The organism is Neobacillus vireti, from assembly GCF_036962465.1.
Taxonomy (GTDB): domain Bacteria; phylum Bacillota; class Bacilli; order Bacillales; family Cytobacillaceae; genus Neobacillus; species Neobacillus vireti_B.
This window is the reverse complement of sequence record NZ_JBALNF010000022.1, coordinates 1-57,671: the sequence shown is the minus strand read 5'-3', so window position 1 is coordinate 57,671 and position 57,671 is coordinate 1. Positions and strand designations below refer to the sequence as shown.

54 protein-coding genes and 1 tRNA gene (1 of these 55 running past the window's edge) are annotated in these 57,671 nt (G+C 41.6%); 50 read left to right on the top strand and 5 right to left on the bottom strand.

What is annotated here, in order from left to right; translation table 11 throughout:
* From V7077_RS09590 to V7077_RS09565, 6 genes are all read left to right on the top strand, one after another.
* Positions 1-1,889: the 3' portion of a heavy metal translocating P-type ATPase gene (locus tag V7077_RS09590; RefSeq protein ID WP_335500803.1), read on the top strand. 181 nt of this gene lie to the left of the window's left edge; 1,889 of the gene's 2,070 nt are visible here — the last part of the coding sequence; the start codon falls outside the window, past its left edge; it ends in the stop codon at positions 1,887-1,889.
* A gap of 135 nt (positions 1,890-2,024) precedes the next feature.
* Positions 2,025-2,966 carry a cation diffusion facilitator family transporter gene (locus V7077_RS09585; RefSeq protein ID WP_335500800.1) on the top strand — a complete coding sequence of 314 codons (942 nt, stop codon included), beginning with the start codon at positions 2,025-2,027 and terminating at the stop codon, positions 2,964-2,966.
* Positions 2,967-3,150: 184 nt separating this feature from the next.
* Positions 3,151-3,579: a MarR family winged helix-turn-helix transcriptional regulator gene (locus V7077_RS09580; protein ID WP_335500798.1), complete on the top strand. Its 429-nt coding sequence runs from the start codon at positions 3,151-3,153 to the stop codon at positions 3,577-3,579.
* 128 nt (positions 3,580-3,707) lie between these two features.
* Entirely contained in the window at positions 3,708-5,084 is a 1,377-nt protein-coding gene (locus tag V7077_RS09575) for an MATE family efflux transporter (RefSeq protein ID WP_335500795.1), read from the top strand.
* Between the two features lie 115 nt (positions 5,085-5,199).
* Positions 5,200-5,814: a YdhK family protein gene (locus tag V7077_RS09570; RefSeq protein ID WP_335500793.1), complete on the top strand. Its 615-nt coding sequence runs from the start codon at positions 5,200-5,202 to the stop codon at positions 5,812-5,814.
* A 142-nt stretch (positions 5,815-5,956) separates the two neighbouring features.
* The gene (locus V7077_RS09565; protein WP_335500791.1) at positions 5,957-6,124 is read left to right on the top strand and encodes a hypothetical protein; all 168 of its coding nucleotides are present in this window, start codon (positions 5,957-5,959) and stop codon (positions 6,122-6,124) included.
* Between the two features lie 93 nt (positions 6,125-6,217).
* Here V7077_RS09565 and V7077_RS09560 read toward each other — a convergent pair whose 3' ends face one another.
* Positions 6,218-6,913 carry a response regulator transcription factor gene (locus tag V7077_RS09560; RefSeq protein ID WP_335500789.1) on the bottom strand — a complete coding sequence of 232 codons (696 nt, stop codon included), beginning with the start codon at positions 6,911-6,913 and terminating at the stop codon, positions 6,218-6,220.
* Between the two features lie 236 nt (positions 6,914-7,149).
* Between V7077_RS09560 and V7077_RS09555 the strand changes: the two genes are divergently transcribed.
* Positions 7,150-7,542, top strand: coding sequence for a hypothetical protein (locus V7077_RS09555; protein WP_335500787.1), 393 nt, complete (start codon positions 7,150-7,152; stop codon positions 7,540-7,542).
* Positions 7,523-8,908 carry a 4Fe-4S binding protein gene (locus V7077_RS09550; RefSeq protein ID WP_335500785.1) on the top strand — a complete coding sequence of 462 codons (1,386 nt, stop codon included), beginning with the start codon at positions 7,523-7,525 and terminating at the stop codon, positions 8,906-8,908. Before V7077_RS09555 ends, V7077_RS09550 begins: the two co-directional genes overlap by 20 nt.
* Before the next feature lie 88 nt (positions 8,909-8,996).
* Here the strand turns inward: V7077_RS09550 and V7077_RS09545 are convergent, their stop codons facing one another.
* Entirely contained in the window at positions 8,997-10,187 is a 1,191-nt protein-coding gene (locus tag V7077_RS09545) for an MFS transporter (protein ID WP_335500783.1), read from the bottom strand.
* A gap of 130 nt (positions 10,188-10,317) precedes the next feature.
* A complete protein-coding gene (pssA, locus tag V7077_RS09540) occupies positions 10,318-10,809 on the bottom strand; it encodes a CDP-diacylglycerol--serine O-phosphatidyltransferase (RefSeq protein ID WP_335500782.1) in 492 nt (163 codons plus the stop codon).
* A 445-nt stretch (positions 10,810-11,254) separates the two neighbouring features.
* On the opposite strand from pssA, the gene copZ reads away from it, so the two are divergent.
* From copZ to V7077_RS09525, 3 genes are all read left to right on the top strand, one after another.
* Positions 11,255-11,461, top strand: a complete 207-nt coding sequence (copZ, locus tag V7077_RS09535; protein WP_335500780.1) for a copper chaperone CopZ — start codon at positions 11,255-11,257, stop codon at positions 11,459-11,461.
* A gap of 80 nt (positions 11,462-11,541) precedes the next feature.
* Complete coding sequence (locus tag V7077_RS09530; RefSeq protein ID WP_335500778.1) at positions 11,542-13,779, top strand: heavy metal translocating P-type ATPase; 2,238 nt, start codon at positions 11,542-11,544, stop codon at positions 13,777-13,779.
* Between the two features lie 650 nt (positions 13,780-14,429).
* Positions 14,430-14,702, top strand: coding sequence for an HU family DNA-binding protein (locus V7077_RS09525; protein WP_026568621.1), 273 nt, complete (start codon positions 14,430-14,432; stop codon positions 14,700-14,702).
* A gap of 307 nt (positions 14,703-15,009) precedes the next feature.
* Here the strand turns inward: V7077_RS09525 and V7077_RS09520 are convergent, their stop codons facing one another.
* The gene (locus V7077_RS09520; RefSeq protein ID WP_335500776.1) at positions 15,010-15,267 is read right to left on the bottom strand and encodes a hypothetical protein; all 258 of its coding nucleotides are present in this window, start codon (positions 15,265-15,267) and stop codon (positions 15,010-15,012) included.
* 215 nt (positions 15,268-15,482) lie between these two features.
* Here V7077_RS09520 and V7077_RS09515 point away from each other — a divergent pair, with 215 nt between their 5' ends.
* From V7077_RS09515 to V7077_RS09380, 28 genes are all read left to right on the top strand, one after another.
* On the top strand, positions 15,483-15,767 hold the full coding sequence (locus V7077_RS09515; RefSeq protein ID WP_335500774.1) for a YhdT family protein: 285 nt from the start codon (positions 15,483-15,485) through the stop codon (positions 15,765-15,767).
* Positions 15,764-17,215 carry a sodium/pantothenate symporter gene (panF, locus tag V7077_RS09510; protein WP_335500772.1) on the top strand — a complete coding sequence of 484 codons (1,452 nt, stop codon included), beginning with the start codon at positions 15,764-15,766 and terminating at the stop codon, positions 17,213-17,215. Before V7077_RS09515 ends, panF begins: the two co-directional genes overlap by 4 nt.
* A gap of 80 nt (positions 17,216-17,295) precedes the next feature.
* Positions 17,296-17,526 carry a CsbA family protein gene (locus V7077_RS09505; protein WP_335500769.1) on the top strand — a complete coding sequence of 77 codons (231 nt, stop codon included), beginning with the start codon at positions 17,296-17,298 and terminating at the stop codon, positions 17,524-17,526.
* A gap of 347 nt (positions 17,527-17,873) precedes the next feature.
* Positions 17,874-19,853 (top strand): excinuclease ABC subunit UvrB, encoded by a 1,980-nt coding sequence (gene uvrB / locus V7077_RS09500; protein ID WP_335500767.1) that lies wholly within the window; start codon positions 17,874-17,876, stop codon positions 19,851-19,853.
* Positions 19,854-19,860: 7 nt separating this feature from the next.
* Positions 19,861-22,734: an excinuclease ABC subunit UvrA gene (gene uvrA, locus V7077_RS09495; RefSeq protein WP_335500766.1), complete on the top strand. Its 2,874-nt coding sequence runs from the start codon at positions 19,861-19,863 to the stop codon at positions 22,732-22,734.
* A gap of 621 nt (positions 22,735-23,355) precedes the next feature.
* Positions 23,356-23,670: a DUF4870 domain-containing protein gene (locus tag V7077_RS09490; RefSeq protein ID WP_335500765.1), complete on the top strand. Its 315-nt coding sequence runs from the start codon at positions 23,356-23,358 to the stop codon at positions 23,668-23,670.
* 39 nt (positions 23,671-23,709) lie between these two features.
* Complete coding sequence (locus V7077_RS09485) at positions 23,710-24,822, top strand: DUF4097 family beta strand repeat-containing protein (protein WP_335500763.1); 1,113 nt, start codon at positions 23,710-23,712, stop codon at positions 24,820-24,822.
* Between the two features lie 13 nt (positions 24,823-24,835).
* Positions 24,836-25,201 carry a phage holin family protein gene (locus V7077_RS09480; RefSeq protein WP_335500761.1) on the top strand — a complete coding sequence of 122 codons (366 nt, stop codon included), beginning with the start codon at positions 24,836-24,838 and terminating at the stop codon, positions 25,199-25,201.
* Positions 25,202-25,357: 156 nt separating this feature from the next.
* Entirely contained in the window at positions 25,358-26,287 is a 930-nt protein-coding gene (gene hprK / locus V7077_RS09475) for an HPr(Ser) kinase/phosphatase (protein ID WP_335500758.1), read from the top strand.
* Positions 26,288-26,299: 12 nt separating this feature from the next.
* Positions 26,300-27,115, top strand: coding sequence for a prolipoprotein diacylglyceryl transferase (lgt, locus tag V7077_RS09470; protein ID WP_335500756.1), 816 nt, complete (start codon positions 26,300-26,302; stop codon positions 27,113-27,115).
* Between the two features lie 41 nt (positions 27,116-27,156).
* On the top strand, positions 27,157-27,807 hold the full coding sequence (gene ppaX, locus V7077_RS09465; RefSeq protein ID WP_335500754.1) for a pyrophosphatase PpaX: 651 nt from the start codon (positions 27,157-27,159) through the stop codon (positions 27,805-27,807).
* 5 nt (positions 27,808-27,812) lie between these two features.
* Positions 27,813-28,361, top strand: coding sequence for an acyltransferase (locus V7077_RS09460; protein ID WP_335500752.1), 549 nt, complete (start codon positions 27,813-27,815; stop codon positions 28,359-28,361).
* 312 nt (positions 28,362-28,673) lie between these two features.
* The gene (locus tag V7077_RS09455; protein WP_335500750.1) at positions 28,674-32,723 is read left to right on the top strand and encodes a bifunctional 2',3'-cyclic-nucleotide 2'-phosphodiesterase/3'-nucleotidase; all 4,050 of its coding nucleotides are present in this window, start codon (positions 28,674-28,676) and stop codon (positions 32,721-32,723) included.
* Between the two features lie 254 nt (positions 32,724-32,977).
* Positions 32,978-34,150 carry an ATP phosphoribosyltransferase regulatory subunit gene (locus V7077_RS09450; RefSeq protein WP_335500748.1) on the top strand — a complete coding sequence of 391 codons (1,173 nt, stop codon included), beginning with the start codon at positions 32,978-32,980 and terminating at the stop codon, positions 34,148-34,150.
* The gene (hisG, locus tag V7077_RS09445) at positions 34,143-34,766 is read left to right on the top strand and encodes an ATP phosphoribosyltransferase (protein ID WP_215045008.1); all 624 of its coding nucleotides are present in this window, start codon (positions 34,143-34,145) and stop codon (positions 34,764-34,766) included. The genes V7077_RS09450 and hisG overlap by 8 nt, the downstream gene beginning before the upstream one ends.
* Before the next feature lie 13 nt (positions 34,767-34,779).
* A complete protein-coding gene (gene hisD, locus V7077_RS09440; RefSeq protein WP_335500746.1) occupies positions 34,780-36,051 on the top strand; it encodes a histidinol dehydrogenase in 1,272 nt (423 codons plus the stop codon).
* Between the two features lie 19 nt (positions 36,052-36,070).
* Positions 36,071-36,658, top strand: a complete 588-nt coding sequence (hisB, locus tag V7077_RS09435) for an imidazoleglycerol-phosphate dehydratase HisB (protein ID WP_215045012.1) — start codon at positions 36,071-36,073, stop codon at positions 36,656-36,658.
* 40 nt (positions 36,659-36,698) lie between these two features.
* The gene (gene hisH / locus V7077_RS09430) at positions 36,699-37,325 is read left to right on the top strand and encodes an imidazole glycerol phosphate synthase subunit HisH (RefSeq protein WP_335500743.1); all 627 of its coding nucleotides are present in this window, start codon (positions 36,699-36,701) and stop codon (positions 37,323-37,325) included.
* The gene (hisA, locus tag V7077_RS09425; RefSeq protein WP_335500741.1) at positions 37,322-38,047 is read left to right on the top strand and encodes a 1-(5-phosphoribosyl)-5-[(5-phosphoribosylamino)methylideneamino]imidazole-4-carboxamide isomerase; all 726 of its coding nucleotides are present in this window, start codon (positions 37,322-37,324) and stop codon (positions 38,045-38,047) included. Before hisH ends, hisA begins: the two co-directional genes overlap by 4 nt.
* A complete protein-coding gene (hisF, locus tag V7077_RS09420; protein ID WP_335500739.1) occupies positions 38,044-38,805 on the top strand; it encodes an imidazole glycerol phosphate synthase subunit HisF in 762 nt (253 codons plus the stop codon). The genes hisA and hisF overlap by 4 nt, the downstream gene beginning before the upstream one ends.
* Complete coding sequence (hisIE, locus tag V7077_RS09415; protein WP_335500738.1) at positions 38,802-39,419, top strand: bifunctional phosphoribosyl-AMP cyclohydrolase/phosphoribosyl-ATP diphosphatase HisIE; 618 nt, start codon at positions 38,802-38,804, stop codon at positions 39,417-39,419. Before hisF ends, hisIE begins: the two co-directional genes overlap by 4 nt.
* A 236-nt stretch (positions 39,420-39,655) precedes the next feature.
* Positions 39,656-41,155 carry a tetratricopeptide repeat protein gene (locus V7077_RS09410; RefSeq protein ID WP_335500736.1) on the top strand — a complete coding sequence of 500 codons (1,500 nt, stop codon included), beginning with the start codon at positions 39,656-39,658 and terminating at the stop codon, positions 41,153-41,155.
* Between the two features lie 92 nt (positions 41,156-41,247).
* The gene (gene trxB, locus V7077_RS09405) at positions 41,248-42,204 is read left to right on the top strand and encodes a thioredoxin-disulfide reductase (RefSeq protein WP_335500734.1); all 957 of its coding nucleotides are present in this window, start codon (positions 41,248-41,250) and stop codon (positions 42,202-42,204) included.
* 507 nt (positions 42,205-42,711) lie between these two features.
* On the top strand, positions 42,712-43,170 hold the full coding sequence (locus V7077_RS09400) for an NUDIX hydrolase (RefSeq protein WP_335500732.1): 459 nt from the start codon (positions 42,712-42,714) through the stop codon (positions 43,168-43,170).
* An 18-nt stretch (positions 43,171-43,188) separates the two neighbouring features.
* Positions 43,189-44,082, top strand: coding sequence for an RNase adapter RapZ (gene rapZ, locus V7077_RS09395; protein ID WP_335500730.1), 894 nt, complete (start codon positions 43,189-43,191; stop codon positions 44,080-44,082).
* Entirely contained in the window at positions 44,079-45,065 is a 987-nt protein-coding gene (locus tag V7077_RS09390) for a gluconeogenesis factor YvcK family protein (RefSeq protein WP_335500728.1), read from the top strand. Before rapZ ends, V7077_RS09390 begins: the two co-directional genes overlap by 4 nt.
* A 49-nt stretch (positions 45,066-45,114) precedes the next feature.
* Positions 45,115-46,074: a DNA-binding protein WhiA gene (whiA, locus tag V7077_RS09385; RefSeq protein WP_335500726.1), complete on the top strand. Its 960-nt coding sequence runs from the start codon at positions 45,115-45,117 to the stop codon at positions 46,072-46,074.
* 50 nt (positions 46,075-46,124) lie between these two features.
* Positions 46,125-46,382, top strand: a complete 258-nt coding sequence (locus V7077_RS09380) for an HPr family phosphocarrier protein (protein ID WP_335500724.1) — start codon at positions 46,125-46,127, stop codon at positions 46,380-46,382.
* Positions 46,383-46,460: 78 nt separating this feature from the next.
* Here V7077_RS09380 and clpP read toward each other — a convergent pair whose 3' ends face one another.
* On the bottom strand, positions 46,461-47,066 hold the full coding sequence (gene clpP, locus V7077_RS09375) for an ATP-dependent Clp endopeptidase proteolytic subunit ClpP (protein WP_335500722.1): 606 nt from the start codon (positions 47,064-47,066) through the stop codon (positions 46,461-46,463).
* 206 nt (positions 47,067-47,272) lie between these two features.
* On the opposite strand from clpP, the gene V7077_RS09370 reads away from it, so the two are divergent.
* From V7077_RS09370 to secG, 11 genes are all read left to right on the top strand, one after another.
* A tRNA-Arg gene (locus tag V7077_RS09370) sits at positions 47,273-47,344 on the top strand.
* 235 nt (positions 47,345-47,579) lie between these two features.
* The gene (gene rpoN, locus V7077_RS09365) at positions 47,580-48,899 is read left to right on the top strand and encodes an RNA polymerase factor sigma-54 (protein WP_335500933.1); all 1,320 of its coding nucleotides are present in this window, start codon (positions 47,580-47,582) and stop codon (positions 48,897-48,899) included.
* 20 nt (positions 48,900-48,919) lie between these two features.
* Positions 48,920-49,162 (top strand): glutaredoxin family protein, encoded by a 243-nt coding sequence (locus V7077_RS09360; protein ID WP_335500720.1) that lies wholly within the window; start codon positions 48,920-48,922, stop codon positions 49,160-49,162.
* A 142-nt stretch (positions 49,163-49,304) separates the two neighbouring features.
* The gene (locus tag V7077_RS09355; RefSeq protein WP_335500717.1) at positions 49,305-50,327 is read left to right on the top strand and encodes a sugar-binding transcriptional regulator; all 1,023 of its coding nucleotides are present in this window, start codon (positions 49,305-49,307) and stop codon (positions 50,325-50,327) included.
* A 49-nt stretch (positions 50,328-50,376) separates the two neighbouring features.
* The gene (gene gap, locus V7077_RS09350; protein ID WP_335500715.1) at positions 50,377-51,384 is read left to right on the top strand and encodes a type I glyceraldehyde-3-phosphate dehydrogenase; all 1,008 of its coding nucleotides are present in this window, start codon (positions 50,377-50,379) and stop codon (positions 51,382-51,384) included.
* Between the two features lie 133 nt (positions 51,385-51,517).
* The gene (locus tag V7077_RS09345) at positions 51,518-52,702 is read left to right on the top strand and encodes a phosphoglycerate kinase (RefSeq protein ID WP_335500713.1); all 1,185 of its coding nucleotides are present in this window, start codon (positions 51,518-51,520) and stop codon (positions 52,700-52,702) included.
* A gap of 118 nt (positions 52,703-52,820) precedes the next feature.
* The gene (tpiA, locus tag V7077_RS09340) at positions 52,821-53,582 is read left to right on the top strand and encodes a triose-phosphate isomerase (protein ID WP_335500711.1); all 762 of its coding nucleotides are present in this window, start codon (positions 52,821-52,823) and stop codon (positions 53,580-53,582) included.
* Positions 53,575-55,107, top strand: a complete 1,533-nt coding sequence (gene gpmI, locus V7077_RS09335; RefSeq protein ID WP_335500709.1) for a 2,3-bisphosphoglycerate-independent phosphoglycerate mutase — start codon at positions 53,575-53,577, stop codon at positions 55,105-55,107. Before tpiA ends, gpmI begins: the two co-directional genes overlap by 8 nt.
* A 27-nt stretch (positions 55,108-55,134) precedes the next feature.
* A complete protein-coding gene (gene eno, locus V7077_RS09330; RefSeq protein ID WP_335500707.1) occupies positions 55,135-56,433 on the top strand; it encodes a phosphopyruvate hydratase in 1,299 nt (432 codons plus the stop codon).
* Between the two features lie 134 nt (positions 56,434-56,567).
* Positions 56,568-57,107 carry a DUF6241 domain-containing protein gene (locus tag V7077_RS09325; protein ID WP_335500705.1) on the top strand — a complete coding sequence of 180 codons (540 nt, stop codon included), beginning with the start codon at positions 56,568-56,570 and terminating at the stop codon, positions 57,105-57,107.
* Positions 57,108-57,208: 101 nt separating this feature from the next.
* Positions 57,209-57,442 (top strand): preprotein translocase subunit SecG, encoded by a 234-nt coding sequence (secG, locus tag V7077_RS09320; RefSeq protein ID WP_215045112.1) that lies wholly within the window; start codon positions 57,209-57,211, stop codon positions 57,440-57,442.
* Positions 57,443-57,671 lie beyond the last annotated feature (229 nt).

Sequence of the window (57,671 nt, the reverse complement as noted above, 5' to 3'; positions counted from 1 at the left end):
CAGGTGCTTTTGAGAAATTAATCCTTGTCCCGGATAAAGAAAAACAAACAGTCATCCAAAGGGAACCTTTCTGGAAGCGATACTCGTTAGTGGGATTATCACTGTTATTTCTACTGGCAGGCTATATTTTCTCAGCAACCCTTCTCTTTGCCGCAGCTATAGTAATAGGTGGATATCCTCTATTCAAAACGGGTATTAAAAATCTAATCAGGTTTGATTTTGATATGAAAACCTTGATGACAATCGCCATCATTGGTGCTGCGATTATTGGTGAATGGCGGGAGGGAGCAGTAGTTGTTATCCTATTTGCCATTAGTGAGGTCCTTGAGGGCTATTCCATGGATAAAGCGCGGAATTCCATTCGTTCGCTGATGGAGCATGCTCCGGCAGAAGCGCTTGTCGTCCGCAATGGGAAAGAACTCCTGTTAAAAGCGGAAGATGTTGAAATCGGCGATATCATGCTTGTGAAACCAGGACAAATGATTGCGATGGATGGGATGATCATTGAGGGAACATCTACGATTAATCAAGCGGCGATCACCGGTGAATCAGTTCCGGTTGAAAAGGGCGTTGAGGATGAGGTATTCGCCGGTACTTTAAATGAGGCAGGCTTTTTAAAAATAAGAGTAACCAAACTGGTGGATGATACAACGATTTCTAAAATCATTCATTTAGTCGAAGAAGCCCAAGCCGAAAAAGCCCCCTCGCAGCAATTTGTCGACCGCTTTGCCAAGTATTATACCCCTGTCATTATCCTCGTGGCCGCCCTTGTTGCTGTTATGCCGCCGTTGTTCTTCGATGGAGGCTGGCAGGAGTGGATTTATCAAGGGCTCGCGGTATTAGTGGTGGGCTGTCCGTGTGCCCTCGTCATTTCAACGCCTGTTTCCATTGTTACTGCCATTGGCAACGGAGCACGAAATGGAGTCCTCATCAAAGGCGGGAGTTTTTTAGAGGAAACAGGAGCGTTGAAGGCTATCGCGTTTGATAAGACTGGAACACTCACAAAAGGGATTCCAGTAGTGACGGATTTCGTGAACTTCACATATGATGAACAACTCTTAGGAGTTGTTGCTGCACTAGAAAGTAAATCACAGCATCCGCTTGCTTCGGCTGTAATGAAAAAGGCCTCTCATCTTTCGCAGAACTATGTGGTCGAGGATTTCTTATCCATACCAGGAAAAGGAATTAAAGGGGTTGTAAATGGAACAGAGTATCGTGTGGGAAACAGGAAGTTATTTGAGGAAATACCTGAAGCGGTTTTGGATAAACTCTCTCTGCTGCAAAGCCAAGGCAAGACGGTAATGATTGCCGGAACTGATTGTGAGGTTCTTGGACTGATTGCGGTGGCCGATGAAGTTCGTGAGAGCAGCAGCCTTGTGATTGATCACCTTAAACTGCTTGGGATTGAGCAGACCATTTTACTGACAGGAGATAACCAAGTCACAGCAGATGCGATTGGCCGTGAGGCGGGTGTTAATCGAGTGGAATCTGAGTTGCTGCCAGAAGATAAATTAACGTTTATCAAAAGCTTAAAAGCTCAGTACGGAAGGGTTGCAATGGTTGGCGACGGTGTGAATGATGCGCCGGCCCTGGCAGCTGCAACCGTCGGAATTGCGATGGGCGGGGCGGGTACCGACACAGCCCTCGAGACGGCAGACATTGCTTTAATGAACGATGATTTAACGAAACTGCCGTTTACCATCAAGTTGAGCCGGAAAACGCTGCAAATTATCAAGCAGAATATCACGTTATCAATCGTAGTAAAATTGCTTGCGCTCCTCTTAGTTGTGCCCGGCTGGCTAACCTTGTGGATTGCTATCTTTGCCGATATGGGTGTGACCTTGCTGGTCACATTAAACGGGTTGAGACTATTAAGGGTGAAAGAATAATGGAATTATATGCTTTGGTTCGCAACAAAATGTATTGAAAAATATTGAATAGAAAAAACTATTCTTAATCGAAATATTTTCGTTTTAGAAAGAGAAATAGAGCCACTTACCATTAAGAGCTCTGGGGGGATAAACATGGGTCATCATCATCACCATCATCATGGACATTCACACGGACACGGGCATGGCCATCATCATCATGAGCCGGCGAATTATGGGTTTGCTTTTGGCATAGGAATCACTTTAAACGTGATCTTTATCATAATTGAAGTTATTTTTGGCCTATTGGGAGACTCGCTTGCGTTACTAGCCGATGCCGGACATAATTTAAGTGATGTGCTAGGTCTGGTTATTGCATGGATTGCTGTTTGGCTGGGGAAAAAGGCGCCTACGTCCAAGCGAACGTATGGTTTTAAGAAAAGCTCCATTCTTGCTGCTCTTTTTAATGCCGTGTTTCTACTCGTGGCGATCGGCGCCATTGCCTGGGAGGCCGTTCAACGGTTCTCCGCTCCTGCACCTGTGGCTGGAAAAACGGTCATCATCGTGGCACTAATTGGGATCGTCATTAATTCCATAACGGCCTTCCTATTTATGTCAGGCAGGAAACATGATTTGAATATTCGCGGAGCATACTTACACATGGTGGCAGATGCGGTGGTTTCTTTAGGAGTTGTCATATCAGGTTTCATTATGCTTTGGTCTGGCTGGCAATGGCTCGACCCACTTGTTAGTTTAGTCATTGCAATCGTCATCTTTATAGGTACATGGGGATTACTAAGTGAATCAATCAATTTATCGTTAGATGCCGTTCCGGATGGGATTGATACGGATAAGATAAAAAATTATTTAACCCATTTACCTACTGTTGTCGAGGTACACGATTTACATGTTTGGGGAATGAGTACCACTGAGCCTGCCTTAACCGTCCACCTCGTCCGTTCGGATATAACCGATAACGATCAATTGTTACAACGATTAAATAAAGAATTACATGATGAATTTGGGATTGAACATACCACGATTCAGATTGAAAAAGGAACCTTTACTTGTTCCCAAGCGCCAGTGGATTCCATTTAGAGATACTACCGAAGAGGATTGCACTGCAATCCTCTTTTTTACGCACTAATACTTAAACAAAAGATAATACACACATTGATAATTAATTAGCATGCTGTTGACAGAAGGGTTAAGATGGTTATATAGTTTTCTTATCAAATAGTTAGATTTCTAACTATTAAGTTCTTAAAGTAGGTGATGAAGTTTGGGAAGCAGAAAAGATACACCTTATTCAAATTTATTTCAATCCATCGGTATCAAAATTAAGAGAAGAGCAGACGAAAGTGTTCAGGGGTTAGGCTTAAATGCGCAACAAGGTCGCATAATTGACTATATCTATGAACATCAGGATAAAGGCTTAATCCAAAAAGATTTAGCTGAAACCTTTAATAGGCGTGGAGCTAGCATTACCAGTATGCTGCAAGGCTTAGAAAAAAAAGGGTATATTGAACGTAAAATTCCGGCAGAAAATGAACGTCAGAAAAATATTTATGTTTTACCAAAAGGTGAAGAATTAATTGATTCCTTTAATCACATTTTTGAGAAGGTAGAAAAAGAAATTGTAAAATCTCTTACGGAAGAGGAAAAACAAACACTAATCGCTTTGTTGACTAAGGTGAATCAAAGTTTATAAATTATTTAAAAGTGCAGTAGCCAATGTTACTGCAATGTAAAAGTTAGAATTCTAATATTTAGAAGATTAAACTTATCGAAAAAGTTAGAGTTCTAACTATTAATAATCTAAATTTAAGGAGTATTCAAATGAAAAGGACGGAGTCAAATACGTATTATTTAGAGGAAGCACCAATCAAGAAAGCAATTGCTCACCTTTCCATTCCCATGATGTTGGGGATGTCAGCCGGCACGATCTATAATATCATTAATGCAATTTTCATTGGACAGGTCCATGATACAGCCATGCTTAGTGCAATTACGCTAGGGCTGCCTATTTTTGCTGTTCTGATGGCAGTTGGGAATGTGTTTGGAGTTGGTGGTGGAACATTTATTACAAGATTAGTGGCTAAAAGAGAAGGGGAACTAGCTAAGAGAGTCGCTGGATATTCTTTTTACGGAGGTATGATTATTAGTCTACTAATTGCCATAGTTGCTTATTTTTCTATAATACCTCTTGTCCATTTACTGGGTGCTGATGCAGTAACTTTTGACTATACGAGAAAGTACGCACTGACATTATTCGTTGGAGGATTCGCAATAGTAACGAATTTTGCCTTAGAACAGCTTGTCCGGTCAGAAGGAGCCTCAAAAGAATCGATGTATGGAATGATTGTCAGTATCTCATTAAGTATCATATTCGATTTCCTTTTTATATTGATCCTTGATTGGCATGTAATTGGCGCTGCACTATCGATGATTTTTGCGAACATTGGTTCAACCGTGTATTATGTCTGGTATTTAGATTCAAAAAGTGATCACTTGAAAGGATTTTTGCATCATTTTAAACTTAATGCTAAAAATCAAATGGAGGTATTCAAAATTGGGGTTTCGGAACTGTTCCAAACCTTTTTCTTAATCATAACTACCTTGTTGCTGAACCATTACTCAATGGAATATGGGGACCATGTTGTTGCAGGTTTTGGAATTGCTTTAAGGATCGCACAACTTCCGGAATTTTTATCGATGGGGCTGTTCTTTGGGATCATTCCCTTCATTGCTTACAATTTTTCAAGTAAGAATATCTCCCGCCTGAAATCGGTTATAAAACATGCTGCCATCTACATTGGGGTAATCTCAGGGACCTTCCTTGGTATTGTTTACTTGTTTAAAGTGCCAGTCATTCAGCTATTCACTACCGACTCCTCTGTCCTTCATATAGGAGTATACATCGTAGGAGCAATGTTGATTTCAGCCCTTTTCAATGGTTTCACTGGATTATTCACAGGCATCTTCCAGGCATCCGGCGAAGGAATGTCAGCCATCATTATGGCTGTTACACAAGGACTTCTTTACATTCCTGTAGTTATTACCTTGCATCATTTTTTTGGTTTACATGGAGTGGTTTGGTCGATGACCATTACTGAAGTATTAACATGTACTATTGGATTGAGCTTATTTTTTTTCTATGCTAAGAAACTAAGCCGTATAGAGAATGAGGGGGTACAGGTTTCCAAGCCATCTTGAACAAACAACTGGCCGGATGGAAAAAGGAACAGTTAATTTTTCCTATAAAAATCCATACTTTCTGCAAATTTTTATAGTAAGATGTGTGATAAAACAAAATTCAAGGAGGGTCAAAATGAAAACTAAAAAATGGTGGCTGGGAATGGTGTTTTTAGTATTAATGTTCATGTTAGTTGCTTGTTCTAATTCTAGTAATGATAAAAGTACAACGAAAAATACAAATATGGACAAAGAAACCATGAAGATGGATGATAAAAATTCGAACATGGATCATGAAAATATGGACATGGGTGATATGGAACATTCGGGTTCAGGTAAAGTTCCTAAAGGATTAAAAGAAGCAGCGAAACCAACCTATAAAGTAGGAAGCCAAGCGGTGGTCAAAGCAGACCATATGGAAGGAATGAATGGTGCTAAGGCAACTATTGTAGGGGCATATGAAACAACAGCATATGCTGTTACTTATACCCCAACTACCGGAGGTGAACCGGTAAAAAATCATAAATGGGTTATTCAAGAAGAACTTAAAGATGCCGGGAATAAAACGGTAGTGCCAGGAACAAAAGTTACCTTAGAAGCAGACCACATGGAAGGGATGATGGGGGCGACTGCAACGATTGATTCAGCAGAAAAAACCACTGTGTATATGATTGATTACACATCAACTACTGGGGGAGAGAAGGTGAAAAATCATAAATGGGTGACAGAAAGTGAACTGTCAACCAAATAACAAGTTGTCGTTTTAGAAATTGTAATAGAATTTGGTTACTTTCTGCACATTAACTTGCTACTTTCTGCACACATATTTAATAGACTCAAATCAGATAGAAGATGACCGTATGAATATATTGCGGCATACTGAGGAGGGCCTTATGTGTCAGAAACCGATGAAATTTACTCTTCACCAAATGGAGCAAGAAAGAAAGGCAGCACTAAAAGCCAAAAATGAACCAGAAAAGATTTTAAGTAAGTTATTTAGAACAATAGGTGTGCGCATTAAATCCAATGTATTAGTAAACGGAAAAGGAAAGTTAAAATAACTAAAATAAAGGCTGCTCCTAAAAGTATACTTTTAGGGCAGCCTTTTCCATTGTATTCGTGCCTTAACATTATGCTTGAGTAGGAATACCTATTTAAGACTTAGCCGCTGGATTGTCGGGTATCCATTTATACCCTATTCCCCAAACGGTAAAAAGGTGGTTATCGATCGGAAATCCCTCATTTCGAAGCTTTTCACGTAAGTTCCTAATATGGGAATCGATCGTACGATCATCAATATTGGTTTTTTGGCTCCAAATGCTTGATAATAAATGGTCTCTGGAGAAAACTCTATTGGGATTTCTTAAAAACAAGCCAATCAATGCAAACTCTTTAGGTGTGATGAGAATAGGTTTGTCGTGATATTTTAATTGAACAGATTCTTCATTCCACTCTAATCCATTAAAGATAAAAGGTCCATCATTGTCAGTATGGGCCCGTCTTAATAAGGCTTCAATTCTTGCCTGTAATTCAGCTTCGTGAAAAGGTTTGGTCACGTAATCATCTGCCCCGTATTTTAATCCTTTTATCACGTCCACGGTTTGATCCCTTGCCGTTAGCATGATAATGGGAACATTTGAAAACTCCCTTATTTTTCGGCAAATCCCCCATCCATCCATTTCTGGCATCATCACATCAAGAAGGACGATGTCCACATTTCCTCTTTCAAGAAAGGTTAATGCCCTTTTTCCTGATTCGGCTTTAAGGCATTTATATCCATATGGTGATAAATATAGGTCCAACAGGTCTAGCATTCTCGTTTCATCATCCACAAGTAAAATGGTCTTCATATTCCTGCCACCTTAACAAAGTTTATAACTCTATAATAGTAAAAATATGTGAAGAATCTTTGCAGATTTACTATTTTATTTTGTATTTATACCGATTTTGTGACAATTGTTCTTAATTCACTAACAGACAATTTTTATACAAATAAAAACCAAAGTTTCTGCAAACTTTTCTATTAAAGTTTAAGTTGTTAATCACTTAAATCAATTTTTAGCAAAGTAGGAATGGGGTGAAGGTTTTGAAAGGAAAATGGGCGTTGATCATTGTCCTTATTATTGTTTTCTCAGGTGGAAGAATGGCCATGGCAGATGGAGACCACAGTAAAGTTCCAGCAACTTCTAGTCTTAATGGACAATCCGAACAAAACAAAATGGACAATCAGGATATGGAGAGCATGGACCATAACAGCGGTGATGGTCATGAGATGGAAGGGATGACTGGCGGAGACAATATGCAAGGAATGGACATGGAGGGCAGTGAAGGTCACAGCCACGAGCCTGTCAAGGAAGAACCGGCAAACCTAAAGGTCTTGGGAACGTATGGTGCCGTAAACCTTTCCTTTATTATCATTGGTGTGTGGAATAAATGGTTTAGAAGAAAGGATGGTTCCGATGTCCATTCCAAAAAGTAAGTTAGTTAAAGAGAAAAAGCAATTGGCAGAAAAAGAGCCTTACAATCTACTATCTATATCAATCGTTAAAAAGTTCATTCAAAGCAAATGGTATCCGGGAATTTTTCAATGGATTGTCCTTGTCGTGTTTTCGGTGATTGTGTATGAATTGGTAGCAGGAACTGTTGATCCTACGCGAAATGTCGGCACATCCCTTACATGGGTGTTATGGTGGCCGTTAATCCCAATCTTCTTCTTAGTTATCGGCAGATTTTGGTGTACGATTTGTCCATTTGGTAAAGTAAGTGACATAGTAAGGAAAACGATTGGCAGTAATCGCCCTATGCCAAAGTTCTTAAGGAAATATGGACTTTGGATGATTGATCTTTTCTTCATAGCCATTACGTATAGCGATCACATCTGGGGAATTGTTGAATCACCAAGAGGATCGGGTTATTTACTTCTTCTACTTGTAACAATGGTAGTAGCGACTTCCGTATTTTATGAGCGAAGAACATTTTGTAAAACTTTATGTTTTTTAGGAGGACTCTCCGGAAACTATTCTCGTTCTGGTTCTCTAGAACTTCGCGGGACACTTGAAGTATGTAAAACTTGTAAAACGCAATCGTGTTTTAAAGGCAGTGAACAGGCAGAAGGATGCCCAATGTTTCAATTTGTTAGAACGATGGATACCTCTGCTGATTGTAACTTGTGCGGCAATTGTGTGAAATCTTGTCCTAATAATTCCATTCGTATCTCGCCGCGAATACCTACTTCTGAACTGTGGGTAATCAAAAAGCCTATGATTGAGCATACTTTCCTAGCAGCGGTTATTATGGGGATTGTGTTTGTTCAAAATATAACCATGGTGGCGATCTGGCAGGATATTTTAAAGGCCATTGGGTCTATAACTGGAACAGATAACTATAATGTTAACTTTACAGTTGCCTTTATTATTGCCATGGCGCTACCGGTTGGCCTTTTATGGGGAACAGCAAAATTGGCTGCCTTAACAGGTGGATCTGTGGAAACGGTAAAGAAAAACTTTGTGCGATTCGGTTATGCGATTATTCCATTGGATTTAGCAGGTCATCTCGCACACAATTTATTCCATATCATTACTGAAGGAAAAGCCATTTGGTATAACACTGCGGCATTAGTTGGGATGAATGTAACAAGAGGTGACCTGGCATTTGCTCCTGCCTCATCTGTACAAATGATACAGTACATTATTATTGTGATTGGTACGCTTGGCTCCATCTACACAGCTTACCGGATTGGTAATAAGGGATCTTTTAAGAGCTTAGCCCCATATTATGTATTGATGGTACTGCTCGCATCAGCAAACATTTACTTATTTTCGCTTCCGATGATGCATAGAGTTTAATACTAAACAAACGAGTACAAGTTATTCAAAGTAAAAGGAATAATCCTTAAATAGGACTATTCCTTTTTAACACGCTTATTAAACTTATTTATATGCGAAGAAAAAGCATCAGGATTGCAGAAATAATGGCGAGTAGACTACTCACTCCAAAAGCAGTAAAAGCCCCAAATGATTGCCACAAAAAGCCCGCCATTACACTTGCGGGCAAGGCAGCAATACCCGTTAAGGCATTAAATGTACCCATCGCCATACCTCGCTGTCCTTCGGGTACGATATCGGCTACATAGGCCTTTTGAATCCCTTCTGTAGTGGCATAGTACAACCCATAAACAAAGAATAAGACCCAAATCCCCATCACCGTATGGACCAGACCAAAGCCGAGATAAATGAGTGCAAACATGATATAACCTGTAATTAAAACGGGGCGGCGGCCAATTCGGTCAGAGATGATCCCAAATGGAGTAGAAAAAATACTTGTAATGATGTTGTAAGCAAAATAAGTCAGTGGGATATATGCAGCAGTCATACCAACATCTTTCGCACGTAAGATCAGAAACGCATCAGAGAAGTTCCCTATGGTAAAAAGGAAAGTAATAAGTGTGAACCATACAAAACGTGGACTAAGCCCCTTGAAGCTAATCTTCGGTAACCCTTTTACATTACCTGGCGTTTTTAGTGGATTCCGTTTTTCTTTTAAGAAGAAGATGAGGAGCAGCGTTGCCATTAGTCCAGGAATGGCAGATATCCAAAATACGGCCTGATAGCTTCCATTCCATTGAGTAAGGATTAAGTAGGTGACAAAAGGTCCAAGAGCTGCGCCCAAGGTATCCATAGATCTTCTAAACCCAAAGGCTTTTCCACGTTCTTCTTTTGTCGTGGTATCGGCAAGGATGGCATCTCTTGGGGATGTACGAATTCCTTTGCCAAAACGGTCGGCAAACCGAATAAAGAGAACTTGACCCCAAGTCGAGGATAAGGCGAAAAAGGGTTTTATCAGATTGGATAGTCCATAACCGCCAACCATTAACCATTTTCTTTTGCAGAATCGGTCCGAAATCCACCCGGAGAAAAACTTTAAAATGCTTGCTGTGCTCTCCGCAATTCCTTCAATCATCCCCACAGTCCCCACTTGGACATGCAATACGGAAGTTAAATAAAGTGGAAGGATTGGTACAATCATCTGACTCGAAAGGTCTGTGAAAAAGCTCACCATTCCAAGGACAAAAATCACTGAACTTAATCCGAAAAATTGTTTTTTCGAGTGCCTCTCTGATTCCATTCATTCACCTCAGTCATCCGTATTAACCTCTTGCTTTTATCTAGCAGAACTCCTTCACTTTTATTCCTTTCACAAATGAAAAAGAATTAAAATTTCATTAATATTCCCTAATCTAACTAACTAAGTAAAATTAAAGTTTTTTAACCCTGATTGGACTTACCATTAAGAGAGCAAGGATTAGGGTAATCCATGCATTGCTATATAAAAAGAATCCCATGCCTGCCAATGGCAGTCCAGCAGCTGGAATTGGTAATCCTTTAAAATATCCAACCGTTGGTTTAACATTGAACTTTGCTAATCTTAATGCCCCCATCATTGGAAAAAGAACAAAGGCTAAAGAAGTTAAAATAGATGGTGCCGCTAAGGAATGAAATAAAAGCGCAGGTGCCACTCCGAAACTGACAATATCAGCTAAGGAATCCAATTGTACGCCTAATGCACTGTTCACTTTTAATTTTCTAGCAACCCTTCCATCTAAAAGGTCGAAAACAGCTGAAAAGAATATTAAAACAGCCGATACCTCTAATAAGCCACTCATATTACATGTAATGGAAAGCACACCGCACAATAGATTTCCAAGCGTAAATAAATTGGGCACCACTTTTACTAACTGTTTGAACAAGGTAATCCCCCCAACTAAATCTCCATTTATATAACACACAAGACTGAAGGTTCGTAAAGTTCAAGTATTTTTAGCATCTTAAGGAGTTCTTAATAATTAATTCATTGAAGAAAAGGTTCTTTTTATATACCTAGTTTACCCAGTTTTAGATAGCCGTATCAAAATCAAAGCAGCGCAAACTGATGTTACGGTCTCTTATTACATAAGGGTCCTGTTTTTTGATTTTTGAACTTTTTTTTACAAAAGTCGTAAATGCATAGTTTCTCCTTATTTAATTGGTAAAGAAAGGTATGAAGTATTTGTCGATATATTTTTCGATTATAAATTAATTTTCGAATAAAGATGATAAAATATCCTTTACATAGGGTAGGGGGGTATGGTAAATTTAAGTTAAGGAACATTACTTATGAAAAAATAGGTTGAAAATAGAAAGGGAGAATGTAAAATGGAAAAAGTAACATTAAACGTCCAAGGAATGTCTTGCGGTCATTGTGTAAAAGCGGTAGAGGGCAGTGTTGGTACACTTAACGGTGTTAGTTCCGTTAAAGTTGATTTGAAATCAGCTAAAGTAGATGTGGAATATAATAGCCAGGAAGTTTCATTAGAAAAAATTAAAGAAACCATTGATGACCAAGGCTACGATGTGAAATAAATCGTAATAAAGACGTGCTAGTAATAGCACGTTCTTTTTACAAAAATATATACCCCTATAGGGTATGAGAGGTGATTTTGATGAGTCGGAATCTAAAGGAACTAGAAAACGATGTTGTTAACGAGAAAACAGAATTAGTGATATCCGGTATGACCTGTGCGGCCTGTGCGACCCGTATTGAAAAAGGGTTAAATAAGTTAGCCGGGGTAGAGAAAGCTAATGTCAACTTGACCCTAGAAAAGGCCACAGTTGAGTATAATAATGCGATGATTTCATCTGGCGATCTCATTAAAAAGGTGGAAAATCTCGGCTACGGAGCCGAAATAAAGGAAGAGTTAAACGAGACAGGTGACCATCGGAAAAGGGAAATCGAAAAACAAACAAAGAAGTTGATTATTTCAGCGATCCTCTCCTTCCCCTTATTATGGGCAATGGTTGGGCACTTTTCATTTACCTCGTTTATTTGGGTTCCAAAAATGTTTATGAATCCATGGGTTCAATTTGCCCTGGCTACTCCGGTGCAGTTCGTGATCGGAAAACAATTTTATGTTGGTGCTTACAAAGCCTTAATAAATAAAAGTGCCAATATGGATGTGCTAGTAGCATTAGGCACGTCAGCTGCATATTTCTACAGCTTATACTCATCCGTGCTTTCAATTGGAACTATGGCCCATTCAGTAGAACTCTACTATGAGACCAGTTCCATTCTGATTACGTTGATTATTCTAGGGAAGCTTTTTGAAGCCAAGGCGAAAGGACGGTCATCAGAGGCCATAAAAAAACTGATGGGCCTTCGAGCAAAGACCGCGTTGGTTAAAAGAGATGGAGTAGAACTAGAAATCCCTATTGAGGAAGTAATAGTTGGAGATATTGTCCATATTAAACCTGGTGAAAAAATACCGGTAGACGGAAAGATTTTGGAAGGCCGTTCCGCCATTGATGAGTCAATGCTAACGGGTGAGAGTGTTCCGGTCGATAAGACGGCAGGTGACGAGGTAATCGGCGCTACTTTAAATAAAAATGGATTTTTAATCATTGAGGCAACAAAAGTAGGTAGAGATACCGCTTTAGCTCAGATTATAAAAGCAGTGGAAGAAGCACAGGGTTCCAAGGCACCGATTCAACGTCTTGCTGACCAGATTTCTGGAGTGTTTGTTCCTATAGTAGTTGCTCTCGCTGTCGTCACATTTATCGTTTGGTATGTATGGGTAACACCTGGTGATTTTACCAATGCCCTTGAGAAAATGATCGCAGTCCTTGTTATTGCCTGTCCATGTGCATTGGGTTTGGCTACGCCGACTTCCATTATGGCTGGTTCTGGGCGTGCCGCTGAATATGGCATTTTATTTAAAGGCGGCGAGCACTTAGAAATGACGCATAAGATTTCTACGGTTGTTTTAGATAAGACCGGAACCGTCACTAATGGTACACCCGTATTAACAGACGTTTTCACAGACCAACACCTATCAGAGGAAGAGTTCTTATCAATGGTGGGTTCAGCAGAAAAACAATCAGAACATCCACTAGCCCAAGCAATTGTCCAAGGTATCAAAGATAAAGGAATTTCTTTAAAGGAAGTGGCTCAATTTGAAGCCATTCCTGGGTTTGGTATAAAGGCAAACGTAGATGGTAAAGAGCTGTTAGCGGGAACTAGAAAGTTAATGAGTAAGTATAACGTTTCTGTTGAAAATGCTTTTGATCAGATGGTTGAGTTGGAAAGGGCCAGGAAAACGGCGATGCTTGTTGCTGTTAATGGCCAGTATGCAGGTATAGTGGCCGTGGCAGATACCATTAAGGAAACTTCTAAGAATGCCATCAGCCGATTAAAGAATATGGGAATAGAAGTCATTATGATTACTGGGGATAATCAACAGACCGCCCAAGCAATTGCCGCTCAGGTGGGTATCGATCATGTAATTGCCGAAGTTCTTCCTGAAGGGAAGGCCGAGGAAATTAAGAAATTACAGGCATTAGGGAAGAACGTGGCTATGGTCGGAGATGGGATCAATGATGCACCAGCCCTTGCAATAGCTGATATAGGGATGGCGATTGGAACTGGAACGGATGTTGCCATGGAGGCTGCGGATATTACCCTTATTCGCGGGAATTTAGCTAGTATTGCAGATGCGATATTCATGAGTAAGAAGACGATTCGTAATATTAAGCAGAATTTGTTTTGGGCTATTGCCTATAATACTCTTGGTATTCCTGTGGCAGCCCTGGGATTCCTTGCACCTTGGTTAGCAGGTGCGGCCATGGCGTTCAGTTCGGTATCGGTTGTTCTAAATGCCTTAAGGCTGCAAAAGGTGAAATTGTAATGGCGGGCATGATGCGATGTTGCTTGTCTGTCAGAGTTAGATAAAAGCCGTTTCCTTATGGGGAAATGGCTTTTTAACTACTTTTAGGTACTTATCTTAGTCATTAAATTTTTTTTCCAATAAGTTTATACAGTTTTCGCTATTTTATTTAGGATGGATGCATCACTGCCAAACTTACACATAGCATCACAGTCACATCGCAAATCGTGAAATAATAGATATGAAATCGAGTGAGAATCAAGAGAGCGAATGGAAGGCCGCAGTAATTGAGCCTTAATTTTCTTTTCTCGTTTTATGTAAAAACCAAGTATGATAAACGGATTCTTGATCATTTTTATACATTTCTATTAATGATTGCATGCTGGAAGTCCCCTTCTAAATAATCAGTCTATATTCTAGTTTATTTCTATTATAGATTGTTAAAAGTTAAGGAGGATATGACAAAGTTCATCGGAGATGGAGGAATTATTTAGAAAAACAGAGAATAAAGCATTTTATTTCGCTAAAAAGCCAGTTTTAATATTAATCTTCATGAAAAAGCAGGAATATACCTTTCTTTTATCTAATCTTATTTAATGACAAACATGTAGAACGTATGTTATGTTTTTATCCCTACATAATTTAAAAATAAAAAGAAGAGGTGTTTGAATATGAATAAAACAGAATTAGTGAATGCTGTTGTAACACAAACAGAGTTAACAAAGAAAGATGCTGCAAATGCGGTCGATGCATTGTTTGAAACCATCTCTAATACTCTTGCAAAAGAAGAGAAAATCCAGTTGATTGGATTTGGCACATTTGAGGTGCGTGAGCGTGCAGCTCGAACAGGTCGTAACCCACAAACTGGTGAAGAAATTCAGATTTCTGCTTCTAAAGTTCCAGCTTTTAAACCAGGCAAGGAATTAAAAGAAGCTGTTAAATAAGTTTGTATAATTCATAAAGAATTGGCTCTAAGGGATGATCCCTAGGGCCTTTTTGTGTTTGAAATAGAGTGTATTAACGGGTAGCTTAGTTTGATAGGTAGCAAAAATAAATACAGATAATAGCTCAGATCATATTGTATCGGACTGTGCTATTTTATTTGTTGAAAACAAAACAAAAAACACCGCAGATTGCGGTGCAATTTGATATACATTTTCTTTTACAATTTTGACTACAAATTAACGTTTTGCGATAGGAAACGGAACCCGTTAGTAAAATACCAAACCTCTAGAAATGACTATACATTTTTTACAAACTATTCATCATATTGTCATTACTCATTTCCTTCCCATTGGTTCCATCCATCATTCCTTTTTCTTCATGACAAGCTTTGTACATATCTTTCAATTCATCCTTCGAGGAATCTGGGTGCATCTTCTGCATAAAGGGCAGCATTCTTTCAAAACTCACACCATCATTAGAGCTTCCATCTCCAGCGGCAAATACGGCGGTTCCTGCTCCAAGAATAAAAGCCGCTCCTATCATCCCAACAACAAACTTTTTCATCAATCTACCACTCCTTCCTTATCTTTATAATAAATAATAAATTTGCAGAAAAAACGCAGATTTAGTGTAAATGTTATGAAGATTTACTTGAAGAAAAGATGATTTTTTAAGTTCAAGATACACATGTTTAGTAAGGTTTTTTCAATGTTTGTGGTAAAATGTTTTAATCTGGTAAAAATTGAACTAAATATAGATACATAGTAGGGGTGTAAAGTGTGAAAAAATCCGTGGATTCTCTGGACAAGCGTTTTAAGATTGCCCATAAGGAAGCACTAATTGGAGTCATTCTTGTTATTCTTAATTTTATCATTTGGTATGGTTTTGCCTACGGGCTGGGTTCTGTCAATGTCAAAGATTATACATACGTGTTTGGTTTGCCGGCCTGGTTCTTTTACAGCTGTATTCTCGGCTCCATCGTCATGATTCTCCTTGTCATTTTAACCGTGAAATTCATCTTCAAGGACATCCCCTTTGAAGTAAATGAGGAGGAAAACAAGTGAACTGGGCCGTTATTACACCGTTAATTATTTTCTTATTAATTATTTTTGCAGTGGGAATTTGGTCCAATAAGTTTGTTCTAAAATCCAACTCGTTTTTAGAAGAGTACTTTTTAGGGGAACGGCAAATGGGCGGGTTCATTCTGGCCATGACGATGGTGGCTACTTATGGTAGTGCCAGCAGTTTTATCGGCGGACCTGGGATTGCCTATACGCAAGGATTGGGCTGGGTTCTTCTTGCTATGGCCCAGCTGGTAACCGGTTATTTTACGTTAATGGTCCTAGGAAAGAAATTTGCGATTGTGGCTCGTCAGTATAAGGCAATCACCCTAATCGATTTCCTAAAAGAACGATATAAAAGTAAAACGGTCGTGATCTTGTCTGCCACGAGTATTATTATTTTCCTTTTTTCATCGATGACGGCTCAATGGATTGGCGGAGCGCGCTTGGTGGAATCGCTGACCGGCATGCCCTATACGACTGCCTTACTGATTTTTGCCTTTTCCGTGCTCGTCTTTGTTATTGTCGGCGGCTTTCGTGCGGTAGCACTCACTGATACGGTTCAAGGTGTTGTGATGTTTGTGGGAACGCTGATCCTTTTAATTGCTACCATTAAAGCTGGTGGAGGAGTTTCAAACATCATTTCTGATTTAGCAGCAGAGAATCCGAACCTCATCAGTCCGTTTGGTGCCGAGCATAATTTAACCCCAGCCTACGTTTCATCGTTCTGGATTTTGGTTGGTGTTGGGGTTGTCGGACTGCCGCAAATCACGGTCCGGGCAATGTCCTATAAAAACTCAAAAGCGATGCATAATGCGATTATTATTGGGACGGTTGTCGTTGGCTTTATTATGCTGGGGATGCATTTGATTGGTGTGTTTGCCCGCCCTGTGCTTCCTGGGGTGAAAATTGGGGATACGGTTATGCCGCTGTTATCCATGAAGGTATTACCACCGTTTGTAGCTGGGATTGTGCTGGCAGCCCCAATGGCGGCGATTATGTCAACCGTCGATGCTTTGCTGATCCTCGTGAGCTCTGCTTTGGTAAAAGATATCTATTTGAATTACATCAAGCCGGATGCTGCGGACAAACAAATTAAAAAAGTGAGTTTCAGTGTAACCGCGATTATTGGGATTATCGTGATTATTCTCGCATTAAGTCCACCTGATCTAATTGTCTGGCTGAATCTATTTTCTTTTGGCGGACTGGAATCTGTGTTTATTTGGCCGGTGGTCTTAGGCTTGTATTGGAATAAGGGAAACAAGTACGGAGCGATTACGTCGATGATAATCGGAATGGGTTCTTATATTTTATTGGATCGTTTTTATCCGAATGCCTTCGGATTGCATACAGTTGTCCTGCCTATTGTGTTGTCATTACTGGGCTTTATTATTGTTAGTCTAGTATCACAGCAAAAGACTGATATCGGTTTGAAAAACGCAGCGAACTAAGTGATTTTGGTTGCAATTTTATTGATATCTTTTTAGAATAAATTAACGAGTTTTATAAGTGAGGTGTACCCATGTTTGAGATGATTAGGATATTTTCGGCACTAACGATGCCCGGATTGCTGGTTTTACTTTTTTCTCGGGTCACTTACAATCGCGTTATCGGCCTTGTTTTAACTGTGGCACTCATTGCGGGGTCCGTTTACAAAGGCTATACTGACACCTTTTACCTGATTGTTATTGATGCCTTTTCGCTTACAGCCGGCTTCTGGCTGGCAGCCAAGATGCAGCCGCGCGCAGTTAAGAATAGTTAGAAACGAAGTCTGCCTTGAAACTGGCAGGCTTTTCTTTATTTCGGAGGCTGAAGTTGGCTTTCGCTGATAAAATGAAAATTCCGCTGATAATTATACTAAAAGCGCTGATAAATACACTAAAACCGCTGATATCTTCTTCAAAAGTGCTGATAAAAATACTTGCTGCCGGACTGTGTGGGAAAAAACAAAAAAAACGAATATTCGTTCGCATATTATTGGTTTGTTTTTGGGGGATTGTGGTAGAATGTTAATATGCAAATTACGAGAACCTATCTACCTAGCACCATCCCGGATCATAAACAGAATGAAAGCTTGAGTGTGATACTTTTTACGGGAGGAAACAAATAGTGAATGATAAATTTGAATTAGTTTCAAAGTATTCTCCACAAGGTGACCAGCCTGAAGCGATTCGCCAGTTAGTGGAAGGAATTAAAAACAATAAACGTCATCAAACCCTGCTCGGTGCTACCGGAACAGGGAAGACTTTTACAGTTTCGAACGTCATAAAAGAAGTGAACAAACCGACCCTTGTGATTGCCCATAATAAAACGCTGGCCGGTCAACTATACAGTGAATTTAAAGATTTTTTTCCAAACAATGCAGTTGAATACTTCGTCAGCTACTATGATTACTATCAGCCGGAAGCCTATGTACCACAAACTGATACCTTCATTGAAAAAGATGCCAGTATCAATGATGAAATTGATAAACTGCGCCACTCGGCGACCTCATCCTTATTTGAACGGAAAGATGTCATCATTATTGCCAGTGTTTCCTGTATCTATGGTCTCGGTTCTCCGGAAGAATACCGCGAGATGGTCGTATCTCTTCGTACCGGGATGGAAATCGAACGCAATCAACTCCTGCATCGCCTCGTGGATATCCAATATGAACGAAACGATATTGATTTTAAACGAGGAACTTTCCGAGTCCGCGGCGATGTTGTTGAGATTTTCCCCGTTTCCCGTGATGAACACTGTGTTCGCGTTGAATTTTTTGGAGATGAAATTGACCGGATTCGCGAAGTCGATGCCTTAACAGGTGAAATTATCGGCGAACGCTCACACATCGCCATTTTCCCGGCCTCCCACTTCGTAACACGTGAAGAGAAAATGCGGGTAGCCATCGAAAATATTGAAAAAGAACTGGAGGAACGGCTTGCTGAATTAAGAGCGGAAGATAAGTTGCTTGAGGCACAGCGGATTGAGCAGCGTACACGCTATGATTTAGAAATGATGAGGGAAATGGGCTTTTGCTCAGGAATTGAAAACTATTCCCGTCATTTAACATTAAGGCCGCCAGGTTCTACTCCATATACCTTGCTAGATTATTTTCCGGAAGATTTTCTGTTGATCATCGATGAGTCGCATGTTACCTTACCGCAAATCAGGGGTATGTTTAATGGTGACAAGGCGCGAAAACAGGTGTTAGTCGACCACGGCTTCCGCCTCCCATCCGCACTTGATAACCGTCCGCTTACCTTTGAAGAATTTGATAAGCATGTGCATAATGCGATCTTTGTCTCGGCCACACCTGGACCATACGAGCTTGAGCATACGCCGGAAATGATCGAGCAAATTATCCGTCCAACTGGTTTGCTTGACCCAACGATTGAGGTTCGTCCAATTGAAGGGCAAATTGATGATTTAATTGGTGAAATACAGGATCGAGTTAAGAAAAATGAACGTGTTCTTGTGACGACATTAACGAAAAAAATGTCAGAGGACTTAACCGATTACTTAAAAGAAATTGGAATTAAGGTTCAATATTTACATTCGGAAGTCAAGACGCTCGAGCGGATCGAAATTATCCGTGAGCTTCGTCTTGGAAAGTATGATGTTTTGATCGGGATCAACTTGCTCCGAGAGGGACTCGATATTCCTGAGGTTTCCCTTATAACGATTCTCGATGCCGACAAAGAAGGCTTCCTGCGTTCGGAACGGTCGTTAATTCAAACGATTGGCCGGGCAGCCCGAAATGCCAATGGCCATGTGATTATGTATGCTGATAGAATCACCAACTCGATGGAGCTGGCGATTAGTGAAACGAAGCGGCGCCGGGCCATCCAAGAGGAGTACAACGAAAAACACGGTATTACACCGCAGACGATTCAAAAGGAAATCCGCGATGTCATCCGTGCGACCCAAGCGGCAGAGGATCAGGAAGAGTACAAACCAGCAGCATCCTTCGGCAAAATGTCGAAGAAGGAACGAGAAAAGTTAATTATGACGATGGAAAAAGAAATGAAGGAAGAAGCAAAGGCACTCAATTTCGAACGTGCTGCCGAGCTTCGTGATTTATTATTGGAATTGAAAGCGGAAGGATGACGGTATTATGGCAATGGAAAAACTAATTGTGAAAGGCGCCCGCGCTCACAATTTGAAAAATATAGATGTCACCATTCCGAGAGATAAGCTTGTTGTGTTGACGGGACTTTCCGGTTCAGGGAAGTCCTCGCTCGCATTTGATACGATTTATGCAGAAGGGCAGCGCCGATATGTGGAATCTCTGTCGGCGTATGCCCGCCAATTTCTCGGTCAGATGGATAAGCCGGATGTTGATATGATTGAAGGATTATCTCCGGCGATTTCGATTGATCAAAAAACAACAAGCCGAAACCCGCGCTCGACAGTGGGGACGGTAACGGAAATCTATGATTATTTACGATTACTTTTTGCAAGAGTAGGACACCCAACTTGTCCGAATCATGGAATTGAAATCACCTCCCAAACGATTGAGCAGATGGTGGACCGAATCATTGGCTATCCGGAGCGAACCAAAATGCAAATCCTAGCACCCGTGATATCAGGCCGAAAAGGGGCCCACGTAAAGGTATTGGAAGATATCAAAAAGCAAGGGTTTGTCCGGATTCGTGTTGACGGAGAAATGCTTGACCTTGGCGATGAAATCGAATTAGATAAAAATAAGAAGCACTCGATTGAAGTAGTTGTCGACCGAATTGTCATCAAAGAAGGCGTATCAGCCCGTGTCGCTGATTCACTTGAATCGGCCTTAAAGTTAGGAGAAGGCAACGTTATAGTCGATGTAATTGGTGAGGAAGAGCTGTTGTTCAGTGAGAACCATGCTTGCCCAATCTGCGGTTTTTCGATTGGTGAGTTAGAACCACGAATGTTTTCCTTTAACAGTCCATTCGGGGCCTGCCCTGAATGTGACGGACTGGGCTCAAAACTGGAAGTAGATCTTGACTTAGTTATCCCTAATAAGGACCTAACGCTAAAACAGCATGCGATAGCCCCATGGGAGCCAACCAGTTCGCAATATTATCCGCAGCTGCTTCAGGCAGTCTGTGATCATTACGGAATTGATATGGATATACCGGTTAAAGATATCCCTGAGCACCAAATGGAGAAAGTTCTATATGGTTCCGGCAAAGACAAGATTTACTTCCGTTACGAAAATGATTTTGGTCAGCTTCGTGAGGGACATATCCAGTTTGAAGGTGTAATGCGTAATGTCGAGCGCCGCTATAAGGAAACAAGCTCAGACTTTATCCGTGAACAAATGGAAAAATACATGGGTCAGCAGCCCTGTCCAACCTGTAAAGGCTACCGCTTGAAAAAAGAATCGCTGGCCGTGTTAATTAACGGGTTCCATATTTCTCAAGTAACCGACCTATCGATTAAAGATGCTGATCAATTTTTTACGGAATTAAAGCTTTCAGAAAAAGAAATGCAAATTGCAGCCTTGATTTTCCGTGAAATTAGTGAACGGCTTGGTTTCTTAATCAATGTCGGCTTAGACTATTTAACGCTTAGCCGTACGGCTGGTACACTTTCCGGTGGGGAAGCCCAGCGGATTCGTTTAGCTACCCAAATTGGCTCTCGCTTAACAGGTGTCTTATACATTTTGGATGAGCCGTCCATCGGTCTCCATCAGCGTGATAATGACCGGCTAATCGGTACGATGCAAAACATGCGTGATATCGGCAATACCTTGATTGTCGTTGAGCATGATGAAGATACGATGCTTGCGGCCGATTATTTGATTGATATTGGTCCGGGTGCCGGTATTCATGGCGGTGAAATTGTATCCGCAGGAACTCCGGCAGAAGTAATGGCCGACCCGAACTCACTGACAGGCCAATATCTTTCCGGAAAAAAATTCATCCCGCTGCCGCTTGAGCGCCGTAAGCCGGATGGCCGCTTTATTGAAGTGAAAGGGGCCTCTGAAAATAATTTAAAAAATGTAAATGTAAAGTTTCCGCTTGGGCTGTTTATCGCTGTGACGGGGGTATCCGGATCAGGGAAAAGTACGCTTATTAATGAGATCCTCCATAAATCCTTGGCGCAAAAGCTGAATCGTGCCAAAACCAAGCCTGGAGCACACAAAGCGGTTAAGGGAATGGAACATTTAGAAAAGGTCATTGATATTGACCAGTCGCCGATTGGCAGAACACCTCGCTCGAATCCGGCTACGTACACCGGTGTCTTTGATGATGTACGTGATGTGTTTGCTTCAACGAATGAAGCAAAGGTACGTGGGTATAAGAAAGGCCGTTTCAGTTTTAATGTGAAGGGCGGCCGCTGTGAGGCCTGCCGTGGGGACGGAATTATCAAAATTGAAATGCACTTTTTACCTGATGTCTATGTTCCGTGTGAGGTATGCCACGGCAAAAGATATAACCGTGAAACGCTGGAAGTGAAATATAAAGGGAAAAATATTGCCGATATTCTTGATATGACGGTTGAAGCGGCAGTTGAATTTTTTGAAAACATACCAAAAATCAGCCGTAAGCTGCAGACCATTATGGATGTAGGACTTGGCTATGTGAAGCTTGGCCAGCCGGCGACCACTCTGTCGGGAGGCGAGGCCCAGCGTGTCAAGCTTGCTTCTGAGCTGCATCGCCGTTCAAATGGGAAAACGTTCTATATTTTAGATGAGCCGACGACCGGGCTTCATGTCGATGATATTTCCCGCTTGCTGGTTGTCTTACAGCGGCTGGTTGAAAATGGCGATACCGTCCTAGTTATTGAGCATAATCTTGATGTTATTAAGACTGCGGATTATCTTGTCGACCTCGGTCCTGAGGGCGGAGATAAGGGCGGTACTCTTGTCGCGACGGGAACCCCGGAAAAAGTGGCAGAGACTCCTGAGTCTTATACCGGAAAATATTTAAGACCAGTCCTTGAGCGTGATCGAGAGCGGATGAAACAACAAATTGAAGAGAAGAGTGCGATTAAGGCATAGGAAGAGTCGAAATCTCCGGGTGAAAATCTGGAAGGTTTCGGCTTTTTTTATTATGCAGAATAAGGTTTGTGGAATTAGGCGGAATAAATTAGGATGTATGAGGAATAAACTGGAAATAGTGCGAGGTCTAGCTTAACTGCTGTTAGTTTTACGGAAAAAACCGGAAAGTACACGGAATTAATCCGAAAGTTCGCGGAAAAAACAACGTAATACACGGAATTATTCATAGATCTCACTGAAAAAAACGGAAATCATACAGAATTCAACCCAACACAGATTGTCTGCACAGAAAAAACCGGTAAATGCACAGAAATATTCCAAAAGTTCGCGGGAAAAACAACGAAACGTACGGAATTATTCATAGATTCCGCTGAAAAAAACGGAAAACATACAGAATTCAACCCAACACAGGCCGACCGCCCAGAAAAAACCGGTAAAAGCACCGAATTAATCCGAAAGTTCGCGGAAAAAACCCAGAAACGTACGGAAAAAATCAACATTCCCACGGAAAAATGGCCCAATTCCGCGGAATCACTCCTTCCCCCCAGACAACCCAAACTTAAAAATAAAAAGAAACCTTTTCCTTCTCAGTTCGTAATAACAGATAGAGGTGATAAACGTATGGAAACTCGCAAAGTTTTATCCAGTCTATGCTATTTTAGTATCTTTTTCGCCGGATTTATTTTTCCCTTAGCTGTCTATTTAGCAACAAGTGACGAAGGAACCAAACAGCATGCCAAGAAATCACTATTCTCACACCTCATTCCACTCATCCTGACACCGCTCCTAGTGTTTGCGGTATTCCATGACTTTACTGCACAGCAAAATACCATCCCTGTGTTTACCATTATTAGTATCATCGCGCTGACTTTACTTTGGCTCATAATCGTCATCTGGAACATAATCAAGGGCGTAAAGGTGTTAACAGCTGAATAAGCTGACAGTAAGAAATCCATAAAACTAGAGGTGGAGAAAATGAAAGAGGAAAGAAAACGAATTTTACAAATGGTCGAGGAAGGCAAACTGAAGGTCGAAGAAGCCTTAACGCTTCTCGAGGAACTGGAAAAAGCAGAGCAATCGATGGAACAAAAACAGGCGCAAATCGTGAATGAACTGTCAACCACTGTCCAATTTGAAGAAGCCAAAAAAGAAGAGCCTTTCCAAGCAAAATACCAATCTACAAAGGACAAAATCTTTGAATTTGTGGACATAGCCTTAAAAAAAATTAAAGACCTAGACTTAGATTTAAACTTCGGGCAATCCGTGGATATCTCGCATATATTCCATCAAGGGGATGCCGCTATAAAAGATATCGACATTGACGTGGCGAACGGGGCGGTGAAGCTTGTTGGCTGGGAGCAGCCAGATGTCAGAATCGAGTGTCAGGCAAAAGTGTACCGCGTAGAAAACCAGGACCAGGCCCGGCAAAATTTTTTACGAGACGTCCTTTTCTCGATCGAACATGAGAAATTACGTTTCAGCACCCAGCAGAAATGGATGAAGGTGGAAGCGGTTGTTTATGTGCCAAAAGCCGTTTATAACCGAGTTCGCGTCAGATTATTTAATGGTCCCGTTTCAGGAGAACATATGAATGTCGACGAGCTCCGTGTCAAAACAGCGAACGGAAAAATTAGTCTCGACCGTTTTACCGGTAAAAAAACAGAGGTGGAAACAGCAAACGGAAAAATAAAGCTGACAGGCAGTCAGTTCGAACAAGTGGAAGCAGAAACAATTAACGGCGCAATCCAACTTGACGGAACATTTAAGAAACTGGAAATGGAGTCGTTTAATGGTAATATCAGTTTAAAACTTCATGGAAATGAAGCTGAATTGATTCGAGCCAAAACGGCAGCGGGTGGAGTTGACCTCTATCTCCCTGAAGGGCTCCCTGTAAATGGTGATTTAAAGACAAACCTCGGTGGATTTCATGTGAACCTTACCGGTATCCAAGTGCTTGAGGAAAAGAGTGAGATGATTCAAAAATCACTGCGGTTCCAATCGATTAATCACCCGGAACAACTCGTAAACCTATATGCAGATACAAAAACAGGTTCCATCACGATCCACCAATCACAAGAAGAAAAGTAGGAGATATACCTGAATGAGATGGCTGATAGGTTGTTTAATAAATGCGGTATTATTTACGGCCCTCGCCGGTTATTTTCATGATAGCTTTCAGTTAACCGGTTTCGGGGCTGCGCTAGAAGCGAGCATATTATTATCAATTTTAAATGTACTCGTCCGTCCGCTATTGATTTTATTTACCTTACCGGTCACAGTCCTAACGATGGGGCTGTTCCTGTTTGTCATCAATGCCGTTACACTAGAACTAACCGATTATTTGATGGGCAGTGCTTTTGAAATCAATGGCTTTGGCATGGCCCTGTTTTTTGCCGTGCTAATGTCGCTAGTAAATGTTATCATTCAAAAAACATTGTTTGAGCCATCGAGAAAGGCGAAAAAATAATGGATGTGGGTGTTCCTTTTTTTAATGGGGGACACCTTTTTTCTTTTTTGCATATCTTACATTTGGTTCTTTTTCAAAAAATGCTAAAATAGAAGGTATGAATTCTTCTTATTTCTACTTTTTTTAAAAATACATCCGTTTGAGGAGGAAATCTTCTTGCCAAAAGTTCGTACGAAAGATATTTATGAAAAGTTTAATTTAGAATTGATCAGTGGTGAAGAAGGCATTAACCGCCCGATTACCATGAGTGATATATCCCGTCCGGGGATTGAAATGGCCGGCTATTTCGAGTTTTATCCGGCGGAACGGATTCAGCTGTTAGGGAAAACAGAATTATCCTTTTTTAGCGAACTATCACCGAAAGAGCGTGCCTCACGAATGGAACAACTTTGTACCGATGTGACTCCGGCGATCATCGTCACTAGAGGTATTGATGTGCCTGAAGAGTTAATTGAGGCATCCGAACGAGAGTCTGTTCCTGTGTTAAAGACAAACATGGTCACGACCCGTTTCTCAAGCCGTTTAACCAACTTTTTAGAAAGTAAGCTCGCACCTACAACCGCTGTTCATGGGGTATTGGTAGATGTTTATGGGATTGGTGTGTTAATTACTGGAAAAAGCGGCGTTGGTAAAAGTGAAACAGCGCTTGAACTAGTAAAACGCGGGCACCGCCTCGTGGCTGACGATTGCGTCGAAATTCGTCAGGAGGACCAGGACACGTTGGTTGGGACCTCACCGGATTTAATTGAACATCTATTAGAGATCCGCGGTCTGGGAATTATCAATGTCATGACCTTGTTCGGAGCAGGAGCCGTTCGCAGTAATAAGCGGATCACGTTAATCATGAATCTGGAAATTTGGGATGCGAAAAAGCAATATGACCGCCTTGGCTTGGATGAGGAAAAAATGAGGATTATTGATACCGATGTTCCTAAGCTGACCGTTCCGGTTCGTCCAGGACGAAACCTAGCTGTTATCATTGAAGTCGCAGCGATGAATTTCCGGTTAAAACGGATGGGCGTAAATGCTGCCCAGCAATTTACCGACCGCCTGTCAGATGTAATTGAAGAGGGAGACCACGAGTAAGGGGAGAAAGAGATGAACGAAACAATACAGCCATTGAATCCAATCGCCTTTTCACTTGGCCCGATTCAGGTGCATTGGTATGGGATTATTATCGGTTCCGGTCTGGCACTTGCTTTGTATCTGGCGATAAGAGAGGCCAACCGTAGAGGATTACCGAAAGATACATTTGCTGATTTAATGCTTTGGGCGATCCCGATTGCAATTATTTCGGCACGGATTTACTATGTAATATTTGAATGGGGATATTATGCCCATCACCCGGCAGACATCCCGAAAATTTGGAATGGCGGAATTGCCATTCATGGAGCGCTAATTGGTTCTGTGATTACCACGATCGTTTTTGCCAGGAAAAGAGGAATTTCTTTTTGGAAAATTGTCGACATTGCTGCTCCCAGCATCATTTTAGGACAGGCGATCGGCCGCTGGGGAAATTTCATGAACCAGGAGGCCCATGGAGGTGAAGTGTCGAGGTCCTTCCTTGAAGGCTTGCATTTACCTGATTTTATTATCAACCAAATGTATATTAATGGTACCTATTATCACCCCACCTTCTTATATGAATCCATATGGGATTTCATCGGCTTTATATTATTAATCCTGCTCCGCCGCGTGAATTTCCGGCGAGGAGAACTGTTTTTATCGTATGTTATTTGGTATTCGATTGGCCGCTTCTTCGTCGAAGGACTTAGAACTGATAGTTTAATGCTCGGAAGTCTGCGGATGGCGCAAACCATTTCGATTGCTTTGATTGTAGTGGCAGCAGCAATTTTAGTTTATCGCCGCACGAAGCGTCTTGACGAGGCCCATTACTTAGATCAAACCAATTAAATCGTTATCACCACAGGCAATAAGAAGAAAGGAACCCACCGATGACAAACAAAATTACCACCATCCTATTTGATTTAGATGGAACCTTAATTGATACAAATGAATTAATCATCTCAACTTACCTAAACACGCTGGAAAAATATTATCCAAGCAAGTATAAACGTGAGGATGTCCTGCCGTTTCTTGGTCCAACACTCCATGAGGCGTTTGGCAGTATGACACCGGACCTGGAACAGATTGAGGAAATGATTGCCGCTTATCGTGAGTATAATATCTCCAAGCACGATGAACTTGTCAAAGAGTTTGTCGGGGTGACAGAAACGATACATACGTTGAAAGAGCGCGGGTTTAAACTAGGCGTTGTGACAACCAAGCGCCTTGACGTAACGCTGAAAGGCTTGCGGTTGATGAACCTGGAGTCGTTTTTTGAGGTGATTGTTGCCTACGAACATGTGACAAAAACGAAACCGGATCCAGAACCAATATTTAAGGCATTGGAGCAGTTGGATTCGACTCCTGAAGAAACCATTATGGTCGGCGATAATTACCATGATATTTTAGCCGGTAAAAATGCCGGAACGAAAACAGCCGGTGTGGCTTGGTCGATTAAGGGCCGGGATTATGTTGCCAGTTATGAACCAGATTACATGCTCGAGAACATGACGGACCTATTAACCATTCTCGGAGAGTGAAAAGGATGAGAAACACGACCCGCTATCCGGTTGAGGGGGCGAACTCTTTATGGCACGTCTATAAGACCGTGCCATTTTGGAAGGTTGTTAAAAATTTTATTGTCATTCAACTGGCGAGGTACACACCCTTTTTAGGGATAAAAAATTGGTTATATCGTACTTTTTTAAGGGTTAAGGTAGGGGAGCAGACCTCGTTTGCCTTAATGGTGATGCTCGATGTCATGTTTCCCGAGAAAATTAGTGTCGGCCGCAACACCGTGATTGGTTATAATACGACCATTCTCGCCCATGAGTATTTGATAAAAGAATACCGTCTCGGTCCTGTCGAAATTGGGAGTGAAGTGATGATTGGAGCAAATTCCACGATTCTCCCAGGGATCAGGATAGGGGATGGGGCCATCGTTTCAGCTGGCACGCTGGTTCATAAGGATGTTCCACCTGGATGCTTCGTAGGCGGGAACCCAATGCGGGTGATTTATACGAAAGAAGAACTAGAAAAACGGTGGGAAGAGGACCCAATCTATAGAAGTGTAAAAAAGTCTGGTCATATTTGATCAGACTTTTTTACTCTGTTTAAATATTTTTTACAAAAAAATAGGTATTAGGGCACATTTTTGTTCTTGATTCTGAACGATATAATAGTAATGATTGGAAGACAATAAGATTTAGATAGTAATAGAATATAGGCTGAAATCTATAATCTATTAAAAAAATTGATGGAAGATGGAAATATTCCTCGCAAAATGACAAATGAGCCATCGCCATTAATTCTGAATCTTAAAAAAGGAGAGGGTTTTCAGAAAGTTAGACAGAACATGGAGGTCTTGGCAAGAAAATTTAATCAAAGGGGATAGGTGAAGAGGCATATGAAAAAGAAAGATACTCGTAGATTTAGTAAATTAGCTGCCACAGCTCTGATACTCAGCACAATTGTTTCGCCCTCAATACCTTACAAGGTAAAAGCCGCCGAGGCAGGTAATACTGCTACTCTAAGAATTCTAGAAACTACTGATTTGCATGATGCAGCAATGGCCTATGATTACTACCAAGATACAGATAAGGGCATTAATTACGGTTTATCGAAAACGGCTACATTAATTCAGCAAGCTAGAGCAACGGCAGACAACTCTATGTTGTTTGATGCTGGTGACTTACTTCAAGGAAATCCGATGGCAGATTATGTGGCGAAGGTTAATCCTTTGAAAGATGACGAGGTCCATCCCATGTTTAAAGCTATGAGCTTATTAAACTATGATGGCGGAATCGTCGGAAATCATGAATTTAACTATGGCTTAGATTTTCTAGATAAAACCTTAAAACATGCTCCATATCCAATTGTAAATGCTAATATTTATGTTGATGATCATGATAATGATCCAACTAATGATAAAAACTATTTTACTCCATATCAAATTATTCCTAAAAAAATCAAAGATAAAAACGGTGTCGAGCAAACTGTGAAGGTAGGAATTATCGGGTTTGCACCGCCGCAAATTCTTCAATGGGATAAGGATAACCTGCAAGGTAAGGTTATTGTCAAAGATATTGTTAAAACCGCTGAAAAATATGTACAAGAAATGAAGGATAATGGTGCAGATGTTATTGTTGCGATTGCACACTCCGGCTGTGACGTGACCAACGATGGCCAAGCAGATGCTGAAAATGCCGTTTTTTCATTAAGTAAAGTTCAGGGCATTGATGCGCTATTGTTTGGACATGCCCATTATGCATTTCCAGCAGGTAAAGAGTTCCATCAAGGCAGTAATCTCGCTAATCCTGATTTAACGGGTCTTGATACTGCAAAGGGTACAATTAACGGCACACCGGCAGTGGAAGCAGGTTTTTGGGGTAATAACTTAGGTGTGCTTGATTTAGCGTTAGTTCAACAAGCTGATGGGACTTGGACAGCGGATAAGGCTGCTTCAAAATCAATAGATATGCCTGTAACAGCTACAACAGCAGTTGATTCAAAAATTGTGGAAGCAGTTAGTGCAGAACACCAAGCAACCCTCGATTATGTACGCGGGAAAATCGGTGAAACAAGTACACCAATGTCCAGCTATTTTTCAAGGGTAATGGACGACCCTACCATCCAAATTGTCAACAATGCACAAACAGATTATGTTAAGAGCTGGATTAAGAAGAACCGTCCAGAACTTGGAGATGTTCCAGTCATTTCGGCAGGTGCTCCATTCAAAGCGGGACGCCAAGGGGCAACCGATTATACCAACATTGCAAAAGGCGACCTGTCCATTAAGAGTGCCAATGATCTTTATTTGTATAACAACACATTAAAAGCAGTAGAATTAACGGGTGCAGAAGTGAAAGAATGGTTAGAAATGTCTGCCGCACAATTCAACAAAATTGATCCTGCTAACCCTAATCCACAAGAATTAGTTGATTATGGATTCCAGCCCTACAATTTTGATGTGATTGATGGAGTTAAATATCAAATTGATGTAACGAAGCCTGCAAGATATAACTATACAACAGGTGTTGTATCTAACCCAGATGCCCACCGTATTATTAATTTTACCAATATGGATGGATCAGCGATTGATCCGACTCAAAAATTCATCGTTGCCACGAATAACTATCGTGCAAGCGGCGGAGGAAATTTCCCTGGTACTAAGGGTGGAAATGCAACCGTCGTGGTTGATTCTCCATTAGAAAACCGTCAGATTTTAATGGATTATATTAAAGCTCAAGGAGTCGTCAATCCGGTTGCTGATAATAACTGGAAAATCGCTCCTGTTGGTGGAGTAGCGAAGACCTTAACCTTTAAATCGTCGCCGGACGCTAAAAATGTTTTAGCATCCACACCAAATATTAAGGATATCGCTCCATTATCCGATGGCTCCGGTTTTGAACAATACGCGCTAGATCAAGATGTTCACGTTCAATTACTAGGAATCAATGACCTTCATGGGCAACTAGACTATAAAACTACTGTCGCAGGAAAACCTGCCGGCGGAATTGAATATTTAGCAGGTTACTTGAAAGAAAGAGAAGCAACCAATCCTTCGAACACCCTAATGGTACAAGCAGGCGATGCCGTTGGTGCGAGTCGTCCGGTATCCGCATTATTACAAGATGAGCCAACGATCCGCATTCTGAACGAACTTGGTTTTGATGTAGGTACGATTGGTAACCACGAATTTGATGAAGGCGTAACAGAAATGCTTCGCTTAATCAATGGCGGTGCACATCCAAAAACGGTCGAGAAGTATGGTCCGTTTGAAGGGGCTGACTTCCCATATGTGGCAGCAAACGTAGTAAAAGAAGATACAAACCAACTAATTCTGCCTCCATATGTGGTCAAGGAAGTTGACGGCGTGAAGGTGGGCTTTATCGGTGTGGTTACAACTGAAACACCAAGCATTGTAACGCCAAGCGGCGTAGCTGGAGTTAAATTCACTGACGAGTCAGAAGCAATTAATAAGTATACAGCTGAATTAAAAGCTAAAGGGATTAAAGCGATTGTCGTTCTTGCCCATGATCCGGGAACTTCAGCAACAGACGGATCCAACCCAACAGGTAAAGTAGTTGAAATCGCTAAGGCAGTCGATGATGAGGTTGACGTTATTTTTGGTGCACATGACCATAAATACCTAAACTCAACTGTTGACGGGAAGCTGCTAGTTCAATCTTATTCCTATGGAACAGCTTTTTCTGATGTCGATTTAACCATTGATCCAGTTACACAAGATATTGTTGAGAAAAAAGCGGAAATTATCACGACGTTCCAAGATGCTGCCCACCTTGATGCAAAAATTAAAGCGGAGATGGATCAATATCAGGCCGATGTAGCTCCTATCACTAACCAGGTAGTGGGGAATGCAGAAGCACCTATTTCTCGTACTACTAATGAAGCAGGGGAAGCGCCACTTGGTAACTTGATTGCCGATGGTATGAAAGCTGCAACTGGTACTGATTTTGCCTTCATGAATATTGGCGGGATCCGTGATGATATCAAGGATGCGGGAGATATTACATGGGGAGAACTTTTCGCCATCCAGCCATTCGGCAATGATATCGTTACAGAAAATATCACAGGTGAGCAAGTAAGAACTTTATTAAATCAGCAGTTTGCTGCCGATCGAAACCGGATTATGCAAATTTCTGGTTTGAAATATACTTGGTCCAATAACTTACCACTAGGGAAAAAAGTTATCGATATCTATCTTCCAGACGGTACAAAAATTGATCCTAATGGTACCTATTCCGTAACCGTCAATAACTTCATGGCAGACGGCGGGGATGGATTCGTTGTCCTTAAACAGGGAACGAACCGGGTCACAAGGATGTCTGACCTTGATGCCTTTGTCAACTATATTAAGTCTTTTAACGGCAAGCCGGTTACAGCTAAAATTGAAGGCAGAATTTTAATTGATAATATAGCACCTGCCGCCCCAACAGTTGCTGAAGTAACTGACCAGTCTACAAAAGTTACTGGAAACACAGAAGAGGGAGCAAAGGTTGAAGTTAAAGCTGATGGCCAAGTGATTGGTACAGCTGTTGCAGGTTCCGGTGGAACATTTGCTATAAGCATTTCACCATTAAAAGCTGGAACAGAAGTAACCGTAACAGCAACCGACGTCGCAGGGAACAAGAGCGCAGAGACAAAAGTAGTGGTTAAAGACGTTACCGCTCCAAATGCGCCTGTAGTTGGACAAATCATTGCCCCAGCCAAGAGTGTAACCGGTAAAGCGGAAGCAGGTTCAACTGTAAAAGTATATAATGGAAAAACACTATTAGGCAGTGCTGCAGCTGATCAAAACGGAGAATTTACCATCTCTTTCAAATCAGCTCAGACATATGATACAGTGTTAACCTTCACCGCTACAGATGCAGCTGGTAACACAAGTGAAGCAACTTCAGTTAAATTAGTAAAAAGCAATCCGAAATTCCAATAAGATAGGTAGTGAGCACCCCTGAATGATCATTCAGGGGTGTTTTTATTACAAATTCACACAAATTCTGCTGAATCTCGTGAAAATTTGCATAATTTAATGCGTACTGTACCTAAAACTAGTTTAAAATAGAAAGAAACTCAGTTGTTTATTATTGACGGAGTTCATACAAACAGGTAAACTTTAATTTATTAGCACATTAGCAGACTAAAGGATTTTAAAAATAGCAGCAAATCTGAAGATAAAGGATGAGCAGAATGAGTAGCTTGTTTATGTTTGAAAAGCCACTGGGAATGCGGGACACACTCCCTGAACTATATGAAAAGAAGCACCATGTCCGCACTGAGATGGCAGAGACCCTGAAACTGTGGGGCTACCAATTTATTGAAACCCCAACACTTGAATACTACGAAACAGTTGGAGCTGCCTCGGCTATCGCAGACCAGCAGTTATTCAAACTGCTTGACAAAGAAGGCCATACAGTCGTCTTAAGACCAGATATGACAGCACCAATTGCCCGAGTAGCGGCCTCCAAGCTTTTAAATGAAGATCTTCCTGTAAGATTGGCCTATTCTGCCAATGTATTTCGGGCCCAGCAGCGTGAAGGAGGACGTCCAGCTGAGTTTGAGCAAATCGGCGTTGAATGTCTTAATGAAGAAACGGTTTCCTGTGATGGAGAAGTTATTGCCCTGCTTATTTCTTCTTTGAAAAAAGCGGGACTTGAGCAATTTCAGGTTTCCATCGGACATGTAGGCTTTGCGAACGAGCTGTTTTTTCAAATTCTGGGGACAAATGGAAGAGCCACCGCATTACGAAAATTTTTATTTGAAAAAAATTATGTTGGCTACCGCGAGCATGTCAACTCGCTCCAGCTATCATCGATAGACAAAAAAAGACTCCTTCAGCTCCTCGAATTACGGGGCGGCGAAGAAGTAATCGGCTTGGCCTTTGATATCATTGAGAATGACAAAGGAAAACAGGCCATCCTTGAACTGAAGGAATTGTGGGATGTTATTAAGGATTATGGTGTGGCAGAATACGTGAAATTTGATTTTACAATTGTCAGCCATATGAGTTATTATTCCGGGATTCTTTTCGAAGCCTATGCCGGGAATGTCGGTTTTCCCATTGGAAATGGCGGCCGCTATAGTTTAATAGAGAAGTTTGGAAAAACAGCAAGTGCTACTGGTTTTGCGATTCGAATGGATACGCTCCTTGAAGCACTTAGTGGTGGACAGCTAGAAAATACAACACACTGTATCTTTTTTAGTCAAGAGCGGCGTAAGGAAGCATTTGACTTGGCAGCAAATATGCACGAGCAAGGAAAAAAGGCTGTACTCCAAGATATCACAGGTGTAAGAAATCTCGATGCATTTACCAAAAGATTTGCCGAGACAACTTATTTAATTGGAGGTCGCACGAATGAGTAACCTATTAACAATTGCGATGCCAAAAGGGCGAATTTTTATCGAGGCAGTGGAACTGCTCCGCAAAGCAGGTTACAAGCTGCCACCGGAATTTGATGATTCGCGAAAACTAATTATTGACGTTCCTGAAGAGGGCTTACGATTTATTTTAGCAAAGCCGATGGATGTGGCTACCTATGTAGAGCACGGTGTGGCGGATGTCGGAATTGCCGGTAAGGATGTCCTATTGGAAGAAGAGCGTGATGTCTACGAACTTCTTGACCTTAAAATCAGTTACTGCTATTTGGCAGTTGCCGGCCTTCCGGATACAAAAATGAATGACGTTGCTCCACGAGTTGCAACGAAATATCCGAATGTGGCTGAGGCTTACTTCCGTGAGCAAGGGGAACAGGTTGAGATTATTAAATTAAATGGCTCGATTGAGCTTGCGCCGATTATCGGTCTATCTGACCGGATCGTTGATATTGTTTCCACTGGGCGGACATTGAAGGAAAATGGACTTGTGGAGTATGAACGAATCAAGGATGTCACATCGCGATTCGTTGTAAATCCTGTCAGCTACCGCATCAAGGACCAACAGATCGATGATATGGTAAAACGACTTAGTGAAGTAGTGTAATGGAGGCATAGATATGAAAATCCTAAAAGTAAATGAACTTGTTTCGATCAAACGGTCGATTGAAGCAGGAACCTCCGAGCAGGTGGAGATTGTAAAAGGCATCATTTCGGAAATCCGCCATCGCGGCGAAGAAGCATTAAGGGAGTTTACCGAAAAATTCGACCGCGTCCATTTAACCTCTTTTTCGGTGACCGAAAGTGAAATAGAAGCGGCCTACGCAGAAGTGGATCAAGAGTATATCGAAATCGTCCGCGAAGCAGCCGAGAATATTAGGTCTTTTCATGAAAAGCAGCTCCGTCCGTCCTGGATGACAACTGAAGAAAACGGAACGATTCTTGGTCAAAAAATCACTGCGCTTGATTCCGTTGGTGTGTATGTACCAGGGGGAACGGCAGCCTATCCATCATCCGTTTTAATGAATGTGATTCCGGCACAAGTTGCTGGAGTGAAGCGGATTGTGATGGTATCTCCTCCAGATGAATCAGGGAAACTTCCTGCAGCAGTGTTAGTTGCCGCAAAAGAAGCAGGCGTTAAAGAAATTTTTAAAGTAGGCGGCGCTCAAGCGGTTGCTGCGCTTGCTTACGGAACAGAATCGATTGCTCCTGTTGATAAAATTACCGGACCTGGAAATATCTTTGTCGCGCTGGCCAAACGTGAAGTATTTGGTGATGTCGATATTGATATGATTGCCGGCCCTAGTGAAATTGCCGTGTTAGCGGATGATACTGCACGTGCTGATGAGGTTGCGGCTGATTTGTTATCACAAGCTGAGCACGACCCGCGCGCCTGCAGTGTTCTTGTGACACCTTCGCTTGGGTTAGCAGAGGCGGTTTCTTCGGAAGTGGACAAACAGCTTGCTGAACTGCCGCGCAGGGATATCGCTTCTCGTGCCATTGCCGATTACGGTGCAATTTATGTAACAGCTGATATCGACGAAGCGGTCGAAACGGTAAATCAATTAGCCCCGGAACATCTGGAAGTAATCACCGAAAACGCGATGGAGCTACTTGGAAAAATCCGCCATGCCGGCGCCATTTTTATCGGCCGTTATAGCTCGGAACCGGTCGGCGATTATTTTGCCGGACCAAACCATGTTCTGCCGACAAATGGGACAGCACGGTTCTCCAGTCCGCTGAATGTCGATGATTTTCAGAAAAAATCCAGTGTGATTGTATACAGTGAAAAAGCATTAAAGGAAAATGGCGAAAAGATAGCCAAGTTCGCCCGGATGGAAGGGCTCGAGGCCCACGCTCGTGCGGTAGAGAAAAGGCTGAAAAACAAATAAATTTAAGGAGCTCCGGCAAATGGAAAGAACTGCAAGTATTGAACGAATTACAGGCGAAACACAAATTAAACTAGCATTTGATATTGATGGAGAAGGCAGGTCCAATCTCGAAACCGGCGTTCCGTTCATGGACCATATGCTCGACCTATTTACGAAACACGGACAGTTTAATTTAACAGTCGATGCCAAAGGAGATATCGAGGTCGACGACCATCATACAACAGAGGATATCGGGATCTGTTTAGGCCAAGCCCTTCGTGAAGCCTTAGGCGACAAACGCGGCATCAAGCGTTACGGAAATGCATTCGTGCCAATGGACGAGGCGCTCGCACAGGTAGTTGTGGACCTGAGCAACCGACCGCACCTCGAAATGCGAGCCGAATTCCCTAGTCAAAAAGTGGGAACCTTTGATACCGAGCTTGTCCATGAATTCCTCTGGAAACTAGCCCTGGAAGCCCGGATGAATCTTCATGTTATCGTCCATTATGGCCAAAACACTCACCATATGATTGAAGCGGTATTTAAGGCACTAGCAAGAGCATTAGACGAAGCAACCACCATCGACCCACGCATCAAAGGCGTACCATCGACCAAGGGAATGCTCTAATATCAACGAGAGAAAGCGACCGATAAGGAAGGTGACAGAAATGATTGGAATCGTAGATTACGGAATGGGAAACCTTTTCAGCGTCAGCAAAGCCCTTGAACGGCTAGGCGCCGATTATTTTATCTCCGCAGATAAAAACGAGTTACTAAATGCCGATGCATTAATTCTTCCGGGAGTCGGTTCTTTCCGTGATGCGATGGAACGCTTGCAGGTAGAGACGATAAAGGAATTTGCTGCAACCGGTAAGCCGTTATTAGGAATCTGTCTTGGCATGCAGCTGCTGTTTGAGGAAAGTGAAGAAAATGGTCCGACAAAAGGACTTGGATTACTTCAAGGTAAGGTCCGCCGTTTTCCAGGTACTACACCTGCAGGCGAAACCTACAAGGTGCCGCATATGGGCTGGAACAAGCTTGAATTTGTTCAAGATTCGCCTCTTTTAAAAGACCTAGCCGAAGATTACGTTTATTTCGTCCATTCCTACTTTGTCGATGCCGACCATAACAGTGCCCTTTTGGCGAAAGCAAACTACCATGAACAAGTCTCCGCGGTTGTAGGAAATGATAATATTTTTGGCATGCAATTTCACCCGGAAAAAAGCAGCAGACTTGGGATGGCCCTCTTAAATAACTTTTTAAAATTAGCTTCGGAAAGGGATGCGGTTCGATGAGTTTAACCATTTATCCAGCAATCGATATGCGGGGCGGAAAATGTGTCCGTCTCCTTCAAGGGGACTACGATAAAGAAACAATTTATGGGGATTCTCCTTTCGAAATGGCAAAAAGTTTTACGGAAGCGGGGGCCGAATGGATCCATATGGTCGACCTTGATGGCGCAAAAGACGGCAAACGCGTAAATGACCGTTTTGTCATTGAAGCTGCGCAAAAGCTCAATGCAAAGGTCCAGATTGGCGGGGGAATCCGCTCAGAAGAAGATATTCTTCATTATCTGGAAAATGGCGTCGACCGTGTCATTATTGGCAGTATTGCTGTTTCCAATCCTGAGTTTGCAATCGCAATGATCGCAAAGTATGGGGCAAAAATTGCCGTGGGTATTGATGCAAAAAACGGCTATGTTGCGACACATGGCTGGCTCGATACATCTTCCGTCAAGGCAGTCGAACTTGGCAAACGATTTGCCGATGCAGGTGCCGAAACGTTTATTTTTACCGATATCGCTACGGATGGTACCTTAGCGGGCCCGAATATTGATGCGGTTTTTGAACTGGCTGAAGTAACCGGCAAAAATGTTATTGCCTCCGGGGGTGTCAGCAGTCTTGCCGACTTGCAGGCGATAGCACAGAAAGGGATCAGTGGAGCGATTGTTGGTAAGGCCCTGTACGAAAATCGCTTTACCCTCAAGGAAGCATTGGAAGAGGTGGGAGTAAAGTGACGTTAACGAAACGAATTATTCCTTGTCTTGATGTAAAAGATGGCCGGGTTGTTAAAGGCATCCAATTTGTTCAGCTGCGCGATGCTGGGGACCCCGTTGAACTAGCACGTTTTTATGATGAGCAAGGCGCAGATGAACTTGTATTCCTTGATATTTCTGCATCGGTTGAGGGCCGGAAAACGATGGTTGAAGTTGTTAAAGCAGTCGCTTCCGAGCTTGCGATTCCGTTCACTGTCGGCGGGGGAATCAACGCTTTAGAGGATATGAAAAGAATTCTCCGCGCTGGTGCCGATAAAGTGTCACTGAACACTGCAGCAGTCTTAAATCCTGATCTAATCAGGGAAGGTGCCAGTTACTTTGGATCGCAATGTATTGTTGTTGCGATTGATGCAAAATATGATCCCGAGATTGGTACTTGGCGCGTCTACACCCATGGCGGCCGAACACCAACAGAGAAAAAAGTGGTCGAGTGGGCAGTTGAAGCAGCGGAGCTTGGTGCAGGGGAAATCCTCCTAACAAGTATGGACAGTGACGGCGAGAAAAATGGCTTTGATCTAGAACTGACGAGAGCGGTTAGTGAAGCTGTTACCATTCCTGTTATCGCTTCAGGCGGGGCAGGCAATGCCGACCATTTTGCTGATGCCTTTTTAAACGGAAAAGCCGATGCTGGGCTTGCTGCCTCTATTTTTCATTACAAAGAAACATCGGTTGATGAGGTTAAAAGCTTTTTAAGGGAAAAAGGAGTGAGCATACGATGAACGTGAAATTTGATGAAAAAGGGCTCGTGCCCGCCATTATCCAAGATGCTGATACAAAAGAAGTGTTAACTCTTGCCTATATGAACGAAGAATCTTTACAAAAAACAATCGAAACGGGCGAAACTTGGTTTTATAGCCGCTCTCGTCAAGAGTTGTGGCACAAAGGAGCAACCAGCGGTAATACCCAGACAGTTGCCAGCATTAACTATGACTGCGACCAGGATGCATTATTAGTACAGGTTTATCCGAAAGGTCCTGCCTGCCACACCGGAGCCGTCAGCTGTTTTTCTGAACGGGTTGTGGACCGTGAGGCCAATTTAGCAGATTATCAGATTTTACAATCTTTAGAGAAAGTCATCTTAGAACGTGAAAAACAGCGTCCAGAAGGTGCATATACCACTTACCTGTTTGAAAAAGGCGTTGATAAGATTCTGAAAAAGGTTGGCGAAGAAGCGGCGGAAGTTATTATTGCGGCAAAGAACCGTGATCATGAAGAACTTCGTTGGGAAGCAGCCGATTTACTTTATCATCTGCAGGTTTTGTTGGTAGAACAGGAGCTTCCGTTTAAGGAAGTTTTAAGAACTTTAGAAGAAAGACACAAAGACCGGTCCTAACAGGGCTCGGTTTTTTGTTTTTTAAAATGAATTTATTCGCAGTGTGCAAATTAGAGTGTCTTATCAGCAAGAGAGAGCATGTTATCCGCAAGTAGGGGAGGCGTATCCGCAAGTTGGGAACTCGTATCCGCAAGTGAGAGCTTCCTCTCCAAAATTACCGCCCCAAAACCCCTCTTCTCGAATACCCCCTAATGTGCTATACTACATAAGTTATGTTGAAAAATGTGGAGGACTTCATGGTGAAAGAAGCGAAGGCAAGAATTCAAAAAGGAAAAATACTATCATTTGTTCCAACAGGTGAATATTATTTCAAGAAGGGTGTCAAGGCATACCATCGACGAGATTTTATCAAAGCCAAAAAATATCTTGGGCGGGCGATTCAGCTTGAGCCGGGGGAACCAATGATTACATGCCAGTTGGCAATTGTTTCGACAGAACTTGGTGAATTCGAATATTCCAACCGACTCTTGCACGAAATCCTTGAAGAGCTTGATCCAGAAATGGCAGAATGCCACTACTTTTTAGCGAATAATTATGCCCATATGGGATTTTTTAAAGACGCCTACCATCATAGCAAACTATATTTGCAGCTTGATCCGGACGGTGATTTTTCCGACGACACCGAAGAGTTATTAGAAGTGCTAACATTGGAAGCGGAAGAATTCGACGATGAGCTATATGAACAGGATGACTTAATCATCAAACAAGAGCAAGCCCGAGAATTGCTGGAATCCGGCTACTTTCCAAAGGCAATTGAGCTTTTAAAAGATGTCGTTAAGGAATACCCGGAATATTGGTCGGCTTATAATAATTTAGCACTAGCTTACTTTTATTTAGGAAAAGTGGAAAAAGCGGAAGCCATCCTCGAGGATGTGCTCGAGCGCAATACAGGCAACCTTCATGCCCTCTGTAACAAGCTTGTGTTTGCCCACTATCAAGGACAATCAGACAATGTTGCTGAATTACTCCAGGCATTGAAAAAAATTCAGCCGCTTCTAAGTGAGCATCAATTTAAACTTGGCGCGACATTTGCATTAGTCGGTGAATATGACCTTGCCTACCTATGGTTGAAAAAACTATATAAGCACGGTTTTGACGGAGATGGCCCATTTTATTACTGGCTCGCCTATTCCGCCTATTATACAGGCTATGAAAACTTTGCGAAGAGCATTTGGAAAAAGGTACTTGAGCTAAATCCTGACAAAGAAGGTTCAGAGCCCTGGAATCTCGAAGCCGAAAACTCACAAGGTAATGGTTTTGAAAACATGGCCGAATCCATTTTTCAAAAGCTTGAAAGCGACTATGTGGAAGAGCGGTTATTTGCCCTCTTTTTAACGACTGTTTCGAGTAGAAAAGAGGAAATCATTGGCTCCAAACGGCTTTTTCAAAACCAAAAGTTGACGAAGCTGGAAAAAGATTATCTCTCGATGATCCGCTTAGGGAAACCATCTAAGACCAATGATGCCCAAGAAATAGCCGAACTATTTTATGAAAATCATCAGCCGATTGGCACGATTGAGTCGGGGCTATACCTCCTGTGGTTTTCAGTCTTTGTCGAAGTCTCTAATGAGGGTATTTCGATAAAAAATAAACGTGCTTGGGCTGGGGCAGTCGAATACTTATGGCATAAACTAAGAAGTGAGAAAGTTTCCCAGCAGGAAGTGGCCGAACGCTATGGCTTGTCTACTGCGACGATTGGCAAATATGTAAAATTGGTTAACAACTATCTGCAATAAGCATATTCGTGGACTATCATTCAATTGTTTTATACGATTAAGTAGGGAATACTAATACTTAATCGTATTTTTTTATATAGGAGTGAATAAAAATGACTGAAGAAAAAATTTATGATGTCATTATTGCCGGCGCTGGTCCTGCAGGAATGACGGCTGCTGTTTATACATCCCGCGCCAACCTATCTACACTGATGATTGAACGCGGTATGCCGGGCGGCCAAATGGCTAATACCGAGGATGTAGAAAACTACCCTGGCTTTGAAAGCATTTTAGGTCCTGATTTATCATCGAAAATGTTTGAGCATGCCAAAAAGTTTGGTGCCGAGTATGCTTATGGCGATATTAAAGGAATTGAAGACCATGGCGATTACAAAATCGTCAACGCTGGTTCAAAACAATATAAAGCCTACTCTGTCATCATCACTACCGGTGCTGAGTATAAAAAAGTCGGAGTACCTGGTGAAAAAGAATTAGGCGGACGCGGTGTGTCTTATTGTGCAGTTTGTGACGGGGCTTTCTTTAAAGGAAAAGAGTTATTTGTGATTGGCGGAGGTGACTCTGCAGTCGAGGAGGGCGTTTATTTAACACGTTTTGCCTCAAAAGTAACCATTGTTCACAGACGCGACCAGTTGCGTGCCCAGAAGATTCTTCAAGACCGCGCTTTTGCAAATGAGAAGGTTGATTTTATCTGGAACCATACGATTAAATCGATTAACGATAAAGATGGCAAAGTTGGCAGTGTAACGCTTGTTTCGACCCAAAATGGCGAAGAGCAGGAATTACCAGCAGATGGTGTATTCATTTATATCGGAATGGTTCCATTATCAAAACCATTTGAGAATCTTGGCATCACCAATGAAAATGGCTATATTGAGACCAATGACCGTATGGAAACCAAGGTTCCTGGTATTTTTGCGGCGGGAGACATTCGTGAAAAAATGCTTCGTCAAATTGTTACTGCAACGGGTGATGGCAGTATCGCTGCACAAAGCGCTCAGCATTATGTAGAAGAGCTGATTGAAGAAATGAAATTAAAAAGTAATATATAAATTAAAAGCGTAACCTTTTTATAACTCTCCTGTAACAGTAGTGAAATAAAGATGGTGTATGATAAAGGAAATTGACCCCCTTTAAAATATATACCTTTCTGCACAGGCCCAGCAGCTTGTGCTCTTTTTTTTGTTCTTAAACTGGAAACACGGTCAGCAACAGCCTGTCGTGCTCCAGTTTTAGACTTGTCCAGCTCCAGCGCCCTAGCGGCTAGTGTCCTTCGCTCTCCTCCCTACGATAAGTCAACATCGAATCGCTACCGCTCTTCGTGTTTCCTTTATCTCAGTTGGAGTGCTCCAGGCCATACGCCGCTGACCAGGGCGCTTCCGCTTTTCTATATTTAACAGAAATAACAAATTTGTATTCATTGTGGCTGATTCCTAAAAATAGTATAATGAAAAGAATAAATTAATTTTTACCATCCAAGCTCCTACCCTGGTGCTTGTTCTTTCTAAATATACAACTTGCGTCAGTGACGTATGTGCGCTTCTAAAGAGGTGAAAAAAGTGCAGCGAGTAACCAATTGTGTGTTAATCAGAAATAATCAAGTATTACTACTGCAAAAACCGCGCCGCGGCTGGTGGGTGGCACCGGGCGGAAAAATGGAACCGGGTGAATCGGTCCGCGATTCCTGTATTCGGGAGTTCCGCGAAGAAACGGGCATCTATTTGAAAAATCCACAATTAAAAGGAATCTTTACAATGATTATGAAGGATGCCGATGAGCTTTTGTCCGAATGGATGATGTTTACGTTTGTGGCAACGGATTCTGACGGGGTTGATCTAGATGAGTCAGAAGAAGGCAAGCTTGCCTGGCAGCCGGTTGACCAGATCAAAGGTCTGCCGATGGCGGCGGGAGATCTACATATCATTGATTATATGATCCATGGAAAAGGAATCATTTATGGCACGTTTACCTATACAAGTGATTTTGAATTAATTAGTTATCGGTTAGATCCAAGTTAAAGAATAGGGGGAATGAATATGAGTACCGGTTCGACAAGCGAAACCCAGATGGTCATTATAACGGGAATGTCTGGGGCTGGAAAAACAGTGGCCATTCAAAGCTTTGAAGATTTGGGATTCTTCTGTGTAGATAATTTACCTCCTACGCTCCTGCCTAAATTTCTTGAACTTATGAAGGAATCTGGGAATAAAATGAATAAAGTTGCTCTTGTCATGGATTTGCGAGGCAGAGAATTCTTTGACCATTTATTCAAGGGATTAGATGAACTGGCAGAGACCTCTTGGGTAACTCCACAAATTTTATTTTTAGATTCAGATGATGCTACATTGGTGCGCCGCTATAAGGAGACGAGACGGACCCATCCGCTTGCGCCAACAGGACTTCCGCTTGAGGGAATTACATTAGAAAGAGAATTGCTTGAAGAGTTAAAAGGCAGAGCACAGTTAGTTTACAATACATCCCAGATGAAACCGCGTGAACTTCGTGAGAAAATATTAACGGAGTTTACGACAAATAAACAATTAATGTTTACTGTCAATGTCATGTCATTTGGATTTAAATATGGAATCCCTATCGATGCTGATCTCGTTTTTGATGTACGCTTTCTGCCGAATCCTCATTATATTGAGCATATGCGTCCAAAAACAGGGTTGGATGAAGATGTGTACAGTTATGTTTTAAAGTGGAATGAGACACAGAAGTTTTTGGAAAAAGTGACAGACCTGCTAAGCTTTATGCTTCCACATTACAAAAGGGAGGGGAAAGCGCAGCTCGTCATTGCTATTGGCTGTACTGGGGGACAACATCGCTCTGTAGCTTTAGCGGAAAATATTGGCCGATTTTTCCAAAAAGATTATAAAACCGTTATTTCACATCGTGACATTGAGAGGAGAAAGGAAAAAACAACATGAGAGAGTTAGGACAGCCTCGCATTGTCGTAATTGGCGGTGGCACAGGATTACCCGTTTTGCTTCGTGGATTAAAACAGTATCCTGTCGATATCACCGCCATCGTGACAGTGGCGGATGATGGTGGCAGCTCGGGACGTTTGCGCGAGAATTTGCATATACCGCCGCCCGGCGACATACGCAATGTGTTAGCCTCACTGTCAGATGTTGAACCGCTCGTTGAGGAGATGTTTCAGCATCGCTTTAAAACGGCGAATGAATTATCAGGTCATTCGCTTGGTAATTTAATTCTGGCCGCGATGACCTCGATTACAGGTAATTTTGTTCATGCGATTCAAGAAATGAGCAAAATCTTAAATGTACGTGGGAAGGTTTTGCCGGCAGCGAACCAAAGTGTTGTCTTACATGCTGAGATGGAGGACGGTGCCATCGTTTCAGGGGAATCAAAAATTCCTTACTCGGGGAAAAAGATTAAAAAGGTTTATCTGACCTCCAAAAGCAGTATTCGGCCGTTGCCGGAGTCGATTCAAGCCATTCGTCAGGCTGATCTAATTATTATAGGACCAGGGAGCCTGTATACTAGTATTTTGCCGAATCTCCTTGTTCCGCGCTTAGGAGATGAGTTGTGCCACTCCCTTGCGAAAAAAGTTTATATTTGCAATCTGATGACACAGGCCGGAGAAACGCATGGTTTTACGGCGAGTGATCATGTGAAGGCCATCTATGATCATATGAACTGTGCCTTTATTAATACCATTCTCGTCAATAATGAAGAAATACCGGCTGATATCCAACTACGCTATAATGAAGAATTGGCAGACCCTGTCCACTACGATTTACCAAAGCTATCTGAACTCGGTCTGGAAGTCGTTCATGCGGATATTGCGTATCAGGAAAATGGGGCATTAAGGCATGATCCGAAAAAGGTTGCGAAAATTTTATATAATTTACTAATTGATGAAACTAAAAAGCGATATGAATCGTAATAAGTAGTACAATTAAGTTAAACATTTGTACCATTAAGGTGGTGAGGGGATGTCTTTCGCTTCGGAGACCAAAAAAGAATTAACTAACTTGGAAGTGAAAACTTGCTGTAATCTTTCTGAACTATCAGCATTGATTCGCATGAATGGTTCCCTTTCCTTTTCGAATCGTAAGTTAGTTGTGGATATTCAAACCGAAAATGCGGCGATTGCCAGAAGAATATATACATTATTAAAAAAGAGCTATCAAGTGCAGGTAGAGCTCTTAGTTCGAAAAAAGATGCGCTTGAAAAAAAACAATGTTTACATTGTCCGCTTAGCTGAGCAGGCTAAGGAAATTTTAGAGGATACGAAAATACTTGGTGAAGGGTTTACCTTCATTCATGATATTTCGCCGGATTTGATCAAGAAGAAGTGTTGTAAGCGTTCTTATTTACGAGGTGCATTTCTCGCTGGCGGCTCGGTCAATAATCCGGAGACTTCTTCCTATCACTTGGAAATTGCTTCGCTCTATAAAGAACATAATGATTCTTTATGCGAATTAATGAATACATTTGGATTGAATAGTAAAACACTTGAACGTAAAAAAGGATTTATCACCTACTTAAAGGAAGCCGAGAAGATTACGGAGTTTCTCAATATCGTGGGTGCCCATAATGCTCTGCTTCGTTTTGAGGATGTAAGGATCGTCAGGGACATGCGAAATTCCGTTAATCGCTTAGTAAATTGTGAAACCGCCAATCTAAATAAAACGATTGGTGCATCCATCAGACAGGTTGAAAACATCCGCTTCATTGACTCAACCATTGGCCTTCAAGTTTTACCTGATAAGCTGAGGGAGATCGCGGAGCTCCGTGTTCAATATCCAGATGTCACATTGAAAGAATTAGGAGAAATGGTTTCCGGTGGGACCATTAGTAAATCCGGAATCAATCACCGTTTAAGAAAAATCGATGAGATTGCTGACAAGCTCCGTATTGGAGAAATAACGTCAACTACTCACAGTTTTTAAATGTGTAATATTTAACAAGTATAACAAACACCTTGAGGAGGAATTAGTTTATGTTGGTAAAAGAAATAGAAGTGAAATTAAAAACAGGTCTTCAAGCACGTCCTGCAGCTCTTTTTGTTCAAGAAGCAAATCGGTTTTCCGCAGATATTTTTCTTGAAAAGGATGGCAAGAAGGTAAATGCGAAAAGTATTATGGGATTAATGAGCCTTGCTGTTGGTTCAGGGGTTTTAATTAATATAATTGCCGATGGCGAAGATGAAGAGAAAGCTATTGTGGTGTTATCAGATTTTATTCAAAAAGAACATTAATAAAAAAGGATTCGGCACAGGCTGAATCCTTTTTTTGAAAAAATAAAGCAACCGACAGTGCTGACGGTTGCTTTACTTTTATTTTTTCTCAGCTGCATCAGTAGGTTTACGAGTGATGATGCTGTCGATAAGTCCATATTCCTTGGCTCTTTCAGCAGTCATGAAATTATCACGGTCTGTATCGCGTTGAATGACTTCAAGCGGCTGACCAGTGCGCTCTGCTAAGATTCCATTTAATTTTTCACGAAGGAAAAGGATGCGCTTTGCGGCAATTTCAATTTCCGTAGCTTGGCCTTGCGCTCCGCCTAGTGGCTGATGGATCATCACTTCTGCATTTGGAAGTGCATAGCGTTTTCCTTTTTGTCCAGCAGAAAGCAAGAATGCTCCCATTGAAGCGGCCATACCGATACATACGGTTGATACATCTGCTTTAATGTATTGCATAGTATCGTAAATTGCCATTCCAGCTGTAATGCTTCCGCCTGGGCTGTTGATATAAAGAGTAATATCTTTTTCAGGGTTTTCTGCTTCTAGGAATAATAATTGTGCTACAATGCTGTTAGCTACATTGTCATCGATTGCGCTTCCTAGCATAATAATCCGGTCTTTTAAGAGACGGGAGTAAATGTCATAGGCTCTTTCGCCGCGATTTGTTTGTTCAATAACTGTAGGAATCAAATTCATTTTTCTTCCTCCTTTGATTAGAAAAGGTAAAAGCTTATGTAATAGTATCATACACTGATGGTCAATAAAGGTCAAACAGTTTGCCTTCTAAAATGTTCGACAACTTTCCCACCATCAGGATAACCATTTCTCGTAAATTTAAAACCTATTCTCTGCTTGCAATTATTGAAAATTTATCATATAATATAAAAGTCGCTAATAAATATGCGCTCGTGGTGCAACGGATAGCACGTAAGATTCCGGTTCTTAAAATGGGGGTTCGATTCCCTCCGAGCGCGTCATAAAAATCTCATGATGTCACTGCGTTTTTATACGCGGTGACATTTTTTTTGTTCATTATAAGGAGTGCAAAAAAATACTATGGTAAGAAAATAAAATAAAAGCTAGAGACCGAGCCTAAAAACTAAGTTTTTTTTTATTTTAATTTAAATCTTCTTTTAATGGTGATAACCAAATAATTTTAACACGGATATCCACTCATCGTGTAAAATAGAAAAAGGAGGGGTGAGCATGATGGATTTAAAACCGGGTTTATGGCAGCAGCAAACATTAAAATTAACCATGACGCAGGAGTTGTCACAGGCAATCGCCTTATTGCAGTATTCTGCCCAGGAACTGGCTGCGTTTTTAGAAGATAAGGCATTGGAAAATCCTCTTCTAAAAATCGAAAATGTGAATGTTAAGCCGATGAATCCACTGATCGACCGTAACCGTCGGAAGCATCAAAAGTCGGAAAAGGACTGGATTGAACAGATTGCCGACAAACCCTTTTCGCTTGAGGAATACTTAATCTCTCAACTTAACATTAAAAACTTAACGGTTGTGCAAATGAAAGTGATTCGGCACCTAATCAAAAATATAGATGAAAACGGTTACTTTACTGGCAGCCTTGCAGATATTGCCCTAAAGTTGCAGGTGGATTTGGATATTATAGAGGACTGCCTCGCGATTATTCAAACACTCGAGCCTGCTGGCATTGGGGCAAGAGACCTGCAAGAATGTTTAGCTTTGCAATGTTATTATAAAAATCCAAACAACGAACTAGCGCAAACGATTCTATCAACCTACTTTGTTTCCTTTGCTGAAAAAAAGTGGAAGCCGATTGCAAAAGAATTAGGTGTGAGCATGAAGGATCTTCAAGATGTCTTTGATGAAATCCAGCAGCTAAACCCAAAACCTGGTGCATTACTCTTTAAAGAGCCAACCACCTATATTATTCCCGATGCGATCATTGAGCAGACCAATGAGGGATTAACGGTCCGAATGTTTGATGAAGCTCTGCCGCGTATACGGTTTAATGAGTCTTATTATCAAAAGTTTCAGAATCAAAATCAACAGGTCGGCCGTTTCCTGCAGGATAAGGTCCAAGATTACCAATGGATTTTAAAAAGTATTGAGCAGCGGAAAGAAACCCTTACAAAGGTTGTAGCCAAGATTGTTGAAAAGCAACCGGCCTTTTTTCAAAAGGGAAGCCAGTATTTAGTTCCCATGACGATGAAAGAAATCGCCAGTGAACTTGAAATCCATGAATCTACCGTCAGCCGGGCCGTCCGGGAAAAATACGTGCAAACACCAATAGGCACCTATCCGTTAAAAACTTTTTTCACTAGTACAATTCAAACCTCAGACGATGAGAGTACATCTTCCACACTGGTGAAGAATGAAATTAGTTTCTTGGTAGCCCACGAGAACAAGGAAAAACCGCTATCGGATCAAGATATGGTTGAGATGCTGAAGAGGCAAAAGGGAATCCTGGTCTCACGAAGAACCGTTGCTAAGTACCGGGAGCAGCTAGGCATTCCATCCTCAGCGAAAAGGAAACGGTTTGTGTAATCACGGAAAGGAAAAAAGAAATGCAGACAATCACGTTATATACTAGAAATCGCTGTCCGCTTTGTGAAAAAGCGAAACATACTATTTTAGAATTGCAAGAAGACTGGAAGTTTCGTTTTGAAGAAATTGATATTGACACAAGCGATGAATTAACAGAACTTTATGGTCTCATGATTCCGGTTGTTCATTTAGATGGAAAAGAAGTGGGATTTGGTTTTGTTGACAAATTTGACATAAGTAATCGTTTACAAGAAAAAAACTAAAGTAAATGAGTTGAAATGAATTTTTACTCCTGTTACAATAAAAAACGTAGTAGGGGTGATTTTTTTTAGTGTAGGTGGGACATAATTTGTCTATGGTGGACATTTTACGACCAACTACATATAATAAAGGAGCATGCAGTTCATGCAGTCATTTATTGATATACAAAAAAGATTGTTACCCGATCTCCTTCAAATCCTACAGAAGCGACACACCATTCTACGATACATAGGATATATGCAGCCAGTAGGAAGAAGGAGCTTAGCTGTCAGCCTTGGGCTTACCGAAAGAATACTTCGCAGTGAAGTAGACTTCCTTAAAGAGCAAAATCTTATTCATACAAACAATGTAGGAATGAGTTTAACAACGGAAGGGAAAAATTTACTTGAAGATTTAGAAGGTTTAATGCGTGAGCTTAAGGGTATAGACGTCATGGAACTAGAATTAAAACACCGGCTCGGCATTAAGAAGGTGATTATCGTCCCTGGAGATAGTGACGAATCATCGATGGTCAAAGGTGAACTCGGCAAGGCTACTGCATCTTGTATGAAAAAGCGTCTAGGCGGGAAAAATATCATCGCTGTGACTGGCGGTTCCACAATGGCTGCTGTCGCGGAAAGACTTTCACCCGATTTAACCCAAAAGGAATTACTGTTTGTTCCGGCAAGGGGAGGGGTTGGTGAAGATGTACATAATCAGGCAAACACGATTTGCTCGAATATGGCACACAACACTGATTCCCGGCATCGAGTTTTATATGTTCCAGATCAGGTTAGTTCGGAAATTTACGAATCTCTGATCAAAGAGCCCGATATCCACGAGGTCTTAACTTTAATTCAATCAGCCAGCATGGTTCTCCATGGAATTGGAGATGCTATTACAATGGCTGAGCGGCGAAAAACCAACCCTGATATTAGGATGAAACTTGAAGAAGGGAAGGCTGTTGGCGAGGCATTTGGGTATTATTTTAACGAAGAAGGCGAGATTGTCCATAAGGTTCTAACGATTGGACTTCAGCTTGAAGATCTAGGGAATATCCCCAATGTAATTGCGGTTGCAGGCGGGACATCAAAAGCCAAGGCTATAAAGGCCTATTTAAAACAAGCACCGAAATCAACGATTCTTATTACTGATGAAGGTGCAGCAAAAACGTTATTGAAAGGGTAATTCCTTTTAAAATAATATAGCTTTACCTAAACAAAGGAGGAAATTTATCATGACAGTAAAAGTTGGTATTAATGGATTTGGACGTATTGGTCGTAACGTATTCCGTGCGGCTCTAAACAATAGCAATGTGGAAATCGTTGCAATTAACGACTTAACCGATGCAAAAATGCTTGCACACCTTTTAAAATATGACACTGTTCACGGAACACTTTCTGAAGATGTAACCGTTGATGGTGAATACCTAGTAATCGGCAGCCACAAAGTAAAAGTTATCGCTGAGCGCGATCCTGCACAACTTGGCTGGGGCGACCTAGGAGTAGAAGTTGTTGTTGAATCTACTGGCCGTTTCACAAAGCGTGAAGATGCTGCGAAACACTTAGAAGCAGGCGCTAAAAAAGTAATCATTTCTGCTCCAGCAGATAATGAAGATATCACAATCGTTATGGGTGTTAACCAAGACAAGTACGATGCAAACAACCACCATGTACTTTCTAACGCTTCATGTACTACAAACTGCTTAGCTCCATTTGCAAAAGTATTAAACGATACTTTCGGAATCAAGCGCGGTATGATGACAACTGTTCACTCATATACAAATGACCAACAAATCCTTGACTTACCACATAAGGACTACCGTCGTGCACGTGCAGCTGCAGAAAACATGATCCCAACTTCAACTGGTGCTGCAAAAGCTGTTGCGCTTGTATTACCTGAATTAAAAGGTAAATTAAACGGTATGGCAATGCGTGTTCCAACTCCAAACGTTTCAATCGTTGACTTAGTTGCAGAATTAGAAAAAGATGTTACAGCAGATGAAGTTAACTCAGCTCTTAAAGCTGCTGCAGAAGGTCCATTAAAAGGCATCTTAGCATACAGCGACCTTCCATTAGTATCTAGCGATTACAATGGTGCTACTGTTTCTTCAACTGTTGATGGTCTTTCAACAATGGTTCTTGAAGGAAACATGGTAAAAGTATTATCTTGGTATGACAACGAAGTTGGTTACTCTAACCGCGTTGTAGACCTTGTAGATTACATTGCATCAAAAGGACTTTAATCCTTAAGATTATATAATTTAATGTTTTCCAAAGGGGAGCGGGGAAGATTCCCCCCTCCTTTTTTGATTGATGAGCTTTCGACAATATTCAAGCGGCTGTTATGACACCGCATATACTGGAGGTCCTTTACACATGAACAAGAAAACACTTAAGGATATCGATGTAAAAGGCAAACGCGTTTTTTGCCGCGTAGATTTTAACGTTCCTATGCAGGATGGGAAAATCACAGACGAAACACGGATTCGCGCAGCATTACCAACGATTCAATACTTGATGGAACAAGGGGCAAAGGTTATCTTAGCCAGCCACTTTGGCCGTCCAAAAGGTCAAGTAGTAGAAGAAATGCGCCTTACTCCTGTTGGTGTGAGACTTTCTGAGCTGATTGGCAAAGAAGTGAAAAAAGCGGATGAGGCATATGGCGATTCTGTTAAAGCCATGATTGATACAATGAGTGAAGGCGATGTTCTTCTTCTTGAAAATGTTCGTTTCTATCCTGGTGAAGAGAAGAATGACCCTGAATTAGCTAAAAACTTCGCTGAACTTGCTGATGTCTATGTAAACGATGCATTTGGTGCGGCTCACCGTGCCCATGCTTCAACAGAAGGTATTGCTCATCTTCTTCCAGCTGTTTCAGGTTTCTTGATGGAAAAAGAACTTGATGTGCTTGGTAAAGCTCTATCAAACCCTGAACGTCCTTTTACAGCGATCATCGGTGGTGCTAAAGTAAAGGACAAAATCGGTGTAATTGAAAACCTGCTTGAACTAGTTGATAACTTAATCATTGGCGGCGGTCTGGCTTATACATTTGTTAAAGCTCAAGGCCATGAAGTTGGTAAATCATTACTAGAAGCAGATAAGCTTGATCTTGCGAATTCTTTTATTGAAAAAGCAAAACAAAAAGGTGTTAACTTCTATATGCCGGTTGATGTTATAGTGGCAGACGATTTCTCTGCTGATGCCAATAAAAAGGTCGTTTCAATTGAAGAAATACCGGCTGATTGGGAAGCACTTGATATCGGACCAAAAACAGCAGAAATTTACCGCGATGTTATTCAAAAATCTAAGCTTGTGATTTGGAATGGCCCAATGGGTGTATTTGAAATTGATGCATTTGCTGGCGGTACAAAAGCTGTGGCAGAAGCACTTGCTGAATCAGAAGGTACATATTCCGTTATTGGTGGCGGAGACTCGGCAGCTGCAGTTGAAAAGTTCGACTTAGCGGACAAAATGAGCCATATCTCAACAGGCGGCGGAGCTTCTCTTGAGTTTATGGAAGGTAAAGCACTTCCTGGCGTTGTGGCATTGAACGACAAGTAAGTTAACATTTCAGTAAATAAATTTTTCAATATATTTACAAAATCTCAATAGACAGTAACCATTTTTTGATAGATAGTAATAATTGGCGACGAACGTAATTATGAAAGGATGTGCCACCATGCGTAAACCGATCATTGCAGGAAACTGGAAAATGAACAAAACCCTTTCTGAGGCAAAAAGCTTTGCTGAAGAGGTAAAAGGGCTTGTACCTCCATCTGATACAATGGAATCTGTTATTTGTGCTCCGGCTTTATTTTTACAAAGCCTTGTCGAAGTAACGGAAGGTACGAACGTAAAAATTGGTGCTCAAAATATGCACTTTGAAGAAAGCGGGGCATTCACTGGCGAAATCAGCCCGAAAGCACTTGCTGACCTTGGTGTTCAATATGTTATTATCGGACACTCAGAGCGCCGTGAAATGTTCAACGAAACAGACGAATCTGTTAACAAAAAGGCTCTTGCAGCGTTCAACTATAACTTAACACCAATCATTTGCTGTGGTGAAACACTGGAGCAGCGTGAAAATGGTGAAACAAACCAATTAGTTGGCGATCAAGTAGCAAAAGCACTTGCTGGTTTTACCGATGAGCAAGTAAAGCAATCTGTTATTGCTTACGAACCAATCTGGGCGATCGGAACTGGCAAATCTTCTACTTCTGCAGATGCGAATGAAGTTTGTGCTCATATCCGTCAAGTTGTGGCAGAACAATTCTCGCAAGATGTTGCCAATGCAGTTCGCATTCAGTACGGCGGCAGTGTAAAACCTGAAAACATTAAAGAATACATGGCACAGCCAGATATTGATGGTGCATTAGTAGGCGGAGCAAGCCTTGAAGCACAATCATTCTTAAAGCTACTGGAGGCAGGTCAGTATGAGTAAATCTCCAGTTGCGCTGATCATCCTTGATGGATTTGGATGCAGAAGCGAAACAAAAGGAAATGCAGTGGCACATGCGAAAAAGCCAAACTTTGACCGTTTTTGGGACAATTATCCGCATTCCCATTTAACTGCATCTGGTGAGGCTGTAGGTCTTCCAGAAGGACAAATGGGTAATTCCGAAGTTGGCCACTTAAATATTGGGGCTGGCCGGATTGTATACCAAAGCTTAACGCGTGTAAATATTGCAATCCGTGAAGGCGAATTTGAAAAAAATGAAACCTTTACTGGCGCAATGGAACATGTGAAAAAGAATGGTACAGCGCTGCACCTATTTGGTTTACTATCAGATGGCGGTGTCCATAGTCATATTCAGCATATGTTTGCCTTATTAAAATTGGCAAAAGAAGAAGGCGTGGAAAAGGTTTATGTCCATGCATTTCTAGATGGCCGCGATGTTGGTCCAAAAACAGCTGAGTCATATATTCAGCAAACACTGGACAAAATGAAGGAGTATGGCGTTGGTGAATTCGCAACGATCTCCGGGCGCTATTATTCCATGGACCGTGACAAGCGTTGGGAGCGCGTTGAAAAATCATATCGCTCGATGGTTTATGGTGAAGGACCTGCCTATACCAATCCGCTTGACGTTGTAAAGGATTCTTATGAGCACGGAATTTTTGATGAGTTCGTCATCCCATCTGTGATAACAAAAGAAGATGGACAGCCTGTGGCTACCATTCAAGACAATGATGCTGTTATTTTTTATAACTTCCGTCCGGACCGTGCTATTCAAATCTCTAACACATTCACAAATGAAGATTTCCGTGACTTTGACCGCGGACCAAAGCATCCAAAGCATCTATTCTTTGTCTGCTTAACGCACTTCAGTGAATCGGTAGATGGTTATGTGGCATTTAAGCCAACAAACTTAGACAACACAATAGGTGAAGTCCTTTCTCAAAATAACTTAAAGCAGCTAAGAATTGCGGAAACGGAAAAATATCCGCATGTCACGTTCTTTATGAGCGGCGGACGTGAGGCAAAATTCCCTGGAGAAGAACGAATTTTAATCAATTCTCCAAAGGTTGCAACCTATGACCTTCAGCCTGAAATGAGTGCTTATGAAGTGACGGATGCATTAATGAATGAAATCCAAAATGATAAGTTTGATGCCATCCTGTTAAACTTCGCTAATCCAGATATGGTTGGACACTCAGGAATGCTAGAACCTACCGTTAAAGCGATTGAAACCGTTGATGAATGTTTAGGTAAAATTGTCGATTTAATCCTTGAAAAAGGCGGAACAGCCATTATTACAGCTGACCACGGTAATGCCGACGAAGTAGTAACACTAGAAGGCGAGCCAATGACAGCACACACCACGAACCCGGTACCAGTGATTGTAACCAAGCAGGGTGTTGAACTTCGTGATGGCGGTATTCTTGGTGACCTAGCACCAACGATGTTAGATCTATTAAATGTTCAAAAACCAGCTGAAATGACTGGAACCTCATTAATCAAATAAATTATTCTTTTTAAGGAGAGAAATTAAATGCCATATATTTTAGATGTATACGCTCGTGAAGTATTAGATTCCCGCGGTAACCCAACAATCGAAGTAGAAGTAACAACTGATTCTGGCGCATTCGGACGCGCTTTAGTACCAAGTGGTGCTTCAACTGGTGAATATGAAGCAGTTGAACTTCGTGATGGCGATAAAGAACGTTACCTTGGTAAAGGGGTTCTTAAAGCTGTTGAGAATGTAAACACAATCATTGCTCCACACCTTGTACAAGAAGAATTAAGCGTTCTTGATCAAGTAGCTGTTGACCGTGCGTTGATCGAATTAGACGGTACAGAAAACAAAGGTAAATTAGGTGCTAACGCAATTCTTGGTGTTTCTCTTGCTGTAGCTCGTGCTGCTGCTGACTACCTTGGCGTACCTTTATATCAATACCTTGGCGGTTTCAATGCGAAGCAGCTTCCAGTTCCAATGATGAACATCGTGAACGGCGGCGAGCACGCTGATAACAACGTAGATATTCAAGAATTCATGATCATGCCTGTAGGTGCTCCAAACTTCAAAGAAGCACTTCGCATGGGCGCTGAAATCTTCCATACATTACGTTCTGTATTAAAAGGCAAAGGCTTAAACACTGCAGTTGGTGACGAAGGCGGATTTGCTCCAAACCTAGGATCAAACGAAGAAGCTCTTCAAACAATTGTAGAAGCAATCGAAAAAGCTGGTTACAAGCCAGGTCAAGAAGTATTCCTAGCAATGGACGCTGCATCTTCTGAGTTCTACAACAAAGAAGACGGTAAATACCATCTTTCTGGCGAAGGTGTTGTAAAAACATCTGCTGAAATGGTTGACTGGTACGAAGAGCTTTCTTCTAAATACCCAATCATTTCAATCGAAGACGGTTTAGATGAAAACGACTGGGAAGGTCACAAGCTATTAACTGAGCGCCTTGGCAAAAAAGTTCAATTAGTTGGTGATGATTTATTCGTAACTAACACTAAGAAGCTTGCTGAAGGTATTGAAAAAGGAATCGGCAACTCCATCCTTATCAAAGTTAACCAAATCGGTACATTAACTGAAACTTTTGATGCAATCGAAATGGCTAAGCGCGCAGGTTACACAGCTGTTATCTCTCACCGTTCTGGTGAAACAGAAGACAGCACAATCGCTGACATCGCTGTGGCTACAAACGCTGGTCAAATTAAGACTGGTGCACCATCACGTACTGACCGTGTAGCGAAATACAACCAATTACTTCGTATCGAAGATCAATTGGCTGAAACAGCTCAATACAACGGCCTTAAATCTTTTTACAACTTGAAGAAGTAATTCTATATAAGTGTAAGCCCTCGTTCCTCGTTGGACGAGGGCTTTTTTAATTCCTGAAAATGTCAAGCAGGGAAATCGCAAGGTTGTGTTTAATAATACAATAAACAACTTGCGATAGGGATTGGGGTAAAACGATGAAAAACTATTTCAAACAACTATCATGGGCACAGTGTGTGATGATTATGATTGCAGTTATGGTCTTGGGTATCTTTTCTTATTATCAAACGACAGGTTCACTTCCTTTTCAAAAGAAACCTGTTACGGTAATGGTGCAAACATCAAAGGATGGTCAATCAGCGATTAAAATCGATGACCCGGCCAGCAAAGAAATTGAAAAGGATTTCCCTATGAATATGACAGAAGATGAAGTCATGGATGCGATTCATAAAATGTCTCATCAAAAAGTGGAGGCCAGTAAGAAGTGGGGAGCAATCCCGCTGACACCCGGTCGTGTCAATCAACTTTTAAAAGTAGTTCAAAGCAATCACTATGCTAATTCCTCCGTATACATAGACATTTTAGAGCGCTGGTCTAAAGGGGATTTTTCAGCGGTAGACAAGGATCATAACAGAATCTGGAATTTACAGGGCGGAACCATAGGCAAGGCAGTGGGAATTTTATCGGTGGAAGAGGAGAAGGCGTATATTGAAGAGAATTTTAAGATTAAACGCTAGGGCTTAAGGGATCTTGTCACAATAACGACTATTGTCTAAAGGGAAATTGTATGGTAAATTTAATATACTGTGAACTGTACGTCTAACAGGAGGTGGCTTACATGCATGCATTAGTCGTAACATTATTAGTTATCGTTAGTATTGCTCTTATTGCAGTCGTTTTACTACAGTCTGGTAAGAGTGCTGGTTTATCTGGTGCCATTTCTGGCGGTGCTGAAACTTTATTCGGTAAGCAAAAGGCACGAGGAATGGATTTGATCCTACACCGGATTACGGTTGTATTATCCGTACTATTTTTCCTACTTGCGCTTGCGGTTACTTATTTTAAAATTTAATCTAAACATCCAAACCTAGCCGTTGTGCTGGGTTTTTTGTTTTTAATTGGGGATTTGCAGGGGGGCGGGATTATTAGGAAAGTTGGCGGAAATAGCGTTCAAGTTCGCGGAAAAAAACATAAGTACCCGGAATCCTAGGTGGCGGCATACCTCAAATGAGGTGTTTACGGAAATAATTCAAAAATCCACGGAATTAATGGAAGAACGTATGGAATTAATTAGAAAACAT

Excerpts from the sequence above, each read along its gene's own strand:
- V7077_RS09585 (WP_335500800.1), top strand. The coding sequence starts at position 2,025 with ATGGGTCATCATCATCACCATCATCATGGACATTCACACGGACACGGG.
- V7077_RS09575 (WP_335500795.1), top strand. The coding sequence starts at position 3,708 with ATGAAAAGGACGGAGTCAAATACGTATTATTTAGAGGAAGCACCAATC.
- V7077_RS09570 (WP_335500793.1), top strand. The coding sequence starts at position 5,200 with ATGAAAACTAAAAAATGGTGGCTGGGAATGGTGTTTTTAGTATTAATG.
- V7077_RS09565 (WP_335500791.1), top strand. The coding sequence starts at position 5,957 with ATGTGTCAGAAACCGATGAAATTTACTCTTCACCAAATGGAGCAAGAA.
- V7077_RS09560 (WP_335500789.1), bottom strand. The coding sequence starts at position 6,913 with ATGAAGACCATTTTACTTGTGGATGATGAAACGAGAATGCTAGACCTG.
- V7077_RS09550 (WP_335500785.1), top strand. The coding sequence starts at position 7,523 with ATGTCCATTCCAAAAAGTAAGTTAGTTAAAGAGAAAAAGCAATTGGCA.
- V7077_RS09545 (WP_335500783.1), bottom strand. The coding sequence starts at position 10,187 with ATGGAATCAGAGAGGCACTCGAAAAAACAATTTTTCGGATTAAGTTCA.
- copZ (WP_335500780.1), top strand. The coding sequence starts at position 11,255 with ATGGAAAAAGTAACATTAAACGTCCAAGGAATGTCTTGCGGTCATTGT.
- V7077_RS09530 (WP_335500778.1), top strand. The coding sequence starts at position 11,542 with ATGAGTCGGAATCTAAAGGAACTAGAAAACGATGTTGTTAACGAGAAA.
- V7077_RS09525 (WP_026568621.1), top strand. The coding sequence starts at position 14,430 with ATGAATAAAACAGAATTAGTGAATGCTGTTGTAACACAAACAGAGTTA.
- V7077_RS09520 (WP_335500776.1), bottom strand. The coding sequence starts at position 15,267 with ATGAAAAAGTTTGTTGTTGGGATGATAGGAGCGGCTTTTATTCTTGGA.
- V7077_RS09505 (WP_335500769.1), top strand. The coding sequence starts at position 17,296 with ATGATTAGGATATTTTCGGCACTAACGATGCCCGGATTGCTGGTTTTA.
- uvrA (WP_335500766.1), top strand. The coding sequence starts at position 19,861 with ATGGCAATGGAAAAACTAATTGTGAAAGGCGCCCGCGCTCACAATTTG.
- V7077_RS09490 (WP_335500765.1), top strand. The coding sequence starts at position 23,356 with ATGGAAACTCGCAAAGTTTTATCCAGTCTATGCTATTTTAGTATCTTT.
- V7077_RS09485 (WP_335500763.1), top strand. The coding sequence starts at position 23,710 with ATGAAAGAGGAAAGAAAACGAATTTTACAAATGGTCGAGGAAGGCAAA.
- V7077_RS09480 (WP_335500761.1), top strand. The coding sequence starts at position 24,836 with ATGAGATGGCTGATAGGTTGTTTAATAAATGCGGTATTATTTACGGCC.
- lgt (WP_335500756.1), top strand. The coding sequence starts at position 26,300 with ATGAACGAAACAATACAGCCATTGAATCCAATCGCCTTTTCACTTGGC.
- ppaX (WP_335500754.1), top strand. The coding sequence starts at position 27,157 with ATGACAAACAAAATTACCACCATCCTATTTGATTTAGATGGAACCTTA.
- V7077_RS09460 (WP_335500752.1), top strand. The coding sequence starts at position 27,813 with ATGAGAAACACGACCCGCTATCCGGTTGAGGGGGCGAACTCTTTATGG.
- V7077_RS09455 (WP_335500750.1), top strand. The coding sequence starts at position 28,674 with ATGAAAAAGAAAGATACTCGTAGATTTAGTAAATTAGCTGCCACAGCT.
- V7077_RS09450 (WP_335500748.1), top strand. The coding sequence starts at position 32,978 with ATGAGTAGCTTGTTTATGTTTGAAAAGCCACTGGGAATGCGGGACACA.
- hisG (WP_215045008.1), top strand. The coding sequence starts at position 34,143 with ATGAGTAACCTATTAACAATTGCGATGCCAAAAGGGCGAATTTTTATC.
- hisD (WP_335500746.1), top strand. The coding sequence starts at position 34,780 with ATGAAAATCCTAAAAGTAAATGAACTTGTTTCGATCAAACGGTCGATT.
- hisB (WP_215045012.1), top strand. The coding sequence starts at position 36,071 with ATGGAAAGAACTGCAAGTATTGAACGAATTACAGGCGAAACACAAATT.
- hisH (WP_335500743.1), top strand. The coding sequence starts at position 36,699 with ATGATTGGAATCGTAGATTACGGAATGGGAAACCTTTTCAGCGTCAGC.
- hisA (WP_335500741.1), top strand. The coding sequence starts at position 37,322 with ATGAGTTTAACCATTTATCCAGCAATCGATATGCGGGGCGGAAAATGT.
- hisIE (WP_335500738.1), top strand. The coding sequence starts at position 38,802 with ATGAACGTGAAATTTGATGAAAAAGGGCTCGTGCCCGCCATTATCCAA.
- V7077_RS09410 (WP_335500736.1), top strand. The coding sequence starts at position 39,656 with ATGGTGAAAGAAGCGAAGGCAAGAATTCAAAAAGGAAAAATACTATCA.
- trxB (WP_335500734.1), top strand. The coding sequence starts at position 41,248 with ATGACTGAAGAAAAAATTTATGATGTCATTATTGCCGGCGCTGGTCCT.
- rapZ (WP_335500730.1), top strand. The coding sequence starts at position 43,189 with ATGAGTACCGGTTCGACAAGCGAAACCCAGATGGTCATTATAACGGGA.
- V7077_RS09390 (WP_335500728.1), top strand. The coding sequence starts at position 44,079 with ATGAGAGAGTTAGGACAGCCTCGCATTGTCGTAATTGGCGGTGGCACA.
- whiA (WP_335500726.1), top strand. The coding sequence starts at position 45,115 with ATGTCTTTCGCTTCGGAGACCAAAAAAGAATTAACTAACTTGGAAGTG.
- V7077_RS09380 (WP_335500724.1), top strand. The coding sequence starts at position 46,125 with ATGTTGGTAAAAGAAATAGAAGTGAAATTAAAAACAGGTCTTCAAGCA.
- clpP (WP_335500722.1), bottom strand. The coding sequence starts at position 47,066 with ATGAATTTGATTCCTACAGTTATTGAACAAACAAATCGCGGCGAAAGA.
- rpoN (WP_335500933.1), top strand. The coding sequence starts at position 47,580 with ATGGATTTAAAACCGGGTTTATGGCAGCAGCAAACATTAAAATTAACC.
- V7077_RS09360 (WP_335500720.1), top strand. The coding sequence starts at position 48,920 with ATGCAGACAATCACGTTATATACTAGAAATCGCTGTCCGCTTTGTGAA.
- V7077_RS09355 (WP_335500717.1), top strand. The coding sequence starts at position 49,305 with ATGCAGTCATTTATTGATATACAAAAAAGATTGTTACCCGATCTCCTT.
- gap (WP_335500715.1), top strand. The coding sequence starts at position 50,377 with ATGACAGTAAAAGTTGGTATTAATGGATTTGGACGTATTGGTCGTAAC.
- V7077_RS09345 (WP_335500713.1), top strand. The coding sequence starts at position 51,518 with ATGAACAAGAAAACACTTAAGGATATCGATGTAAAAGGCAAACGCGTT.
- tpiA (WP_335500711.1), top strand. The coding sequence starts at position 52,821 with ATGCGTAAACCGATCATTGCAGGAAACTGGAAAATGAACAAAACCCTT.
- gpmI (WP_335500709.1), top strand. The coding sequence starts at position 53,575 with ATGAGTAAATCTCCAGTTGCGCTGATCATCCTTGATGGATTTGGATGC.
- eno (WP_335500707.1), top strand. The coding sequence starts at position 55,135 with ATGCCATATATTTTAGATGTATACGCTCGTGAAGTATTAGATTCCCGC.
- V7077_RS09325 (WP_335500705.1), top strand. The coding sequence starts at position 56,568 with ATGAAAAACTATTTCAAACAACTATCATGGGCACAGTGTGTGATGATT.
- secG (WP_215045112.1), top strand. The coding sequence starts at position 57,209 with ATGCATGCATTAGTCGTAACATTATTAGTTATCGTTAGTATTGCTCTT.